Genomic DNA, 56,482 nt, shown 5'->3' on the forward strand with positions numbered 1-56,482 from the left:
CAAAAAGCGACTGAGTTCTACATGGAATGCGCGCTTGAGGCCGGCTGCGCGGTTGTAAACTGTATCCCGGTTTTCATCGCCAGTAATGATGCTTGGGAGGCGCGCTTTAAGGCCCGAGGATTGCCAGTTGTTGGGGACGATATCAAGGCGCAGGTCGGCGCAACGATTGTCCACCGTGCATTGTCGAGCCTGTTCGCGGCGCGCGGGGCTTCGATTGATCGGACTTATCAGCTCAATACAGGCGGTAACACCGACTTCATGAACATGCTCGACCGCGACCGACTGAGCGATAAAAAAGAATCGAAGACCATGGCTGTGCAAGCGGCCCTTGGTAAGCGTTTGGAAGATGAGAATATTCTGATCGGCCCTTCTGAATATGTCGCCTGGCAAAATGACAACAAAGTCTGTTTTCTTCGCGTTGAAGGCACGCAATGGGGCGAGGTTCCGATGAACCTTGAGCTGCGGCTTTCGGTTGAAGACAGTCCGAATGCAGCTGCTTGCGTTGTCGATGCTATTCGTTTTTGTAAACAAGCGCTTGATTGCGGGGAAAGTGGCGCATTGACGCTGCCGTCCGCGTACTACTGCAAGCACCCGCCCGAACAAATCCCAGAGGACGTGGCGAACAGCCTGCTCGATCAGTATCAAACCAGCCTTCCTGAAGCGGCTGAGTAACCTTCTTGCGCTGCGCGTGACACTAGCAATCTAAGAGGATCGACTATGGACGGTCTCATTCTTGCTGCGGGTTTTGGGAGCAGGTTACGTAGCCTCTTCCCTTCTAAGCCTCTTGCACTCATCAGGGGTGTACCGCTCTTGGAAATAGCGGTGCGCCAGCTCGTCAGTGGAGGTGTCGCCCGCGTGGTCGTGGTCACTGGCTATAACGCTGAGGTCATTGAAGAAGCCGCCGCAAATATTGCCGCCCGTGTACCGTGTGAGATCGTGACGACGAGGGTTCAGGATTGGGAAAAGCCCAATGGCTATTCGGTCATGGCAGGGGCTCGTTTGATTGAGGGCAATTACCTTTTAGTGATGTGCGACCACCTCCTTTCTACCCCCATCATTAAAGGGTTGGCCGGGGTGCACGCCAAGGATCGCGGCGTCACGCTTGCCATCGATAGGGGGACGAGCAGTTCTCTGATCGACCTGGATGATGCGACATGGGTTGAGACGTACGATAACGGGTTCATTGCGCGCATTGGTAAGGGCCTTGCGAAATATGATGCGGTGGATTGCGGGGCCTTTCTTGCAACGCCCGCGCTCGCGCAGGCCATCGAAGAGATGATAGATCAGGGTAAACCAGGCTCTTTGTCGGATGGCATGCAATTGCTTGCGGACCGCGGGCAGGCGGCGACATTGGATGTGAGCGGCGCGTGGTGGATGGATGTGGACGATCCAAAAGCGCACGGCCAAGCTGAGCAGCTGCTGGATGAGGGCTTCTCGCTCCTCTCAAGCGCGATCCCGCAGGCCGCTCAGCCCGTTTTAGAGGATGCGCTTGCATGACGGGCGCGCAGACACTTCTTGATGTTACACGCCTCGTCTCGCGCAGCTGGACCAAGCGGCGTTCTACCGGCATTGACCGTGTGTGTGAGGCCTATGCGCGCCATTTCCGCGAGCGGGCGCAGGCGGTGGTTCAGCACCGGGGTATCGTTAAAGTGCTCTCACGCCGCGATTCAGATGCATTGTTCGACCTTGTACTTCAGCCCGGTGAGGGTTTTCGAAGAAAACTCATTCGCTTTGCGCCGCTTGCGCTTGCCCGTTCGCCTTCGCGTATAGAGGGCGAGGGGCGGATTTACCTCAATCCCAGCCACACGGACTTTGATCTACCCACCCATCACGAGTGGACTGAGAAAAGTGATTTGCGCGGTGTCTATTTTTTGCATGATCTAATCCCGCTTACTCACCCGCGTTTGACGGGTGCCCATGCGGTGAAACGGCATCTTGGCAGGGTGCGCGGACTGTTGAGCCATGGGTTTGGCGCGATTGTGAACACGCGCGCTACACAAAACGAGCTCTCCGTCTTCGCAGGTAAGCGCGGACTTGGCCTTCCCCCTGTTGCGGTTGCCCCACTCGCAGGTGCGGATTTGTCGGCCTGCTGTGATGGCCACGCAGATCTCGCGCTCGAAAAGGGTGTGCAAGAGCCATATTTCCTTTGTATCGGCACAATTGAGCGGCGCAAGAACTACACCATGCTGCTGAACGTGTGGGACGTACTTGCAAAGGAATACGGCGCATCCTGCCCGAAACTTGTGATCGTTGGTCAGGAGGGGCCGCAAAGTGCCCCTATATTCGAGGCTTTGCGCGCGCGGCCTGACCTTGCTAAGCTTGTCCGGTTTGAAACATCGGCCAAGGATGAAGAAGTGGGCCGCCTGCTCGCGGGCGCGCGCGCGTTGCTTATGCCCACCCATGCCGAAGGATACGGCTTACCGGTGGTCGAAGCCTTGCAAATCGGCACGCCGGTGATCGCCAATGACATCCCAAGTTTCCGAGAAATTGGGCAGGGCATTCCGATGTTGTTAGACGTCGAAGATGAAATAGCGTGGAAGCGGGTTATTGGCCGTTTTGCGTTCAGTGATCACGACCGTGATCGACAACTTAACATGATGGGGCGGTTTGCCCCTCCCACCTGGCAAAATCACTTTGCGATCATTGATCCATGGCTGGAAAGCCTGTCTGATCTCAAGCAGGTGTCAACTGAGAGAATACAAGTCGAGTGTTAGATCGTCTGAAGTTCATCAACCCGTTGTTTATTCTAACGGTTATTGCTCCAACGCTTGTCGCCATTGTCTACTTTGGTTTGTTGGCGAATGACGTCTACATCTCGGAGAGCCGCTTTGTCGTGCGTTCCCCGTCTGGGGGAGGTGCGTCGCCGTTGACGGCTGTGTTAGGGCAAGCGGGTTTTGGTGGGGGCGGCGGCGGTTCAGCGGGCGCTGAAGGTAATGGCACGATCTCCGAATACATTATGTCCAGGCGCGCCCTCGAAGATGCGGATGAAGGGGGCTTTGTGCGCAAAGCTTACACCGATTCCAATATCTTCTTTGTTGATCGCTTCGGCACCTTTCTTGGGGAAAGCAAGGAACAGCTTTACCAATATTTCCTCGGCAAGGTGGTGGTCAACGAAAGCACGAGCGGTCAAGTTATGACGTTGAGTGTGAGCGCATACGATCCGGCGCAAGCGCAAGAGATAAACTTGCGCCTTCTCATCCAGTCCGAGACTCTCGTAAACAGCTTGTCAGAGCGCTCGCGTGATGACACGCTTTCTTTGGCGCAGGCGCAAGTCGATGAAGCAACCGATAAAGCGCGCCGTGCCAGGCTTGAGCTGGCGCAATATCGCGGAGCTGAGCGCATCGTTGATCCGGAGCAAGAGGCGTTGGTTGGCTTGCAAATGGTGGGCAAGCTTCAGGATCAATTGATCGCAGCAAAAACCCAACTTCGCCAATTGCAGACTTACACGCCTCAAGCGTCGCAGATCCCATTCTTGAAAACGGAAATCCGCCAAATTGAGGAAGAGATTGAGCAGACCCGTACGTCCCTTACGGGTGGCCGCGGCTCGCTTTCCTCTGCGATGGCAAGGTATCAAGAGCTTCGCGTCAATTCAGAGTTCGCAGAACAACAACTCGCAATCGCGCTTGCATCGCTACAAGACGCGCAGGCCGAGGCAAGGCGCAAGCTCACCTATGTTGAGCGGATTTCTGACCCCAGCCTGCCTGACTTTGCGCAAGAGCCCAGGCGCATCCGGAGTATCGTTGCAACACTTATCCTAGGGCTCTTGACCTGGGGGATATTATCGATGCTGATGATTGGCGTGCGGGAGCACCGTGATTGATGTCGTCTGGCGCGGTCAGAAAAGTTCCTTTGAGGGAGAGCCTTGCTGTGCAGGGCCGCGTGCTCGGCGCGCTTTTGATCCGTGAAGTGATCACGCGGTATGGCCGGCATAACATTGGATTCCTTTGGCTTTTTGTGGAGCCGATGATCTTCACATTGGGCATTACTGCCCTTTGGTCAGCGACAAAGAGCGTTCACGGAAGCGACCTCCCCATCGCGGCCTTCGCGCTGACCGGCTATTCCAGCGTTCTTATGTGGCGCAACATGCCGGGGAGAACGATTGGCGCGATTAAAGGTAATTCCGCGCTCCTCTATCACCGCAATATTAAGCCACTGGATATTTATCTGGCGCGTGTTTTACTTGAGGCGGGAGGGGCTTCGATCTCCTTTATGGCGCTTAGCATTTTGTTCATTGCAACCGAACTTATCGAACCACCTGAAGACATCTTAAGTGTGGCGGCGGGTTGGCTGTTGCTTGCGTGGTTTGGCGCCGCTCTTGCGATCGCACTTGGGACTTTGTCTTACCTAAGCGAGCTCGTAGACAAATTTTGGCATCCATTTTCCTATCTCCTCTTTCCGCTCTCAGGTGCCGCGTTTCTGGTGTCGGCTTTGCCTCCGCGTTTTCAAGAGATCGTCCTCTATCTTCCCATGGTGCATGGTGTTGAATTTGTGCGAGAGGGGTATTTTGGGTCGAAGACCGTCGCGATCTATGACCTTTCTTATTTGATTGTCTTTAACCTCGTGCTCTCGGTCGTGGCGCTGATGTTCCTCCGCTATATCTCGCGCAGGGTGGTGCCGGGATGATTAGAGCAGAGAACATCTACAAGAAATACCCCACACGCTTTGGGGAAAAGTTGGTGCTGGAAAACGTTAATTTCGAGCTCCAGAAAGGGGAAAAGCTCGGTATCCTTGGACGCAATGGCGCGGGCAAATCCACTCTGATCCGGCTTATCAGCGGCGCTGAGGCCCCAACATCGGGGCGCATCTACACCGATATGAGCGTGTCATGGCCGCTTGCATTCTCTGGCGCGTTTCAAGAGAATCTGACCGGCATCGACAATGTTCGGTTTATCAGCAGGATCTACAATCAGGATTTTGAGAAGAACCTGGCTTTTGTGGAGGATTTCTCCGAGCTGGGCGATTATTTGCGCGAAGAGGTGCGCACCTACTCATCGGGTATGCGCGCAAGGCTTGCCTTTGCCATTTCGATGATCACTGAGTTTGATTGCTTTTTGATCGATGAGGTGAGCGCGGTTGGCGATGCACGTTTTCATGCCCGCTGCAACTATGAGCTGTTTGAGCGGCGAGCCGACCGGGCGATGATCATCGTTTCGCACAACGTCGGTTATATCAGCAACAACTGCAATAAGTTTGCACTGCTGCATGACGCGCAGCTTAAAATGTATGACGATTTTGAAGAGGCATACAGCGTATTCAGGGCGAAGATCGGGATCGCTGATAAACAAATCATTTCGGCTACAAAACCCGAAATGGCGGCCACCTCGCGCAAACAGATTATCGAGGTCTCCAACTCAACCGCGCTGCATGATGAGAAGTTTCTCAACCTCGTGCTTGAGGCTGATATCGGGATGCAGGCGAAAAAGTGGGATGATGGCAGGCAGGTGTTTGAGAAGGCTTTTGAGCTTTATCCGTACAACGGTGTCTATTGGAACCAATGGGCCCATGCGGTTAAGGAGATGGAGCAGTATGACCTTGCCGAAATAGGCTATCGCACGGCTTGCGCGCTGGGCCAATCGGTCGGTGAGACGGAAGAATTTATGACTTTCGTCCTCAAGAAGCTCGGTACATTTCCAGGAGAAAGACCGCTCAAGGGTCCAGATAAGGGGCCGGCGCATTTTCAACCTCTCGCCATACCCGATGTGCAATTGTTCGTACGCTGTGCTTGGGGGCTCAAAGAGGTGGGCAACGGTGACCTTGTCCACTTGATGCGCGGGTGCAATGACCTTGATCATTGCCTTGCCACAATGATTGCAGATGATCGCTTTGCTCGAATGCACAAAGACTGGTTGGCGTCAGGCGCGGGCCTTAAAGGCTTTGGCAAACGACCTGCGGCGATTGGCGGGGCTAAGAAGAAAACGCCTGAGCTTTGGGCAAGCAATTTGACCACAATTGCTGAAGTTGAAGGTTCCGAGAAGGGTATCCGAAGGGTCGCACGCACGATTGAGACGATGGCAGATGCCTTGCCTGTTCTTGTGGCTTTGGATGGTTTTGCGAACTGGCCGCAGACACAGGCCGTTTTGCAATCGCGGTTCGCATAGGACGCGCTTTATTTGGCCATAGCGGCATTATTTGAAGGTTGTTGGCTTCACCACGATGATTGTTGATCGATTATACAATTTGTTTGAGACTATTGGGGACTTGGTCGGAAGCGCGTGCAACCCTGCAGGCCTTGGCTTTACGAAAGGCGCCCCTTCGCTTGATACACCGGTGTCTCAGGCGTGTACGCAGGCCCAGATGGAGTCTGAAATTTACGCCGATTGGTGCGCGCATTTTAATGAGAAGCCCTGGCTCCACCGCAAGCAATGGGAGTTTGTCTACATCCTCCAAAGCTTGCATTTGGGCGGCATGATGGAGCCAGGTAAACGCGGCCTTGGCTTTGGCGTAGGTGGTGAACCCTTGCCAGCCTTGTTTGCAGAAAAAGGAATGAGCATTCTTGGCACCGACCTTGATCCTGAACATGCCCAAGGGCTTGGCTGGATCGAAACCGATCAACACGCAGCCAGTAAGAATGCTATGAACAATCGCGGCATCTGTTCGCCTGAGAAGTTTGAGCGGCTTGTCGACTTTCGCTCGATGGACATGAACGCGCTCGATCCTGAGATTTCTGGTCAGTTCGATTTTTGCTGGTCAGCCTGCGCGCTTGAACATTTGGGGTCTATTGAAAAGGGCCTCAAATTTATCGAAAACTCGATAGATACTTTGCGGCCTGGCGGGCTTGCCGTGCACACCACGGAGTTCAATTGCTCCTCCAACGCGTCAACGCTAGACAACACCTCGACTGTGCTGTTCCGCCGTCGGGATTTTGAAAGATTGGGTAGGCGTTTGGCGCGTCAAGGCCATACGCTCACCTTCAATTTCGACACCGGCGATCAGCCGGCGGATCAACATATTGACGTGCCGCCCTATACGCAAAACCCCCATCTCAAATTGCAAATCGCCGAGTGGGTTACCACAAGTTATGGCATAACAGTTCGCAAGGCAGGTTGATTATGGGCCGCGTCCTCATCGATGGCTACAACCTCGCCATGGCCAAAGGTACAGGCATTGCGACCTATGCCCGAAACCTATGCGAAGAGGTGTCAGGTCTTGGCCATGACGTCAGCGTCCTTTATGGACAGCGCATTGCCGAGGATGATGATCCGCTCCTTCGCGAGATTGCGTTTTTTGATCCGGTCGAACCGCCAAAGGACAGGTTTCGCAAAGTCATGCGGGCCATCCGGTCGGGTGCACGCAGCCCCTTTGATCTGACCCCTCGCGAGCTTGATCTGTCTGGCAAAGTGGTGCCGCGTGCTTTCGCAGGACGGCTTCCCCGAGCAAAGCGTCTTTTTAATGGAGAAGACCTGTTCCACCGCGCCAATGCAGGGTTCGCCATTGGGCGCGGGTTTTCGCAGGTGCATATGCCGAGCGATGTGGATCTGGCGCATTGGACCTATCCGCTCCCCATAGAGGTGAAAGGCGCGGTCAATATCTATACCATGCATGACCTCGTCCCCTTGCGTCTGCCGTACACGACGCTCGATAATAAACGCGCTTACCTCAAACTGGTGAAGCAAATCACTGATCGCGCCGACCATATCGTCACGGTGTCCGAATGCTCCAAGCGCGACATTATCGATCTACTTGGCGTGCCCGAAGACAGGATCACCAACACTTATCAATCGGTTGCGCTTCCTGATGACGTTCTGAAATTCAGCGATGAAGAGGTCGCGCGCATTGTCGAAGGTGGCTTTGGTGTAGGTTACCGCGATTATTACCTGTTCTGGGGTTCGATTGAGCCTAAGAAAAACATCCACCGCATGATCGAAGGCTATCTTGGAAGCGGGGTTGAGGCGCCTTTAGTTATTGTGGGGGCGCAGGCTTGGAAATCGGAAGAAGAGCTCAGGCTTGTTCCTGACAACACCGCGCAAGGTAAGCAGCGCATCATTCAGCTATCGTATTGCCCGCAAGGCACGCTCCTCAATCTCATCAGAGGTGCAAAGGCAGCGCTGTTTCCCTCGCTTTATGAAGGGTTTGGTTTGCCAGCTTTAGAGGCGATGACACTAGGCACCCCGGTGATTGGATCGAACACGGGCTCTTTGCCCGAAGTCATCGGAGAAGCGGGGCTTCAGGTGGATCCTTACAATTCTAAGGACATCGCCAACGCCTTTGCACAAATGGACAGCGATGATGCTTTGCGCGGCGAGTTGACAAAAAAAGGACGCGTGCAAGCTGAGCTGTTCTGTCCTTCGGCCTACCGCAAGCGTCTTGATGCGCTTTATGGCAAGCTGTTGTAGAGCTCACTTGACGAATTTGGACCAAATCAATGAATGGCAGACGCACCATGGGTAACGACACTTCCGCAAGCGCGATTGCAGCCAAGGCTGTCTTCGCTGGGTTCCTCGCGCTTACCGTGGCGGGATGCTCTACGCTGGGCGCCGCTGGCCCCACCGGGGGGGCGATCCGCGATGCCGATAGCGAAGAAAACTACGTCGGGCAGGGGATCGAGATTGTTGAGCTTGATGGCTCTGCATTAAGCCGCCTTGAGCAATATGCGCGCGCGTCCGAGTTCGCCGAGGTTTTTACGCAGACCCCTCCATCGGTCGAGGACATTGGCTACGGCGATGTGCTGGATATCGCGATTTGGGAAGCGCCGCCTGCGGTGCTTTTCGGGGCAACGGCGGTCAATTCAGGGATCGGTGCCGCGCCTGAAGTGGCTGCCTTTTCCGGCATTCCGCAACAGGTCGTGGGCGAAGAGGGGACGGTGAATGTCCCGTTTGTTGGACCTGTGAAAGTCCTGGGCCGCAAGGTCAGTGATGTGGAACGGTCGATCGTGCGCAGCCTTCGGGGCCGGGCACACGACCCGCAGGCGATTGTTCGCCTGGTGCGGAATGAGACCACGGTTACTGTGTTGGGTGAGGTCGCGCAAAGCCGCCGTATGCCGCTAAGCGCGCGCGGCGAAAGAGTGCTCGACGCAGTGGCCAGCGCAGGCGGCACGCGTAATCCGGTTGATCGTTCAATCGTTCAGATAACGCGTGGACGCGAGGTGGTGGCTATGCCGCTTCAGCGCGTGGTCAGTGACCCTATGCAAAATGTGCAGCTTTTCCCGAACGATATTGTCACTGTGCTCCATCAACCCTTCAGCTTCGTCGCTTTGGGTGCGGTCCGCCAAAGCGCGGAAGTGCCATTTGATGGTTCAGGGCTGACATTGGCGGAGGCGCTTGGCCGGGTAGGCGGGCTCAATGATGCGCGTGCCAATGTAAAGGGTGTGTTCGTCTTTCGTTTGGAAGACCGCGATGCCTTGGGCGCAGGCGTTGATGCCAGCGTTCGGAAAACGGCCGATGGCCGTGTGCCGGTCATTTACCGCTTGGATTTGTCGGACCCTGCAAGCCTTTTTGCGATGCAGGATTTTGCCATTCAAGACGACGATGTGCTCTATGTCTCGACCGCGCCTGGTGCCGATTTGCAGCGCTTTGTTTCGACAATTTCGAGCGCAGCATTCTCTGTTATCGGTATCACCAACGCGCTGTCTTCCGGCGACAATTAGCCCCGGTTTGAAAGGTTAGAAACGGGAAGCTCGTTCGGAGCCAGAACGGTCACCTTTCGCGGTTCCAATTGTCCTGTTCTCGGGGTTGGCTGCAGCATGAATGGCGCTGACTTGAAACCTTGCTCACCGAAGCACTTGTGCCAAGAATGAGTCGATGGCCCGAGTTTGTTGAGAGCCTTCCTCTGTTCCGATCTCACTGTTGAGGCGACCATGGTTGGTGTTACTTATCGCTAGAACTTCAACGGATTTCCCTCCGCGTTCCAGAGCATTGCCGAGCTCTTTGGAGCGATCACCGGAGGGCGCGCGATCTGCATCAAACAGTATCAGCCAATTGGGCGCATCCCCGCCGCCGACGTGAGTGATCGGGGATAAGGCCCGTTGGCGCGAGACATCATCGCCAAAGGTGCGTTTGAAAAGGCGTGGTAACAACGCGTCTTCGCTGCGCAGCTGTGCTGGAATATTGTACGCTGCGCCGTCCAACAAGATCACACCTTCGATTGCGTCAAATGCAGTTCCGGCATATTTCGGATCAGTCCCAATCAATGCAGCAAGATGGGCGCCCGCGCTGTGCCCCATGATGACAATGCGATCAGAATTGATCCCGAGTTCGCTCGCCTGTTCACGAAGCAGGCGTAAGGATCTGCCAATATCTGCGGCTTGTTGCTCAACCTGAGCATCAGGCAAAAGCCGATAGCCGGTAGAGGCGAAGGCATAGCCAGATCCGGTAAAATGGAGTGGTTTTTCATCCACCGCCTTGCGTGAGCCAATGCTCCAACCGCCGCCATGAATATGCATGATCAAGAAGCTCTCATCACCGTTGTTCTGCGGAGCGAAGAAGTCGACCTTTTGCCTCTCATCACTGCCATAAGCCAAGGATGAGCTTGGCTGCATTGTAGCCAAGCGATCAAATGTTCGCCCGTTACGTGCACGGTTTTGTCGCAGCCGCTGTTCCAAGCGATCCCAAACTTCATCCTGACAGGTTGGCTTCAGCTCTGGAAATTGGGATTGGAGGCATTCTAAGACTTTTGATCGGTCCCGGCCACAAACTTTTACCACATCTCTGCGACATTCACGGGAAAGACGCTCGCGATCTTGCGCAAGAAGCGGTGTCGCAATGACGCAAAGCGAGAGGGCGGTTAAGATGATAGCACGCAGGGTCGTCATCTTGGTGGCCTCCATTCCAAAATCACGGTTTGATGATGCTCCATCCGCGAGATGAATGACAAGTCGCAGATTGTCGCTGCTTGTAACTCAGCTCCTCAGCAATGCAGGTGATCTTGGGCGGCCTGACCGGGCTTTGCAACTGCAGGCACACGAAGTGCGGCGATCTTATCGCCATCGAACTCGCATTCGCTCTAGGCTAACTGCCCGACTCTGCGTAAGTGATAGGCATGGTCGCCAAGGCTGGCATCAAAGGCAAGGATACGCTTGTGAAAGTGGCTGACGCTCAGTTCATCGGTCATGCCCACTCCGCCGTGTGTTTGGATGGCCGCCTCGCCAATTTCACGGCCAAGCTTACCCATCTGGCCTTTGAGCACCGCAATGTCGCGCGCGGTTTCTGAGCCGGAGTTGGCAAGGGCGGTGGTGTAGGTCAGGGTCGAAAGCGCTTTAGTGTAGGCGATCTTCATATCCGCCAGACGGTGCGCGACGACTTGGAACATGCCGATGGGTTGGCCGAACTGCTTGCGCGTCATGGCATATTCGCCGGTGATGGTAAGCAATGCCTTCATCGCGCCAAGGCATTCCGCAGACTGCACGATGATCGCTTTGGCAAGCATGGCTTCCAACGCGTCATCTGCATCTTCGAGCAGAACTGCGGTTGCCGATACCTGGTTGAACACTACGGTCGCTGCAGCCCGTCCATCGATGGTTTTATAGGGCCGAGTAGTGATCCCATTCGTCCCTGCTTCAACCAGATAAAAACCCAGCTTGCCGGTGTCTGACCGGCGCGCGACAACCACCATTGCGTCTGCCGCGTCACCTGCGATCACCAAGCGTTTTTCGCCGTTAAGAGTCACGCCGTCGCCAACAGACTCCGCCGTCATTGTAGTTTGTTCAGGCGTGGCGGTGCCACTTCCTTCTTCATAGGCAAAGGCGAGGGTGGCCTCGCCGCTAGCGAGCTTTTCAATCCATTCGAGCGCCACGGACGTACCGCTGGCGGCTAACGCACCGCCGGCAAGCAGGGTGGATGCTGCATAGGGTTCCACCACCAAGTGTTCACCAAAGAGCGGAGCAAAGGCGACGCAGTCCGCGATCGAGCCGCCTAGCCCGCCTTGTTCCTCGCCAAAGGGCAGCATGGTGAGACCAAGTTCTGCAAACTGTGTCCACACTTCGGAAGACCACGGAGCATCGGAGGCGACCAAGGCTTGGCGCGTGTCGAAATCGTAACTGCGCTCAAGGAGCTTTGCGACGCTTGTCCGAAGCATGTCTTGTTCTTGGCTGTAAGAGAAATCCATATGCCTATGCTCCTGCCGCAAGGCTGCGAGAGATAAGGTCGCGTTGGACCTCGTTTGAGCCTGCGTAAATCGAGGCCGCGCGGCTGTTCAAATAGAGAGGCATGGAAATGAGATCGAACTCTGATCCCTGCGGTTCAACGTTTGAGCCCACCCGCAAAGCCTCCAATTGCCGCGCAAGACCGCCGACGCCGGAAATCTTGCTCATGAGCGTAGAGGCCCGCTGGAGGAGCTCAGAATTGATTGTTTTGTTTAGCGAGGGGAAGGCCGGATCATTGGCAATCTCGTGCCCGCTAATTGCAAGCTTCTCCATATGACCAAGGCTGGCGACATCGGCATGAAGCTCGCCAAATTTGCTTTGGAATACGGGGTCATCGGAGAGCGTTCCGCCAAATGGCGAAGGGGTTTTGGACGCCGCTTCTTTTGCACGATCAAGATAGTGCACCAGTGTGGGTGAAGCCGCAGCGCCGCCGCGTTCGTGTTTCAGGAGGTGCTTGGCAACGCTCCATCCGTCATTCTCTTCGCCCACACGCCCGGATTGGGGAACGCGGCAGTTGTCGAAGAACACTTCGCATTGTTCTGGCACCCCATCGAGGCCAACAATGGGCCGAATTTCCATGCCTGGATAATCCACACGGTCGAGCAGGAGGAAAGTGATCCCCTGTTGTTTCTTGCCGGAATTATCCGTGCGCACCAGCATGAACATGCGGTTCGCGTGATGGGCATAAGTGGTCCAGATTTTTGAGCCGTTGATGATGTAGTCATCGCCGTCAGGTTCAGCCCGGCATTGCAATGAGGCAAGGTCGGACCCAGAACCGGGCTCCGAATACCCCTGCGCCCAGAAGTCGAGACCTTCGAGGATAGGCGGCAAATATTTCGCTTTTTGCTCCTCAGTTCCAATGTCGATCAAAAGCGGGCCCACCATGCCAAGGCTCTGCGGGAGAAGTGGGGGCAGATCGGCCTTGCGATATTCCTCTGCAAAGATGAAACGCTGCTCCACACTCCACCCCGTGCCGCCATATTCGACCGGCCAATGCGGGGCGGACCACCCCTTTTGTGCCAGTATCTGGTGCCATTCCATGCACTGATCGAAGGGCGCAAAGACCGATGTGGTCTTGCGCCCTGCCTCGCGGATGGCCGGGGTTGGGGCGTTGGCGAAGAATTCTGCGACTTCGGCGCGGAAGGCTTCGAGTTCGGGAGAAAACTCAACGTTCATTGACGGCACTCTCTGTTACTTTGGTGGCATTCGGATTGCGCCGTCGAGGCGGAACTGGTGACCGTTGATATAGGAATTGCCTGCAATTTCGCAGATAAGCGAGGCAAATTCCTCAGGCTCTCCCAAACGTTTGGGGAAGGGGACGCTGGCGTTCAATTGGTCCCACATTTGCGGACTGCGGTCCTTCATGCCTAGCATAAGCGGTGTCGCAAAAATTCCCGGCATGACGCTGTTCACTCTGATGCCGAGGTCCATCAAATCGCGCGCCATGGGAAGGACAAGCCCGTTCACGCCCGACTTGCACGAGCCGTAGATAACTTGACCGATTTGTCCGTCTTGAGCGGCAACACTGGCCGTCAGGGTTATCGAACCGCGTTCTCCGTCGTCATTGACTGGATCGCTATTCGCCATGCCAAGTGCTGAGATGCTGGCGATGCGGTAGCTGGCCACGAGCACGCCCTCTGCGCCAAAGGCATAATCTTCAGTGGAGAGCCGTTTGTATCCGCCTGTGGCCTTGTCAAAGCCGACTGTCTTGCCCCGTTTGCTTACCATCGCGCAATGAACCGCAACGCGTTCCTGGCCATTGGCCGCGCGAGCGGCGGCAAAACCTGCCTCTACGCTTTCTTCCGACATGATATCAACATGATGAAAGGTACCGCCAATCGCAGCGGCGTGCTCTTCGCCCGCCTCATCATTGATGTCGAAAATTGCGACTCTTAGGCCCTTTTCCGCCAGCGCAGCAGCGCTTGCACGGCCCAATCCCGACGCGCCGCCGGTCACAACGGCAGCCATTCCCTCAGTGAGTTTCATTGCCTCTCCTATTCTCTCAATGGACAGGCGTAACCCGGATTTTGCCCTCACGCTAGGTTTCAAATTGCTATTGTTTGGGTTCGAGCCTCTGGCCAGCGGCTCGACGCATGCTAAAGAGCACAAATGGACGTTTTTTTGCTTGCATTGATCCTCACGTTCTTGATTGCGCTTGGTGGGCGTGAGCAGTTGATTATCGCACAGTTTTCCACCGCCACGGGTCGCAATGTGCCCTTGCTCATCATCGGCATTGCCTGCGCTGCCGTGACCGCGGCGGTAATGGCCTATGCAGGCGCAAGCCTTGCGGGAATTCTGCCTCGGCGCGCAGCCGAAATGCTCGTGGCTTTCGCTCTGATTGCTGCCGCCGTGGAGCTTGCATGGCCGGTCAAGATCAAACCAATGCAAGAGCCGACGCGATCCTATGTCGCGATCGGCGCCGTTGTGGTCTTTCGGCAAATGCAGGACGCTGCGCGCTTTGCCATCTTTGCTTTGGGCGCATGGGCGGTGTTTCCGACCACGGCACTTTTAGGAGGTGCAATTGCAGGTGTCGCAGCGGTGATTTTGGGATGGTCGCTCGGCCTAGATGCGTTGAAGAAAATGCCCTTGAGAACTATCCGTTTGGTGTTTGCGTTGTGCGTGGGAATTTCAGGCATTGTGATCGGATTAAACGCTCGTTTCCAGTTTCTTTGATCGACCTCAGCGATCACAGCCAGAGGGTTTAATCGCGAGACTTTGATGCGGCCAATGCCTATCACTAACTCATAATTCAGGCGACCAAGCAAATGGACATGGCGCTTTCAGGAGTGAGAGAAGGAGGACGATCATGGTTGATCCAAAAGACAACGCGAAGGCCGAAATGGTGGCCGAATTGAACCAACTTTTGGCAGATCACTTTGCTCTATTTGTGAAGACGAAGAATTTTCACTGGCACGTCAAGGGCCCGCGTTTCCGCGACCTTCACCTGCTATTCGATGAACAGGCGACCGCGATCCATACTCAGATCGATGTGATTGCAGAGCGTGCCCGCAAGCTGCGTGGTGATACCATTACTTCAATTGGAATGATTGCTGAAAGAACGCGCATCACTGACCAGCCCAAGGCCAATTTGAGTGCAGAAGAAATGGTGAGAGAACTCGCCAATGATAACCAACGCCTCGTTTTGAGCCTTAAGGCAATGAAGGAAGTAGCTGAGGCCGCGGGCGATAACGCGACAGATGGATTGATTGATGATTGGACCGATGAGGCCGAAGGCCGTGTCTGGTTCTTGAACGCTCAGTTAGGTTAAGCGCGACCTTCACGAAAACCTATTCATCTCCATCGAGGGCTGTTTTCGTTTGGCGGGGACAGCCCTTTTGTTATGTGTCGGGTCATGGACAACGTGATTTTGATGGATGGGCAAAGCGTGGGCGATATTGCGCGGTGGATCGCGGATCGGCTGCACAGTGCTTTGACCGGCTCAACCGGAGATATCGCGATTAGCGTGCCGGGTGGTTCGACTCCATTTCCAATCTTTGATGAATTAGTCAAAGCTGATCTCGATTGGTCGCGCGTCTCCGTTTGGCCGGGTGATGACCGTATCGTGCCAGAGGATCACGACGCGTCTAACACTGGCAAAATCCGCGCTATCTTTGAACCCGTGGGTGCACAGGTCGTGGCGCTTAACGAGGAAGCTACGCCGCCCCATTTCGCCCTATGCTGGCTGGGTATGGGAGACGATGGCCATATCGCCTCGCTCTTCCCCAACACAGATCCGCAGGTTGACGATCCTCAAGTGATGCGCCGGCTTACGCCCGACCCGCTGCCGGCCCACGCGCCATTTGACCGCATCACCATGACGATCCCGGCATTGCTGAGGAGCGATGCATTGATGTTCGTCATCAGGGGGAATGACAAATTTAGAGTGTTCGATGAAGCGATTAAGGGTGAGCATGACTTGCCCATTGCAAGGGTTCTGGGTGCGGCGCACCAGAAAGTCACATGCTTCACCTGATCGAAAAGACGGCGAAAGCGGTGCTGCCTGCATCGCTTCACCGTAGGCTGTTGCAGGTCGCGCACCGTGTTCGGCACCGCTGGCGCAAATGGCGTAAAAGTCCCATCTCCGGGATCAGCGTGATCCTTACCAATGAAGCGGGCGAAGTGATGCTTTTGAAGCATTCCTACGGGCCCAAAGCATGGGGACTTCCCGGTGGCGGCAAGTCAGCAGGAGAAGACCCGCAAGATTGTGCGCGGCGCGAGCTTTATGAGGAAATCGGGCTTAAGGTGGACGCGTTGCAGCCGCTTGGAGTTCTGGAAGAAACGCTTTCAGGTTCCCCGCATCGTTCGCACCTTTTCACCGCAGTTGTGACGGACAAGCCAAAACCCGATGGCCGAGAAATCTTGGAGGCCCGCTTCTTTGCCGCAGATGCGCTTCCCGAATTGCTTATCCGCAATGTGCCCAAGCGAATGGCTATCTGGCAGGCTTACAAAAGCGACAATTGAGCGCTATCCTCCTTAGGGCTGTCATCCTCGCCGTGATCGAGGTTGGATAGCGTCAATCCCATCAAACGGATTGACATGGGGAGGGGGAGCGCTTCTTCCAAAAGCTCGCGGGCGAGCCCGGCCCATTCCTCCTTGGTTTCGATCCAGTGTGTGACTGATTTCGACCGGGTCATGTTTTTGAAGTCGTTGAACTTCACCTTCAGGGTGACCGTGCGTCCGCGTGCTTTCGTGCGCTCAATGCTGTCCCACACATAACCGATCGTATTTTCCAGCGTTTCGCGAAGCACGCTGCCGCTGGAGATGTCTTCGCTAAAGGTGCGCTCCCCGCCAACCGATTTCCTAACCCGGTGCGCGCGCACTGGGCGAAGGTCGATGCCACGCGCAGCGCGGTAGAGGTAATCGGCAAAGCTGCCAAAATTGGCGCGCAGGAAAGCGATATCCTTAGTCGCCAAGTCACCGCCTGTTTCAATGCCGAGCCGCTTCATCTTCTCCTCGGCCTTGGGACCGACCCCGTGAAACCTGCGGATGGGAAGTCCCGCCACAAAATCTGCGCCTTCGCCGGGGCGCACGACAAACATGCCGTTTGGCTTGTTCTGATCGCTCGCGATTTTGGCGAGGAACTTGTTGTAAGAGATGCCAGCGCTTGCCGTTAGCTGCGTCTTGGCGCGGATTTCTTGCCGGATCAGCTCTGCGATGCGGGTGGCTGAACCGATGCCAAGGCGGTCCTCGGTCACATCCAAATAGGCCTCATCCAAGCTCAGCGGTTCGACATGGGGCGTGTGATGTTCGAATATTGCGCGGATTTGGCGGCTGGCCTCCTTATACGCGTCAAAGCGGTGTTTTACGAAAATGAGGTCCGGGCAAAGCCGTTTCGCAGTCACCGATGGCATAGCGCTCTTCACACCAAACTTGCGCGCCTCATAACTCGCCGCTGCCACCACTCCGCGTCCGCCTGAACCGCCAACGGCCACAGGTTTGCCGCGAAGGTCGGGATCGTCGCGTTGTTCTACGCTCGCAAAGAAGGCGTCCATATCGACATGGATAATCTTGCGCAGTCCGACCGCCTCATCGGGCAATTCGTCATCTCTGCGCGCATCATCAACCATCGCCGCCTAAACTAGAGTGTTTCCCCTCGTGAAGAAAGTATGAGAGTTTGATCTACGAGAGCTAAGCAGTTCGTTATCGATCTTGTGCACATGCGAAACAAACAGTGGCCAATCTTCGCACGAACGTGCAGAGCCGCCTAATGTCAGCGTCCATTCCACTTAATCCTGAAAAAAAGCCATTGGGGCAGCGCGAGTTAATCGTGTTGATGGCAATGCTGATGAGCCTTCAGGCGTTCGGCATTGATGCGATGCTGCCCGCGCTTGGCGATATCGCACGCGATCTGTCTGCCGAAGGGAATGACCGCCAGCTGGTAATTGGGATCTACTTCCTTGGCGCAGGGATCGGGGCGCTTTTTCCGGGCGCATTGGCAGATCGATTTGGTCGCCGGCCCATCCTGTTTATCTCGCTTGGCACCTATATTGGTTTGTCGCTTGCCTGCATGTTTGTGCCTGACTTCCAAAGTCTTCTCGTCATGCGTTTCACCCAAGGGCTGTGCACCGCTGGCCTAAGTGTGCTTCCCGCAGCCATTGTCAGGGACCGCGTGGGCGGCGATCAGATGGCCAAATTGATGAGCCTTATTATGATGACCTTTTTGGTTGTGCCGCTCGTCGCGCCTGCCATCGGTCAATTGATACAGATCGTCGCTGGTTGGAAGGCGATTTTTGGCTTTATGGCGTTTATGGGCATCGGAGTGGGGACGTGGGCTTATTTCCGCATGCCCGAAACCCTGGCACCCGAGAATGCGCAAGCAATCAGGCCCAGAGTGATTGCGCGCAATATGGCGCAAGCGCTCTCTAACCGCGGCGCGATTGGCTATGTTATTGGTTCAAGTCTCGTGTTCGGGTCGCTTTTCGGATTTCTCAATTCTTCGCAGCAATTGATCTCCGAGAGCTTTGGCATGGGCGACTATTTCGCGATAATCTTTGGCGGATGCGTGGCAGGCATGGTGCTCGCGAACTTCCTCAATTCGCGCATTGTAACACGCTTTGGTGCGCGGCGTGTTAGCCAAACCGCACTCTTTGCATTCCTCATTTCTGCATCGTTACAGATGTGGTCAGCGAGCGATGGGCAGCAGGACTTGTGGGAATTTCTGCCGCTCCTAAGCGTTAATATGGCGATGCTGGGTTTTGTTGGCGCGAACTTTGGCTCCATTGCAATGCAGCCGTTCCAACATATCGCTGGGGCCGCTAGCTCGATCCACACCGCCTTGCGCATGACCGCAGGCGGAGCCTTGGGCGCAGTCATCGGCGCGTATTATGATGGGACCGCTTTCCCGCTCGCCACCGCGATGGTGGTGTGCTCACTCATTACGGTTTGCGTTGTTCTCTTCAGTGAGAAGGGCCGCTTGTTCACCCGGCCCAACGCTTAACCGTCGGCTTTAAGCTTGCGCCAAGCAAGGTCTGCAAATTCGCACAATAAAGGCCGCGTGTCGCGCGGGTCGATGATATCTTCAACGTTGAACAGTTCGGCGCTGCGGAAGGGGCTCGTGACCTTGTTCAGCCGCTCTTTGATTGCCTCAAGTTCAGCCTCTGGATCATCGGATGCCGCGATTTCGGACTTGTACGCCACTTCCAAACCACCAGCGATGGGCAGGCTGCCCCAATCGCCCGACGGCCAGCAATAGCGATATTGGTAAAGGTCCGCATTGCTCATCGCGCTGCCCGCAATGCCGTATGCACGGCGCATGACAATGCTGGCGAGCGGTACAGTCGCCTTGTAAATCGCATTCATCGCTTGAACGCCGTATCGGATCGTCCCTGCAACTTCCGCCTCGCGCCCGATCATAAAGCCGGGATTATCGACAAGGTGCACGATAGGCAGGCGGAATTGGTCGGCGAGTTTGACGAACCGCTCGACCTTTTCGGAAGTTTTGGCTTCCCATGATCCGCCAAGGTAGCTGGGATCGCTTGCCACCACGGCCACAGGGTAACCATCGAGGCGCGCAAGCGCAGTGATCGCCGCGCGGCCCCAGTTCTTGCCGATCTCAAACACGGTGCCTTTATCAAGGATCAAGTCCATCGCGCGGCGCATGGAATAGACCTGTTTGTCGTCGCGCGGGACCAGCGAAAGGAGCGCTTCCTCGCGGCGATCAACGGGGTCGTTGGGCTCAGCGCGGCGGGCGTGCTGGCCAACATGCTCTGGCATAAAGGAGAGGAAATAGCGGGCGCGGGCAAAGGCTTCTTCCTCGCTTGCAACCTCATCATCGACCACGCCGTTGCGCGTGTGGATGTCGACGCCGCCAAGCTCTTCTTTCGCCTGTTGGTGGTCTTCTGCGCTCTTGTACGCTTCACCCAGACCATCGACGACCGCAGGGCCTGCTGCGAAGAGCTGAGAGAGCCCGCGCACCATGATCGAATAGTGGCTGGCCGCAATGCGGGCTGCACCAAGGCCAGCGGTTGGGCCAAGCGCGAGCGCCACCACAGGCACCGTGTCCAAGTTCTTGACCGTATCGCCCCATCCCGGAACCGCTGGAATGTAAGTCGCGCCGATTTGCTCCAACGTCTTGACGCTGCCGCCGCCGCCTGTGCCGTCGATCATCTTGATTATGGGCAGCTTTAGCTCATGTGCCATCTGCTCGGCCTGCACCATTTTTCGCTTGATCCCAGCGTCCGCTGCGCCGCCGCGAATGGTGAAATCGTCAGCCGTTGCGACCACGGGACGCCCGTTTACCGTCGCCTTGCCGAACAGGAAGGGGGCAGGGGTGACCCCTTGCAGGTCGCCGCTTTCGTCATAGTGACCCTTGCCTGCGATCTTGCCGATTTCGCGGAAGGAACCGGGGTCGCAAATCGCGGTTAGCCTTGCGCGTGCATCCATTTTGCCGCGCGCATGTTGACGGGCGACCTTGTCCGCTCCGCCCATTTCATCGGCGAGTGCCTCGCGCTTGCGCAGTTCATCGAGTTCGTCTTGCCAGTTTTGAGCCAAAGTCATCCACCAATCTTGTCGCGATATAGCTTCGCTAAAAAATGCAGGACAGGCAAGCGCTTCGGTCCTAGGCTCTGCATCTGTCCCCCAACCTCTATCGGAAATGCGGAATCAAAATGGCGAAAATCGATGCATTGGAATTTGCCAAGATCAGCGTGCCAGCCGATCAACCCCGCAAAGCGGCCCGGCATAGCAAGGTCATGGCAGTCGGAGATGACATTTACATGGTGCGCGGGCGAATGAAGTCGACCAAGGCGCGGCCATGGTTTGAACGCATGTTCCTGTATTATTCGCGCACCATGACAGTGATCCGGCGCAGTGACGGCAAGGGCGGTCATGATCTGACTTTGATCAATACAATCAGGCTGAGCGAACGCGGGCTGGCGCAATTGCAAAAACTTGGACGGATTGCGCATGTGGTCCGGCTCGGTTCGTTCCACGGGGTGGATGACACATTCTATCTGGACCGTTTTGACGCGCAATATTGGGTGGTTGCAGACATGGAGCATGCACCGGGTTTTGCAGGTGATTTTCAGACCATGTCGGCTGAGCATTTGCCCTTTGCCGATGCGCAGTATTTTGCATTTGAGAACATCAAATACCCGGAGGCGGTCATCATCCTGCCAGCGACAGATAATCGCGCGGCCACCGCAATCACGACCGATTCCATTCAAAACCACACTGGCGCGTGGGATATTGATAATTCGCTGCTTGTCTCACTGGCCATTCGCAAGATCGGCCTTATTGGTGAGGCGCGATTGGGACCGATTTGGATGCGCGATCAAGTCGAATATACGGGCGAAGCCTTAACCGACGGCGCGGCCAAACGCGCGCAGATGATCGCTTGCCTGCGCCCGCAATATGAAGCGTTGATTGCCGAATTTGACTTCGACATGTTAATGCCGGGGCATGGCTGGCCGATCTATTCTGGCGCGCGCCAAGCTATAGCCAAAAGCATCGAAGATCAGCTCACCCCCGGTTGAGCTCAGTCTGCGTTCTCGGCGGGCTCCACCACGCTGGGTTCAACGATACAAAGCACCGCTTCCACCTGCACTTGGCCGCCTTGGCTCGCTTCGAGGCTGGTGACAGTCCCATCAAAGGGCGCGGTGAGCGCATGCTCCATCTTCATCGCCTCAAGCACCATCAGCCGCTGCCCAGCGGTAACTTGGTCGCCCTCTGCCACGTCCACAGCGATGACCTTGCCAGGCATGGGTGCGAGGATTGCGCCGTCGGCGGCGGAGGCGGAGCCCGAAGCATCGCCTCGGGGAGGAGCAGCAAAAACGAAAGCCTCTCCGCGTTCGGTGACAACGACCTCAGTATCGGAAAGTGCAGTATGGAATGGTCCAGACTCTGGGAATGCTCCGATGGCTTCATCGGCAGCGCCAGACATGCTTTCGCCTCGCGCTTCCATCATCACGGACCGAGCGCTGCCTGCATTCAACCTGAACGATTGCAGGCCGGTGGGAAGATTGACTGAAGGCAGCTCGTTGAAAGCAAATTTTGCTTCAAGAAAGGTTGCAGCAGCTCGATCTTTCGCTGCTTTGCTTGGCAGCGAAGATGGCAAAAGCGCTTCGCCTGCTTGCTCGATGAAACCAGTCGTCAAATCCGCTTCCGCGAATTCGTCGCTATCGAGGCAAGAAAACATGAAGCCGCTATTGGTCCTGACCGGAGCTACGAACGACTTGGATAGAGACCGCATAAGGTTGGTTCGGGCTTCGTCGCGACTTGCTGAGTGGACAATGATCTTCGCGATCATGGGATCATAGAAAGGCGAGATTTCGTCGTCTTCTTCGACACCCGAATCAACGCGGTCTTCATCGTGAAGATAAAAGTGTGTAAGCCGCCCCGTGCTCGGCAAAAACCCCTTCGCCGGGTCCTCCGCATAGAGCCTCGCTTCAATCGCCCATCCGTTGATCGAAAGCTCTTCCTGCTTCAGCGGAATAGGCTCACCCGATGCCACTCTCAGCTGCCACTCCACCAAGTCCACGCCGGTAATCTCTTCGGTGACAGGGTGTTCGACCTGGAGCCGCGTGTTCATTTCCATAAAGAAAATGCGGTCGGCGCGTAGGCCATCAGAGGCATCCGCGATGAATTCGATTGTGCCTGCGCCCTCGTAATCCACCGCTTTGGCAGCGCGCACGGCAGCGGCGCAGATTTTTTCGCGGGTGGCCTCGTCCATGCCCGGCGCGGGGGCTTCTTCGATCACCTTTTGGTGGCGGCGTTGGAGGGAACAGTCGCGCTCGAATAGGTGGACGACATTGCCGTGAGAGTCGCCGAACACTTGCACCTCGATATGGCGCGGGGAGGTGATCCATTTCTCCAGCAGCACTTCATCGTTGGAGAAGCTGGCCTTTGCCTCGCGCTTGCAACTTTCGAGGTCAGCGGCGAAGTTCTCAGGCGCATCAACCTTGCGCATCCCCTTACCGCCGCCACCTGCGACCGCCTTGATGAGTACGGGGTAACCGATTTTTTCGGCTTCAGCGGTCAGGCGCTCCAGTGATTGGTCTTCGCCAAGATAGCCCGGTGTGACCGGTACGCCTGCGGCAATCATGCGTTCTTTCGCTGCATCCTTAAGGCCCATCGCCTCGATGCTATCGGGCTTTGGTCCCACCCAGATAAGGCCAGCATCGACAACGGCGCGCGCGAAGTCTGCGTTTTCGGACAGAAAGCCATAGCCGGGATGGATTGCCTCTGCGCCCGTCTCTTTGGCCGCCGCGATGATTTTCTCGCCCACAAGATAGCTTTCGGCCGCTGGCGAGGCTCCAATATGCACCGCCTCATCGGCAGTGCGCGTGTGCAACGCCTTGGCATCGGCATCGGAATAGACTGCCACGGTAGCGACGCCCATCTCGCGTGCGGTGCGGATGATGCGGCAAGCGATTTCCCCACGATTGGCGATGAGGAGCTTTTTGATCATAGCGCAGGCGCTCCTTCGCAAGACTCAGTCAGGTGGCTGTAGGTGATGGTTGCGATTTTCCAGCCGTCGCTTCCCTTGGCAAGAGTAAAGATATCGACCCCGCAATGGCTTCGCACTCCGTCGACGAACAGCGAGAAATCGGCCCAGACCATCGCCACCGGCCCGTCGACCATGACGCTCTTAATAGCGATGGGCTCTTTTAGGTCGGCTGGCGCGCTAGAAATGCGCCCAACAAGGTCTATCAGGGGCATATCGCGCACTTGATTGCCATCATCGCGTTGGCGCACAAAAATGACTTGGGCTCCTTGCGTGATGACTGCCCTCATGCCTGCCCTGTCCCCTCTGTCAAACGCATCGGTAAAGCTGCGCACGGCGGAAATGGCATCTTGCGCGGGCTCAGCAGGGGTCTGTGCGAGAGCGGGGGTCGCGGCCACTAAGGCGGCTAGAAATGTCAGAAGTCCTCTCATGGGGAAGAGCTGTAGCGCAACATTATTACAAAGAAAACCGTTCGTCCTGAGCCTGTCGAAGGATGATTGGCGAACGCTGTGGCTGCCCTTCGACAAGCATGTCCTGAGCAGAGCCGAAGGGCTCAGGGCGAACGGGCTGGGCTAGTTGGGAATTAGGCAGGCCGAAAATCCGCAATGCCCCATGTGATCTCCCCGTCGGGGTGCTTTTCGCGGTTGATCGCGGCGGAGAGGAAGGCGCGAACGCCGTATGCGGCTTTTTCCCAGCGGGGGACAAAGGTGCGGCTGTTCCAAGCCCCGGTGCCCCGGTCGCGCACCTTTCGGCCTATCGCCCCGTAAATGCGCGCAGCAGCAAGCACAGCCCAGCGACTGCGGAAGGGCAAGCGTTCTGCGCCCACGCGCGCGGCGGCCTCGTGTTTCTCAACAAGAGCCACAAGGCGCGCGGCCATTTCGGCAAGTTCCTCGCGGTGATGGGGCTTTGTATGTTGGCCGGGCTCGATATCTTGCTCCACCAGCCAATTGATGGGGAGGTAACAGCGCCCTGCTGCATCATCCTCAACAATATCGCGCGCAATGTTGGAAAGTTGAAACGCAAGGCCGAGATCGTTCGCGCGGTCCAATGTGTCTTGGTCCCCCGGATCAACCCCCATAACGACCGCCATCATCACGCCGACGGCCCCGGCAACGTGGTAACAGTAGCGCATCATATCAGCCTCTGAACGCGGCCTCCAATCATCGGCATCAAGCGCAAAGCCTGCGATCACATCCTCGGCCATCTGCAGGGTGAGCCCGCATTCCTGCGCCACCACACCCAAAGCATCAAAAGCTGGGTTGCCTGTGGGTTTCCCCTCAAATGCCAAAGCGGTGAGGCGCCGGATATGGGCAAGGCGATCGTTCAAGTCGGATTGATCGCCCAATTCCCCGCCAAGCTCTTGGTTGTCGGCAATGTCATCGCATTGGCGGCACCAGGCATAGAGCAGCCATGCGCGCTCCCGCGTTTCGCTGTCGAAGAGTTGCGATGCGGCAGAGAAGCTTTGTGAACCGTGTTTGATCGCGGCCCGTGCATGGGCGACCAATTGGCTGCGGGTTTCTGCGTCGACACTCATTACAGCAGCCTTATAGGTCGTCCGCTTTCATCTGGAAGATGGGCTTGTGCGGCACGTAGCTGTCCATCTTGTCCACCAGATCACCAATGGTCTCTGCATGGATGAGGATGCCGGAATGAACCTCGCGTACGAAGCCGACCTCGGCCATTTTGGCGTTGAAGGCGATCAACTCATCGTAAAAGCCAAAGGCGTTGAGGAGCCCGACGGGATCGGAGTGATAGCCAAGTTGCGCCCAGCTCATCGCCTCCCACAATTCATCCATAGTGCCAACGCCGCCGGGCAGGGTCACAAACCCATCGGAAAGATCGGTGAAGCGCTGCTTACGTTCATGCATGCCTTTGACGGTGTAAAGCTGCGTGCAGTCGTGATTAGCCACTTCGCTGTTGGCGAGAGCTTCGGGGATGACCCCGATCACTTCGCCACCGGCATCGAGCGCACCCTTTGCCACCGCGCCCATAAGGCCAAGGCGCCCGCCGCCATAGACGGTGCCAATACCTCGTTCTGCGAGGGCGTTGCCCACTTGCGTGGCCAGTTCGATGTAGCGCGGGTCCTCAGGGGTGGCTGAGCCGCAATAGACTGCTAGTCGTTTCATTGTGGGCGTATGTAACTCCATTGCGGGCCGCAAATGTGTTTAAAAATGGCGGTCTGAACTTTCTTATCACGCTCATTTTGGCGCGGTGGCTCAAATTTGCCTAGCCTTGGGTTTTCATCATCAGCAGGGAATCCATTCAGATCAGGGGTAGCCACCGCAACCATTGCAAGCGCAGGTGTGTCGCAATCAACGGCTACGAGGATATCGACCACGAACGGAGAGCCGGTTGGCTCTTTCTCTGCACCGCGCATCAGGACAGTTTTGAATTCGCCGTCCCCGGCCACATAAGCTGGTGTCATAGTGCGGTCGAGCCAGATTGCTTCTTCCCGTTGCTTTACTTCATGTTCGATGAGTTCCCAGTCATGGGTGTGCTCCTCTCCAACCAGGTCTGATGGTTGGAGAGTGGCTGCAACAAGGCTAAGGAAAATCGGCGCAATCAGTCCGCTCACACTCATGCCTTCACCTCAGCCAAATCTTCAAGCATCAGCCCAGCTGTTGCCTTTGCGCTTCCCACAACGCCCGGAATACCAGCGCCGGGGTGCGTGCCTGCGCCGACGAGGTAAAAATTCTCGATCACATCGTCGCGGTTGTGGCCGCGCATATAGGCGCTTTGCCACAGCACGGGCTCTAGGCTGAACGCGCTGCCCATATGGGCGTTGAGGTCGCTAGCGAAATCCTTTGGCGCATAGGAGAATTTGGTGACGATCCGGTCGTGAATGTCCGGGATCAGGCGGCGACCGACCTCATCCAAAATCGCTTTTTCAAACTTGGGTCCTTCAACGTCCCAATCAATCGGCATTTTGCCCATGTGAGCGACCGGGACGAGCGCGTAGAATGTGCTCATGCCTTTAGGAGCCATTGACGGGTCTGTGACGGTTGGGTGATGGAGGTAGATCGAGAAATCCTGTGGCAGAACGCCGTGCTCATAGATGTCCTCAACAAGACCTTGATAGCGCGGACCGAACAAGATTTGGTGATGCGCAATGCCGGGCCATGTCCCCTCGAGGCCAAAGTGCACGACAAAGAGCGACGGGCTATAGCTTTTGCGAGCGAGCGACTTTGCGTACTTCTTACCCCGGTCGGACTGTCCCAGCAGGTCTTTGTAAGAGTGCATGATGTCAGCGTTGGAGCAGACCGCGTCAAAACGCTGTTTCCACCCTGATTTGGTCTCAACCTCGGTCGCCTTTGTGCCCGCTGTATGCACCTGAACCACTGGATCGCCCACGCGCATTGTGCCGCCGAGGCGTTCAAAATGGCGCACCATCCCTGCGATCAAGCGGTTGGTTCCGCCGCGTGCCCACCAAACGCCGCCGTCTTTCTCAAGCTTATGGATCAGAGCGTAGATCGACGAGGTTTTCATGGGGGAACCGCCCACCAAGAGCGTGTGAAAACTGAACGCTTGGCGTAGTCTCTCATCCTCTATGTAGCTTGATACACGGTCGTATACGCTGCGCCACGCTTGCTCTTTGATTAGAGCGGGGGCAGCCTTCAACATTGATTTGAAGTCGAGGAAGGGGACTGTGCCGAGTTTCACATATCCTTCTTCATACACGCGCGCCGAATATTCTAAGAAACGCTGATATCCGATTACATCATCGGGGTTGAGCTTGGCAATTTCTGCGTCCAGCTCTTCTTGATCGTTCGAATAATCGAAATTGGTCCCGTCGGGCCAATTGAGACGGTAGAAAGGGTGAACTTTCATCAGTTCGACATCTTCGGCGATGTCGTAGCCTGTGAGCTCCCACAGCTCTTTCAAACAGGGTGGGTCGGTTATGACTGTCGGGCCTGCATCGAAGGTAAAGCCGTCTTTTTCCCAGAAATAGGCCCGCCCGCCCGGCTTGTCGCGGGCTTCGACGACGGTTGTAGCAATGCCATGCGATTGTAAGCGTAGCGCCAGAGCCATTCCGCCAAACCCTGATCCGATCACACAGGCGGTGCAGCCTGCATATTTTTCAGCGATAATCGGATTGATGCCGCGTTCGCCGGTAATCGACGGTGAAAAGTCAAGAGCAGGAGCGATAGTTTGGTCGGCGTTCATGGCCGTTTCTCCGTTAGTAATTCGTCGTCGATCGCGGCTTGCGCTCTTGCTGTGTCAGATTTCTCCGACTTTAGCGCGGGGCCAGATTTGAACATGGCCATAAAAGCTGAGTGTATAGCTACGGGGGGCTCTCCGCACAGGACGCGGGCCTTGTCGAATACAGTAGAGCGCGCAGCGTAGAACCGTTCGATCAACCCTTCACGAAGGGAATAAAAGCGTTGGAACACTTTGACTCGCATCTCTGGCTTGGCTGCAAAGAACAGTAAACGTGCGAGTAGCCTGTAGTATCCCGTATTTTTCCAATGGCGCCTTGCACGGGCATCAAAGAAGGCGGCGAGCTGTCCTCCAGAAAGGTCGGCTTCCTGCGCGATAGCGAGCGCATTTTCGACCGCAACACACATGGTGTAGCTAGTGAGCGGATGGGTAAATCCACCACGCGCACCTGCAATGGCGACACCGGGAATGCGCACTTCGTCCTGATATGCGGAGAAATTGCCCCCCGTCAGGACCGGCAAAACACCAGCCTCGTGATGCACTGGCAAGCCATCTTGCCATCCTTGCGCGCGGGTATATTGATCGATCCGGCCAGACAGGGCACCCCGATCAAGCAAAGGGTCATCGGCGTAATATGTGTCCTCGATAAAGACTTCATGTGCACCCAAAGGCAAAACATAAACAAAGCGGTAAGAGCCATCATTTCCATGAGGCGCAAGCTGATCGACGGTTGCATCCATGATCACAGGGCGCACGACCTTGTGAGGCTTATCAAGCCGAATGTGACGGCCAAGGAACACCTGCCAACCACCATTCAAATGCGAGCTTGGCTTAAAGCTGCGGCAGTCGATGACGCTGCGCGCTGTGATCCGTTCGGCTGGCCCATATTGCGATGATCCAAGATCGACACCGCGCGCGTCCAAACCCACCGCTTTGCGTCCCAAGATAACTGAACCTTTAGGTAGCTCGCGCATGATCCCTTCGTGAAAGTCGGGGGACGCCATCGAACCATAAGTGGTCTTAAGATTGCGGCGATACTTCGGAAAGCGCACTTCATAACCGCTTTGCCAATCGGTCTGACGAAAGGCGGAAAGGAGCGCGCGGCCTTCATCGGACAAGTCACTGTCAAACCAGCTCCAACGGTGATTGCCGCCGACCCTGCGTCCCGCCTCGATCAGGCGAATGCGAAACTCGGGACGGGCACGTTGAAGGGCAAGCGCAATCAAGCCCCCAGCAAGGCCACCGCCTACAATCACGCAATCCACTTGTGAGTCGGTCATCTATGCTGAAGGCCCTAGGCTAGGGTGAGTGACGGGGCAACTTTACAGTGTCTTAGGCCGCACGAAACTTGCGTCTTTTGCTCCTTTGATTCAGAAGTTTGCATATGACCATTCTAAAACCCAATCGCACAACGATTGTCGCCTCTATCGCAATCACCGCTGTAACAGTGGGCATTTTACTCGCCATGGACCGGCCCCCAATTTGTGAGTGTGGTTATGTAAAACTGTGGCATGGCGACATCAATTCGATGGGCAATAGCCAGCATATCGCCGATTGGTACACGCCTAGCCACATCATTCACGGGCCGATATTCTACGCGCTGGGTTGGCTCCTTTTTGGCAAATGGAAGATTGGCGGTGAACGTGCAGTGCGCTGGGGACTTCCGCTCGCGGTTTTCCTTGAAGCGGCTTGGGAAGTGCTTGAAAACACGCAAATGGTGATCGACCGGTTCCGTTCGGTGACCGCCAATTGGGGCTATTCTGGCGACAGCGTCCTCAATTCCTTTGCCGATATCGGCTGGATGGCCTTTGGGTTTTACCTCGCCATGCGTCTGCCTGTGAAGGTGACGATTGTCGGGGCGATTGTCCTCGAAGCTCTGGCCGCATGGGTGGTTCGCGATGGGCTGACACTCACCGTGATAATGTTGCTGTTCCCGATCGATGCTATTGCTGAGTGGCAGGCCGCAGGTTAGGCATTCGTGCAATATTGGGCTCTTGCTGCAAGCTGAAAGACGGCCCATCAATGGGCAAAATCGAACTCTGGAAGGAACAAGAGGTCATGACACTTTTTCGCAAATTGGGAGGGGTTGTTGCGGCAATTGGCGTGATTGCGACATCGCCGGCTGCGGCCGATACTCTGATTTATGCAGGCAGCGTAATCACAGATGCGGACAGCAATCCCACAGGGCACCGCGTCATCATCGTGGCGGACGGGAAGGTTGAGGGTGTTTATGCCTCAACTGCTGCAGAAGTTTCCGCGCGCGAGGCAGATGGCGCAGCGCGGATCGACCTCTCCGACAAAACCGTCCTCCCCGGTCTGATCGACCTGCACACTCACCTGTCTGGCGACCCATCGGGTGAGTTTTGGCGCGAAGCGACAACGCCGCCTGAGTATTCGACCCTTATTGCTGCCAAAAATGCGCGCATTACGGCGCTTGCAGGCTTTACCACCATCCGCGATCTTGGAAGCCGCACCGACCAAGTCACGCAATCGCTGCGCCAGGCAACCGCTGAAGGCATCGTTCCAGGTCCGCGCGTCGTGACCGCAGCGCGCACGATTTCTATTGTTGGCGGGCACGGTGATGTGAGTGGCTTCACCAAGGATGTGAACGATGTACTCACTAGCGGTTTCACTTGCACCGGGCCCGTTCAATGCTCTGAGAAAGTGCGCCAAGCCTCGCAATATGGCGCTGATCTGATCAAGATCACAGCAACCGGCGGCGTTTTGTCTCAGCAAGGGCGCGGGTTAGAGGCACACTTCACCAATCCGGAAATGGTCGCGATCGTTGAAACTGCAGAAAGCCTCGGCCTGAATGTCGCTGCACATGCTCACGGTGCGCGCGGTGTCGAAGATGCGGCGCGTGCTGGGGTGCAGACTATCGAACATGGCACCTACATTGACGAGGATGCTGCCAAAGCGATGAATGCAAACGGTACGTATCTTGTGCCGACATTGATGGCGTTTGAAGGCGTAAAAAACGGCCTTGGCAAAGGCGTTTACACGCCCGTAGTGGAAGAGAAAATTCGTGTCGTTGCCGCCTATGCTGATACGCTTATCCCGCGTGCCCTTGAATATGGCGTACCGATTGCCTTTGGCACGGACGCAGGCGTTTATCCCCACGGAGAGAATGCGGGCGAATTTGCTTTGCTTGTCAAAGGCGGGCTTTCTAACCGGCAAGCCTTGGCCAGCGCGACTACGGTCGCAGCCGATGTGCTTGGGCTAAGCGATGAAATCGGCCAGATTAAAGCCGGTTTTTCGGCGGATATTATCGCGGTGGACGGCAACCCATTGGAGGATGTGACTGTCCTTGAAGATGTGGACTTTGTTATGGTGCGCGGAAAGGTGATCCAATGAACGCGCAAATGAGCCGGGTAAGAGGCATCTTGAAGAACAAAGGTTTCGCTAGCCGGACGGCAAAAACAGCGTGCGCGCTTGTGCTCGCAGCCGGACTTTGGGGATGCGGCGATGCCTATTCCCAAAGCATCACAGAACCGCTTCAACCTGCTGCGGAAAAGGCAACAGTTCAGCAGGCAGCAGGCCAGGTTTCGCCTGAATTGGCAGCAGCGGGGCAGGCGGCCGCTATCCTCAATGCGGGCGTTATGACCACGCATGATGCGCCAGATGGCGGGAGCGCAAAGTTCCTATTCGATCCGCTTTATGACGATCACTTCGGCTCGCTTGCAGAGCTTACGCCGGAACTGATCAGCGCGATTATCGCTGGCGATGCGCCTTATGATGAGGTGGATGCCGTCTTTGTAAGCCATGCCCATGGCGACCATTTTTCGGTTTCTCAGCTTACCAAGATGATGGATGCGCAGGACCAATTGGTGCTTGTTATCCCAGCCCAAGGGTTGGAACGGTTGCGCGGCGGGCCGGATTGGAGCGCAGATTTCGAAACACGCGTGCGCCCCATTACGCTGGAAAATGGCGAGGCGAGTAAACCCTTTGAGGTCGCGGGCGCCAAAGTCGATGCGTTTCGAAGCCCCCATGCCGGATGGCCTGAACGGCATGCGCAGGTTCACAATATCACTTACCGGGTAAGCGTAGCTGATGAAATCGAAGCGGGTAAAGTCGCACGGGTGAGCCGGGTTATGCATTTGGGCGATGCTGATCCTGCGGCGCAGCATTTCAGCGCGTTGGAAGACTTGCTTCAGGCGCAGCGCACGGGGCTGGCGATTGTGCCTTTCTGGTTTACGCGGGCAGATGATCCAAGCGCGCTATCCAACCAAACCTTAAACGCGCAAACCATGGTTGCCGTCCATGTGCCCGTTGATGTGCCCGAAGACCTTAAAACGGGGAAATGGGCCTATTTCAGCAAGGTCGGCGAAGTGTTGGAAATACCGGTTTCTGAAACGATCGTGCTGCCAACGCAAAAGACCAAATAGTGCCGTGGGGACGGCGGTACTCGGCCCTGTTGGGTTTGAACGAAAGCGCCCGTGCGCCTTGAAGAAAGCGAGTGGACCAATTTTAGTGAATTAGGGCAGACAATGGAATTCCGACAAGCCAGTAAGAGAGGTATCTATTCCACCGCGCTGGCAAGGTCTTCAAATCCTCGAGCAAAACCCGTTTTGAAGTCTTGCACTATGGTTCCGACGCCTCGGCTATTTTGAACAAGACCAAGCCCTTGCCCGACCCAATAACTTGAAAGCGCTTGGGCTTTGGCGTTGCCTCCTATCGCAGTTTGATCAATCGCGCGAAGGACAGGTTCTACAAGAAGGCTCATGAGAGGCATGGGCAGGGCAGGCAAGCCGGCCTGCGCCCAGCGCTCATGCCATTCGCTTTTAAGCTGGCGAGAGAATTTCCCCGTACGATGTTTCGAGCGAATGGTGTCGCGCGAGCCCGCTGCAATCATCTTTTCCCGGAAAATTTCGGTGGTCTCTGCCTCAGGCGAGGCAAGCCAAACGCTGCCGCACCACGCGCCCGCCGCGCCCATGGCCATCATTCCAGCCATCTGTTCTCCGGTCATAATCCCGCCAGCGGCCAAAACCGGAATATCAGAACCGGCTTCGCGGATAGCGCGCACGACTTCGGGGATCAGCACCACTGTCGAGACATCGCCGCAATGCCCGCCGCCTTCGCCGCCTTGTGCAACGATGATATCGACGCCTGCCTCGACTTGTTTGAGAGCGTGTTCTTTCGCGCCTACCAGTGCCGCCACGGGAATACCGTGCTTCTTGCCCGCCGCGATCATTTCAGGCGGCGCCGTGCCCAGCGCATTGGCGATCAGGCGCACGGGGTGGTTGAAGCTCACTTCAAGCAGTTCCTGCCCCAACGACGTATTGGGCGCTTGGCTGCCGCCGTGGGGGTTACCGGCCTCTTCCGAGACCCCCGCATCGCGCAGGATTTGCCGCACAAAATCGCGATATTCACTCGGGATTTGGGCGATGATAGCATCGGCAGTAACCGACTTATCGACTGCTTGAATTTCCGGGATCAGAACATCAACACCGTAAGGCTTACCCTCAACATGATCGTCGATCCAATTGAGTTCATGCTCCAACTGTTCCGGTGTGTAGCTTACTGCTCCCAGCACGCCAAAGCCGCCAGCGCGGCTCGCTGCCGCAACCACGTCGCGGCAGTGGCTAAACGCAAAAAGCGGGAATTCGCATCCCACCATTTCTGTCATTTTGAACGGCATATTATGCACTCTCCTTGGTGGGATGGCGTTTGGGTGGGTTTGCTTACTTGTGCAAAATGACCGACAAAACAAGGATCACCCAGCGTGCAGAACTGCGTTGGACACAACGGCAATCCTAACAAAGCGGCGCCGGTCCTTTTTGGTGATCAATGGGATGGGGCTTCCATCCTAGCCCTTATCACTTTTCGGTTCGGCGATGGGATTGATCCTGGATGGAGTACGACGCGCGCACGGCGGGGGCGGATTGCCGTGGTTTTGCAGGGGTTAGTGACGCGCTCATAAGGGTTGATTTGGACGCATGATTTACCGGCGTTATCTTTGTTCCCCCTTTTCCTTTTTGAGCCAATATGTAACCGTGATCTGACGCTATGCGAAAAGAGTGGCGAAGGCTTTCAAACAGGGGACTAAATATCATGGAAATGACATTCGACCGTACAGTCAAATTTACCGCTTGGCTATTGCTACTCGCGGCACTCTCACAGCCGATCTACACCGCGCTTTATATGCTCGCGCCAGAGGTCAACCGTTCGCCGATCTGGGCGTTTGAGGCGCTTGTGTTCGTTATCATGGCGGCATTGGCCGGATCAGCGCTCGTCCAAACAAAGAGGTATCATCTGGCGTGGGCCGCGATTGCCATGTCAGCGGTCTTGAACGTTATACAAGTGGGTATTGGCCTTACTCAGTTTGGCCCCTTTCGCGAAGTTGCAACCGCTTCCCCCGATGTCGCCCCGCTTGCGGGTTCGGTCGTGGCGTTCTCATTCTTCGGATATAATGCGGCAAAAGTGCTGCTTGGTCTTGCAGCGTTGGTCTTTGGTACAGCGAAAATGGCCCAAGGCGGCAAGGTTCTTGGCGGTTTGACAGCGCTTGTTGGTGTAATTGCAATGATCAGCAATGCAGTGGTGATGGGCTTTGGTCTATCAATGTCCATGACCGGCGGCGGTTTGATGCCTTCAGGTGCAAGCGGCGTGCTGGCTGCGTTGCTTCTCGCACTTTGCTTGTTCACACAGCCTTCGGACGATTGATCGGACTGGACACCGGGGGTGGAGAGGCCTAGTCGTCTTTTCATCCCCGGGGAGCCAGCTTGTGGCTGAGAGGGGCGGGATAAGCGCCGCCTGACCCGTTGAACCTGAACCTGTTAAAGCAGGCGGAGGGAGCGGGCTGGCTTCAGAACAAGGCCCGCGCTCCGTCTCTAGGAGACAACGCACATGGCCGACATCAACTCACCTGTAGAAATCGGGGTAACCACCGGACCCATTCGCGGCAGCCGCAAGGTTTATGTCGGCGCTCGGACGGGCTCTGGCATTCGTGTCGCCATGCGCGAGATTGACCTTGAGGGCGGTGAGCCTTCGGTACGCGTCTACGACACCTCGGGGCCCTACACCGATGTAGACGCCAATATCGACATCAACGCAGGCCTCCCCGGCCTTCGCAGCGATTGGATCAACGCGCGCGGCGATGTTGAGGCTTACGATGCACGCGAGGTAAAGCCAGAGGATAACGGCCAGCTTGGCCCAGATCGCAGCGGCGGCGTTCCGCAATTCCCCAATGTGGTGAAGCGTCCCTTGCGCGCAAAAGCAGGCCAGAACGTCAGCCAAATGCACTACGCCCGCAAAGGTATCATCACGCCTGAGATGGAATATGTCGCTGAGCGCGAGAACCTTGGCCGCGAGCTGGCAAAGGATTTCAAGCGCGATGGCGAAAGCTGGGGCGCGGACATTCCTGATGTGATCACGCCGGAGTTTGTGCGGGATGAAGTCGCCCGCGGCCGCGCGATCATCCCCAACAACGTCAACCACCCCGAAACAGAGCCCATGGCGATCGGGCGCAATTTCCTCGTTAAGATCAACGCCAATATCGGCAACTCTGCCGTGGCCTCCGATGTGGCGACCGAGGTGGACAAGATGGTCTGGGCCACCCGCTGGGGCGCGGACACTATTATGGACCTCAGCACGGGTCGCAACATCCATGACACCCGCGAATGGATCATCCGCAACTCTGCCGTGCCGGTGGGTACCGTGCCGATTTATCAGGCTTTGGAAAAAGTGGGCGGGGTTGCCGAAGACCTCACCTGGGAGATTTTCCGCGACACTCTCATCGAACAGGCTGAGCAGGGCGTCGACTATTTCACTATCCACGCAGGCGTTCGCCTCGCCTATGTGCCCATGGCGGCAAAGCGCGTCACCGGCATCGTATCGCGCGGCGGTTCCATCATGGCGAAATGGTGCCTTGCGCATCACAAGGAGAGCTTCCTCTACGAGCATTTCGACGACATCACCGAAATCTTGAAAGCCTATGACATCGCCTATTCGCTGGGCGATGGCCTGCGTCCGGGATCAATCGCGGACGCCAATGATGAGGCGCAATTCTCCGAGCTTTACACGCTTGGCGAGCTAACCCACCGCGCGTGGGAACAGGACGTTCAGGTCATGATCGAGGGGCCGGGCCACGTCCCCATGCACAAGATCAAAGAGAATATGGAAAAGCAGCTGCAAGTCTGCGGCGAGGCGCCTTTCTACACCCTCGGGCCATTGGTGACCGACATTGCGCCGGGATATGACCACATCACATCCGGCATCGGAGCGGCACAAATCGGTTGGTACGGCACCGCGATGCTTTGCTACGTCACGCCCAAAGAGCACTTGGGCCTTCCCGACCGCGACGACGTAAAAGTGGGCGTGATAACCTACAAACTCGCCGCCCACGCAGCGGACCTTGCCAAGGGCCACCCAGCGGCAAAAGTGCGCGATGATGCCTTGTCAAAAGCGCGTTTCGAATTCCGCTGGCGCGACCAGTTTAACCTCTCGCTCGACCCGGAAACGGCAGAGGAATATCACGACCAAACCCTGCCAGCAGAAGGCGCAAAAACCGCCCACTTCTGCTCCATGTGCGGCCCCAAGTTTTGCTCCATGCAGATCAGCCAAGAGGTCCGCGATTTCGCCGCCAAGCAAAACGAAAGCCCCGAAGGCTTCTTGGCGTCAGAGAAACTGGGCACAGACACCGCCGAGGCGAGCCGTCAAGCTGCGCTGAAAGGCATGGAAGAGATGAGCGAGAAATACCGCGACGGCGGTGATTTGTATGTGAAGATGGTGGAGTGATAATGAAGAAGAAAATGCCTCAATAAGGATTTGCAAGCCATGCACAATGAAACAGCGAGCGATCCAGAGAACGCTTGTGAATGTGCAATTTGCTCGTTGAGGATTGATTTCGAGATGGATGAGCACTTGCTTGAGGAGATTGAGCAAGGCCGATGCGTTATCTTTGCCGGTGCCGGGGTGAGTACTGAGACAGATGGGGCACATTCATTTTCGTTTTTCGAGCAACTGGCCGCAAAAGTCGATGGAGAAGAGCCAAACGACTTTTGCTCATTGATCGATGCATTCGAAGACCGGCCGAACGGTCGTCAGAAGCTCATTGAGGAAATTCGATCTAGGTTCCAGTATATCGACAGTTGGAGAGAGCTCCGGGAGGCAGCTACGCGATTTCATAAATCGGTGGCGACAGCGCCCTACTTTCGTGAGATCATAACTACAAACTGGGATCGCTATTTTGAGGATGTGATCTCAGCGACCCCGTTTGTTTATGATAGTGACCTCGCATTCTGGAATTCCGCTTCGCGGCCTGTCCTAAAGATACATGGTTCTATCGACAATTTGTCGAGCATCGTCGCTTCTTCTCGCGATTATCTTGAGTGTGAGGAACGGCTTCGTTCCGGCCGTCTCGGTGATTTAATGCGCCACCTTTTTGCAACCAAGACAGTTCTCTTTGTTGGGTATTCGGCTCAGGATAGCGACTTCCTCAACATCTATCGCGCCGTACAAGGAAGTATGCAGCAGTTCGCCCGAACTCACTACCTCATCTCGCCATTCATCGATGAAGCAAAGCAGGCGGAACTACTCTCTGATTTGAATATTGTAGGCATCAAGACCGATGCCACCCATTTCATCGAGACGGTGAAGTCCCACATGCGCGGCCGCTTCTGTTTCGCCCACGATGACGCATACGATGATGTTAGGGCCCAGCTATCGGTGGCGACCACCACTCACCTAGAATTCGTGGATGGCGTCTCGATTGCGGAGACGCCCCACTTGATTTTCTGCATCGCATATCAAGATGGCTTGATCCATGGACTGCAACGTATTGCGGATCGCCGATACACTAATGAGTACGCAAACCTTCATAATGTTCGCCGTCAAATCGAACTATATGACGATAAGATTTCGGCGTATACGAAAGCGAAGGATTACTGGAACGCCAGTTATTTTGTCGGCTATCAGTTGGCGCTCATATTCTATGATGTGTCCAATGCAGTGCGAGACGAAAGGTGCGAGGTTCCGGAAGGTTACGAAGAGCTACCTTTGTACTACCACCCGAAGCTTGGATGCATGAGCGCTCAAGAATACGATATCGAAGTACGCCCAAATCCCGAGGTACACAAAGCTGCCTACAAGCAAGCTTTGAGATTTGCTAGGTTGTTGGGGAATGCGGAAGGTATTGTGCCTCAGCACACGCCCTTCGGCTAGTTGATAGCTTGATGTTTTGATAGGACTCGGCTTGTGAGCTATGTCCCCAAAGCCCTAAACTTAGTCTGTTTTTCATTTAGATGAACCACCCAACCACCACCCTAACCGCACTCCTCACTTTATCGCTCGCCGCCGCGCCAGCCCTCTCGCAAACCGTGCCGGGGAGCGCCCCTGAATTCCTGCCCAACACCGGCTCTTCCGCGCCGTACTCGCGGGCGGTGCAGGTGGGGGATACGCTTTACCTTGCGGGGCAGCTGGGCCTTGCGCGGCGCTCTGACCGTGATCCGGCCAATGGTATCGAGGCCGAAACGCGGCGGGCTATGGAGCGGATTGGGGAGACTTTGGCGCTCTATGACCTCACCCATGATGCGCTGTTCAAATGCACCGTTTGGCTGGCGGATATTGACGATTTTGCGGCGTTTAACTCGGTGTACCGGACCTATTTTGACGAATGGCGGTACCCGGTTCGATCCACCATGGCGGTGAAGGAATTGGCGGCAGGCGCTGCGATTGAAATTGAGTGCATGGCATATGCTGGGTCTGCCACGCGCCCAAAGGGGAGCTTTAGTTGGAGCGATGCGGCCAAGCATTTTCGCGCAGGCGAGGCGCGCTCCACCAATGTCTTTACCCGCAAAGAAGCATCCAAATGCGTGGGCCGCTGGCGGCTTCATGCCGACGCGGTGGATGACGGCGCGTTTCCAACAGCGGCGTTGGAGGCCTTGCCTGAGCCACTTCGCTTAAACAGTGCGATTGCGGCGGCGGAGTTCTTTCGGCTTGATACGATGGCAGAGGGGGTGATGCGCGATGCCGCCGATGAAGCGGAAGGGCGGCTGCGCAGAGCACTGGACGGGGAAGTTCAGGCGTTTCAAACCTATTTTGAGGCGCTGGGCATGTGCTGGTCGGAACCTGAAACCGTGAGGGATCACGGCGTGGGCGAACCCGGCAATGCTATTGATGCTTCAACCGGATAAACCGCCAGCCTAGCGTAACCGGGGCAAGGATCATCAACACCGGGTTTAGGCTCTATCTTAGAAATGCCAGCGGCCCACCTTGCCAAAACCCCACCTTGTCAAAACAAGGAGGGCCGCCGTTTACTTGCACCGTCATAGAACCGTCATTGCGATAGCAATCAGGTCGTCGACAGCGCCGCTGCTGCGGTCGCTTCTTGTTGCTGGGCTTCGGCATGATCTTGGAGGATCTGCAATTCCTCTTCGGTCAACGCAAGGGGAATGTCCTTTGTCCAACCAAAGCGGAAGATCGCATCAAGCTTTGTTTCAAGTTGATAGAGGCGGAAGTAACGCGACCCGTCAAAATGCGGGGCGAGGTCCTTCATATAATCGCCTTTTGCAGAGACTTGATCCATCTCAAGCTCAACCGCGCTTTCGGCGATCATGTCCGCTGTGGCGGCATCCATCTCAACCGAGTTCGCAGCCAAGCGGCGGATCATGTTAAAACGGCGCAGTTGATGTGCCTTTGCGGCCAAACGGTATTGGTCGTAGATCGGCCAGAATTCGGTACCTTCCTCATCCGTAAACCGCATAGTCCGTGCGATGGTGGCACGGCGCTGTGTCTCCCGCGCTTGGAATGACACCTCAAAGCCGTCTTGGGCTGATTGGGCTTGCGCAGTTACAGGCAACGCGATGGGGGCAGAAAATGCCAAAGAGGCACTCAAAAGAATGGTTGGAATACGCATAGTTTCTCCAGAAAATCAGCCACGCCTTTGGACCCAATTTGAATAGTGGGCTCAGACAATGAGGCGGAGATCGCACATTAGGCGGTGGAGCACAACGTACTGTCTTGGCGGGCACCGCATTGCTGGCGGCTGCCCGAAGTGGTTTTAAGGGTGCTGGCGCGCCACTGCGCCCATCACCCGGTCAAGGCTTTGTAAGAACTTTGACCTATCCGCTTTGCTGAACGGCTTTGGACCTCCCCCGATCCCGTCCATTCCCGCGCGCAAGTCTTCCATGATTGCGCGGGTGGCAAGGGCGCTGCCTATGCTGGCGTGGGTGAATTCATCGCCATTGTGTTTAAGCACGCGCGCGCCTGCTTTCAGGCTGCGGTCGGCAAGCGGGATGTCGCCGGTGATGATGACGCATTTTGGCGATACGCGCACCGCTTCCTCAGCGATCCAATCATCGGCTGCATCAAAGCTGTCGTCCACAACCACGCGCTTGACCCGAGGGTGATCGGGTATGCGAAAGGGGGAATTGCTCACCACGCGCACCTCCGCCCTAAACCGCTCAGCCACGCGATACACCTCATCCTTGACCGGACAGGCGTCGGCATCGATCAGAATGGTGATTACGGCCATGGCCGGTTGGATGTCTGTCATAATCGAAGTTTTGCCAAGCGACGGTTTAATACTCCCACCGCTCGGTCAGCATTTTCGCCTCGCCGTCTTTGACAGAGATTTCGGCGGAAGGGGCGTCTGTCTTACCCGGAGCAAACAGTTCATAGATGACTGTGCCATCGTTTTGAACGCTTTCAATGACGCGTTCGGGTGCGAACATGCCATCGACGGCTTCTGCAGCAGAACGAGCGTTGGCAGGCACATCATCCCACGCGATATCGCGCTGCACCTCAACCACGCGGAAATTGCCTTCGTCTTCTTGGAGCATGTCGAGCTCAACTTCGCTTCCGTCCGGACGCGTGCCTTCGACATCGAAGAAGACCATTCCTTCGCGTTCTTTCTTTTCGACCTCAGCGATCACCATGCCGGGGACTTTTGCTTCTGCTGCGGCGACGATACCTTCGGGAATATTTGAGATATCGATATCAGTCGATGTCGATTCTGGTGCATCGGCCAGCAGTGCTGAATCGCCGGCTGCGTTGTCGGTTGCGTTGTCGGCAGCGGTCTCGTCACTCGGCGCACAGGCGCTCATCATCAAAGCGCCGAAGACGCCAAGCGAAGCCGTGCGGAGAACAAATGGGGTGGTTGGCATAGCAAATATCCTAACGGTCAAAGTGAAAAGGGGGACGTGTTTCGCTGCTCTCTTACAGAGTTGCGCGGAGAATTTTAGTGTTTTGTGAAGCGCACCATTTCCCAGTCATAGCCAAGCTCTCGCACGCGGCGTTCTAACAGTGTCTGTATCTCTTCGCTGGGTCGAGCTTCGCGTGCCAGCATCCAAAGGTATCGCCCGCTAGGCTCCCCCCACGATCGACCATTCGTAGAAGCCTTTTGCATCCGCTTCGCTGCGGTCTAACACCCAATAATCGCCAAAGAAGGGGCCGAAGAAGCTTACCTTAATGATCCCTCGACCACTTTTGCGCGGCCTTGAACTTCGCTCAATTTGCCTTCTAACGCGCCCTTGAAGCAGGAATTGACCACTTGAATTTTGGATTCACCTGAAGTCTCTCGAAGAGAATATTGTGCGGTGACCCCTTCGCAATTCTTTTGGAATGACGCTTCGTAACGGGCGTATTCATGCCACTTCCCAAGGTATGCGGTAAGCTCCACAGGCTTTGCAGGTTCAGGCACGGCTACATTGCCGACCGGACCGGCTGCGCCAACACAAACGTTAAGCGCGAAGGATGCCGCGAGTGCCAGTGCCGGAACAGGCCTGCGTAGCCTTGCGACTAAAATGGTGCTGCGTATACTCATGTTTCTCCAAGCCTTATGGGCCTTGTCGCCCATTTGCAATTTTGCGCCAGCCGGATAGCTCTTCGCACTAACTTGGATGAAACTAATTTCTAAGAAATCTGTCAAAGCCTTAGGTCCATTATCGCTTGACCGGCCTATACTGGGTCTCGATTTGGCAACTGCCAACCCTTTACGAACGCGGAGGGACAAAGTTTGAAGAAGCCAAAGCAGCTCAGATAGGCGAAGCAATATCTGGCGGAGGCTACAAACGAATTCGCCGAATTCCATTCACAGCCAACTCTTGCCTGTCATACCTGCGTGTTTCGAGAACTTATTGATCTAGGAAAACTCAAAAATGAAGAAGATGAATCGGCAGAAGAGTAATTTTGACTTTACATGTGGTTACGAGGCGTTGTGACCAACTGCACAGTATAAATGAGCACTGTTTACTAAAAATTCGGCATCACGCGCTGGAAAAGGTTCGATCCTTTATTTCTAGCGATCTTGGATTTTTGAGCAGCCCCCTTCAACGCTCAAACTTAGAAAAGTCCCTGAGCTTGAGGAGTTAACATGCCTTGGAGAGGACCGCTTGGCGGTTATCCACTAGAGACCTTGCCGGGCCCCGAGAACCCTTGGTTGGCGTGTGGGGGATGCGGCGATGCCCTTCCTCAGGAAACACGCACCGATAATCCAAAGCTTCCTGATTTCCGGCTTCCCGATGACGGCTCTCTCCGCATTGATTGGAAGAAGATCGGTGTCGGTGTCTCCATGATCGTCGCCGGCATTCTGGTGATTGTTGCCGCGGTTGTCGGCGCAGTGGCAGTGGTCGCATCCTTACCAGCAACCGCTTCGGGTTCGGCAGTTGGCGTTGCCGTTGCCATAGTTGGTATGATGTTGGCTGCGGGTGGTGCGATCTTGATGGGCGCAGGCGGTGCAACCTTGATCGGCGGAATAGATCCCAAAATCAGCGACTACAAAAAGCATGTCCCTGCTGTGCCTACGCGCAAACTTGCCCTTCCGGGAGATATTCCATCCCCTGTTGCGACATTCATGCAGTCCGTCTCAGAAATTGAACGGTTCTCGACAGCAGAAACCGATATCATCGACCATGCAAGGGCGGCAGCGAAAGCCAAGGACAAAAGTTGGACCGAACTACATCTTCGCGATCTGTACCATGTGCAAAACGCCAAACAGCATTTTGTTGGACAGCTGGCGAAAGCCTTGAATGAAATCAACGCCGCGTTTGGTCAGGACTTTGATCACCACCGGGTGAACCCGGATGAACCTGTGCGCGATCTTATCAATCCGCTTATTGAAATGCGTTCAACCTTGAGTGAGGTGGCAGGGATAAGCAGCGCTGAGATAAACAATATTCTCAACACGGTCCGTATGCCATCGCCCATGTCTGAGGCGATCGATGCTTCAATCCAACAGTTTGCAAGCCAAACTCAGGGCCAGCCATCACAGATGGTCAATATTGCAGCTGAGCAATTGGAGCGGCTGGATGTCATTGACCATGAGGCATTTGGCCTCAAGCCTTAGGCGCTATTGCCAATGGCGCCCTTGATAGGCTGATCCATGAAAGAGGCATTTGCCGCATTGCTCGATCACGAATGGCCGTTCTTACGAGCATGGCCAATGGATGCGTTTGACCCGCTGGTGAAATAGCATGATGTGCGCACAGCTGACTTGGATGACGCTTGTGAGCCATGCATTTCGCGGCGTCATAAGTAACAACCTCTAGGATACAAGACTCAAAATTTGGCCAATGAATCGCCACATTCGTGGTGCACACAAAGTGCAGCAACAAAGGAGAAGCGATCATGCAGTTTCAATTCAATTCCGATAGCTCGGTTATGGGCACCGTCAATGTGGCGACTCGAATTGAAGAGATGGTGCGAGAGAAACTTTCCCGTTTTGGTGAACGCCTTACCCGGGTTGAGGTGCATGTTAGCGATGTTAATGGCACCAAGCACGGCGCTGACGATAAACATTGCATGATCGAGGCACGCCCGCGTGGTGGTCGCCCGATTGGCGTGACGGGCCGGGCTGATAAGGTGGATGCCGCAGCAAGACGCGCAGCCAACATCCTGGCGCAGAGGTTGGAGCGTTTGTTCGGTAAAGAAGAACGCCACAAACACGATGCGCGCCCTGATAAGATGATGTGATCTCGGCGACATGATGCAGCCGGTGCGATTGCAACGGTGACCGCAATCGGTCCTGGACCATCCAACGGCCGGGTCCATGCTATAACCATGGCTTTGATGCCGAGATTGATCCCAATTCAAATCTGCGGGCGATTTCCCGCCGCCCGCAGATAATGCTAGTGGGGGCGCATGAATTTAACCCACTTGCTCCGCACACATGGTTTTGCAGCCTGCGCATTCGCTCTTGTCGCAGCGGGATGCACTGACACTCCCGGTGAAATTTCCCGCGACGCGGCCCCTTTTGACGGGATTGCCGAGAACGCCATCATTGATGTGGGCGGCACCGAGCCTTTTTGGGCCCTCAGGATATCACCTGAAGGCGATGCATACAAAGCCCAATATTCTGCGCCTGAACTGCCCGAAGGCGAAACATTTTCGGTCATACGTTTCGCTGGCAATAACGGCCTTGGGTTTTCAGGTGAGTGGGCAGGCGCTCCGGTTAATCTGACACTCACGCCGGGCGAGTGCAGTGATGGGATGAGCGACCGCACCTATCCCTACACCGCCACCTTACAGTTGGACGAGGTAACCCTGTTCGGCTGTGCGCACACTGATATGGAACCATTTTCCGAAGGTGAGAATAGACCCTGAACCAAAGGCGATTGGCTTCGTTACATCAGAATAATCCCGGCACCTGATATTGCGCAGCGGTGGGCTGATCTGGGGCCATCATTCCTGACGCAGGCGCTCGCTGTGCGATCTGGCCTTGGTCGCTGCTAATGGCAGTGCAGCTGCGGCCAGCCAAGAAGTCGAGCGCCGTTGCAATTGACGCTTCGTTTGGATCACCAAGAGGCATCGTGAAGTCATCATCGGCCTCACAAGTGTTGGGCATGACGCTGGCGAGGCCGGTGAAGTATTCCCCTTCATTGTTTGCGTTCAAGGTTTGGAAAGTCACAGCGCGAACTCGCAGGTCGCAATCTTCGAGGTCGAATGCGAATTGACCCACCGGCTTTCCTGATGTGTCCGAGCCCACCAATGCAATGCGGCTCGATGCTACATATGGAAGCATGGCATTGGTCACCAACTCACTTGCCGACGCGGTGCTGCTCGTGCCGATCAGGACCAGGCCATCGGGTTGAAGAGCGTTGAGTTCATTTTGGAACAAGCGCGTAGCGTTGTTGTCGGAGCGTTCTGGCCGAAGAACCGTTTGGCTGAAGATGGACCCGATTTCATCGCGGCCCATCAAATCTCCCAAGGTCTCAGCCACGCTGACAAGACCGCCGCCATTGTAGCGAAAGTCCATGATGAGCTCGTCAACATTATTGGAAGCAAACAATTGGAACGCATTACGCAATTCATCAGCGGCAGAACCCACGATAAAGGTGCGAAGGTTGAGATAACCGACATTGCGCCCCCCATCCTGAATGATGACAGCGCCATAACGGTCCGAAACCGGATCAAGCGAGAAGTCCGCTTTGGCAACGCTGCGTTCAAGGACTGTTCCATCGGCCTGTGCAAAGCGCAGGACACGTGTGATACCGGCGTCAGACGGACCAAGAGCATCGACAACCGCGCCCGGGCCGCCGTTTGTAAGAAGGCTGCTTACCGTCTGAAGGTTGGATGCGTCGGTTCCAATCGCAAGGATTTCTGTGCCGCGATCAATGCCTGCAGCAAAGCCGGGGGCATTTTCAAAGGCTTCGAGAATAAACAGACGGTTATTGATCTGATCAAAGCTCAATCGAACACCGAACCCAGCGCTGGACCCGGAAGCGATGAGTGCATTTTCGTCTGCAATCGAGGTCGCAAAGGTAAAGCCGACATCGCGCGACTGGGCCCGTGCCGGGGCCACCCGCGCATCAAGGAAGGATTGGACAGTGGTGAAATCGGCTTGGTTGACTGAGTTGTCGAGAAGATTCGGAAACAGGTACCAGTCATTGAGAACGTCATCGGCAAAGGCGATTTGGTTGGCAACCGAACATGGACCCGCTGTTGAAGGCGAAGCCGATGAGGTTGGAGCTGGTCCAGCGTTAGGCGGCGAAGAGCCTCCACCGCCGCATGCCGCAAGAGCCAATGCCAATGTCGCGGTGAGAGCTGAACGGCCAGCTACATTGATATCAAGTTTCATGGTGAAAGGGTGTACTCCGGCATCTTTTAGTGTCTTCAATACCCCTAGCGCTGAGCATTCATGCATACAGCCAAACTGGCGGGCAAGTTTTGTCTTTGCACCCTCCTATCACGACTGTTGATCGGGATTGGAGGTTTTTGAGTGTAAAATTTATTGAGTTTTCCTCAGAAAGCGGGGCAAATCCCAGCTCTCTCTCTCGTTTTGCCCCCGTGTTCGGACTAGCACCATAGGGATGGAAAGACAGAATCATGCCTAATTTGCCTGACTGGCTCACCAACACACTGCCCGAAGCGGCGCGTCACCCCGGCCTTGCTATTGCAAGCTTGGGTGATGCTAAGACGCTTGGCAAAGGTGGATTGAAGCTTTGGAGCCCTGCTTTCGAAGGCGGGGAAGAACTTGATCCGTGCTTCACGGCGGTCGAAGAAGACGCGGTCGCGCCGCCTCTGGAATGGAATGCCCCTCCACCAGGATCACAAGAGATCGTGATTATCGTCGAAGAGGCATCAAGCGCTGGCGATATTCCTGCATGCCAATGGGTGGTGTGGGGACTGCCGGGGCAAAAGGGCAAATTGCTTGAAGGTGAAGTGCCGCCGCGGACAGGTAAAAACGCGGTTGGCAATTCCGAATGGCTTTTGCCTGACCCACCAATTGGCGAGACACGCCACTATGTATTTCAGATTTTCTCCACAGACTTGCCGCTGACTATCATGCCGGGGGCTAGCGTTGAGGAAGTCAAGAAAGCAATACAGGGGTTCGTGACTGGTTGTGCAGCTCTCTATGCGCCTTTTACAGGTGTTGAAGCTGCGGATGCTGATTTTGACGACGATTTTGATTTTGACTGAATTCAAATTTGATTGAACTGCCATTTTACAAGGGAGACTACCATGGCTGGTAAGACAAACGCACTTCAAAAGCCCGTAACACTTTCAGGCGATCTTGAAGCAGTGATCGGCAAAGGCCCGATGACTCGCGCTCAAGTGACTTCGAAAGTTTGGGAATACATCAAGGCAAACAGCCTGCAGGACGCCAAAGATAAACGTCAAATCAATCCAGACGGTAAGCTTGGCGCGGTGATCGGCAAAGACCAGATCTCTATGTTCAAGATGACCGCTGCGGTTTCTAAGCACCTTAGCTAAGAACTAAACTGTTATTGGTTGGGCCGGCGGAGCGTTGCGATAAGCACCGCGTCGCCGGCCTTACTTTTTGATCAATTGCTTTTGGACTGTAAAACCTTGGGAAACGGAACATTGCCGACCCAAAACGCAAGCCAAATGATGAGCGGCTGTGCAAACATTCTTGGCACATGATAGGCAAGGCCCAAGCCACCATCTTCGCGCGCCATATCGACTATGAAATGATTGATATTGGCAGGCCAAACACAAATTGCATAAAGTGCAAGACCGATTCCTCCAGCTTGCCTCAAGCGTTTATGGAAAGGCTGAGCAAGGGCAATCGCGCCAAGAATTTCGGCAACTCCGGTCCAATAAACGATCTCTTGAGGGTAAGGGATGCCGACGGGCATGATCGAAAGGAACGGTTCGGGGCGCACCAGATGCAAATATCCAGCGAACGCATAGAATGCGGCGAGCAATATACGAAGGATAGCTTTGGTCATCGCTGTGCGCCCTGACGTTCATATAGCTTTTGACTGACATTGATGATCAATTGTTTGTGCCTCACACTACCGCTAGTTGCTGATTGTAGAATTGACTATTGAAACGCCTGCCTATCGGGAGAGGGCCGTCATATGCAACACGCTGTTTACTCAATTGCCGCAATCGCACTCCTTTATGCTGGCCCCGTGCTGGCTCAGGATACAGAGCCAGCACCTTTGGAGGATCAACTTGGACTCGCGGATGCAGAACCCGTTGAACCTGCGTCGCCTGATTCTGTACCGACTGACCCTGCTCTTGAAGAGGCGTTGATCGCACTTGATATCGCGCCCGTTTTTGATGGGCATAACGACGTGCCCTATCAATTGCGGATCCGCTACGAAAACCAGATCGATGGCTTCGACTTCACTGATACCACGGGAACGGGCGCGAACCATCCGCAAGGACAGGTCATGCACACTGATCTCAATCGACTGGTAGAGGGAAAGGTTGGAGCACAATTCTGGTCCGTATTTGTTTCTGTCAACCAAACCGAAGCTGAAGCCGTGCAGCAAACGATGGAACAGATCGACGTGATCAAGCGCTTGGTCCGTCAGTATCCAGGGCAATTAGCCTATGCCGATACCGCAGAACAGATCGAACGCGCGATGGCGAGCGGGAAGCTTGCATCGATCATCGGGATGGAAGGCGGACATTCCATCGGATCAAGCCTCGCGGTTCTCAGGCAGATGTATGATCTGGGCGCGCGTTATATGACGCTCACCCATTTCCAAAACACACCTTGGGCTGATAGTGCGACCGATGATCCCGAGCACAATGGGTTGACCGATTTCGGCAAAGATGTGGTGCGTGAGATGAACCGGCTTGGGATGCTGGTCGATCTTAGCCATGTCAGCGAAAAAACAATGATGGACGCGCTTGATGTTGCTCGGGCTCCGGTCATTTTCAGCCATTCGGGCGTGCGCGCAGTCAACGGTCATTCGCGCAATGTACCTGACAGTGTGCTTATGCGCCTACCCGACAATGGCGGCATTGTGATGGTGGATGCGGTGCCTGCCTACCTCAATGAAGAACGCCGCCTATGGTTTGCTGAGCGCGTAGCTGTCGAAGCACGTCAAGAGTCACTGTTTCCTGGTCAGCCCGATATTGTCGAATCCGCAATGGCAGAGTGGGACAGTGAAAACCCTGAACCCGAAACCACGATTGGTCATATGGCTGATCATATCGATCATATCCGCGCGCTAATCGGCGTAGAATACGTCGGAATCGGCGGAGATTTTGATGGCATTCCCAACGGACCAGTCGGCCTTGAAGATGTGAGCGGCTACCCTGATCTCTTCGCCGAATTGGTTAGGCGCGGATACAGCCAAGTTGAACTTGAACTCATTGCAAATCGCAACACACTGCGTGCCTTGCGCGAAGCAGAGCGTTATGCCGCAAGTGTTAGGGATCAGCGTCCGATTGAGACCCTGATCCCTGAAATCGAATAAGTCAGCCGTAAAGGGCAGGGATGATCCAAACCAAACTCATCGCGATAACCGCGAAGAGTAGGCTGAATGCCAAGACATAGCGAAGAACGCCCGGCGTACTTGCTGCACGGGCATCATCGTCTTCGATGTGGATTGCGTCATCTTCGTCGACCATAGATACCTCACCTGAGTTTCCGTTACGGATTCTAACGATGAGGCAGCCTATTGGTTCCTACTTAGTCGCGCAAGAGCTCATTGATTCCGGTTTTGGAACGGGTTTGAGCATCCACTGTCTTCACAATCACAGCGCAAGAAAGCGATGGGCCACCATTCGGATCCGGTAGTGTACCGGGCACAACCACAGAATATGGCGGGATGTGGCCTTTAATGATCTCACCAGAATCGCGATAGACAATCTTGGTCGATTGGGTGATGAAAACACCCATCGCAACGACGCAGCCTTCGCCGACAATTACGCCTTCGACGATCTCTGAACGTGCACCAATAAAGCAATTGTCGCCAATGATGGTGGGGTTAGCTTGCATGGGCTCGAGCACCCCGCCAATGCCTGTGCCAGCAGAGATGTGGCAGTTTTTGCCGATCTGTGCGCAGGACCCAATCGATCCCCAAGTATCAACCATCGTGCCTTCGCCGACATAGGCGCCGATATTCACAAAGCTTGGCATCAAAACACAACCGGGTGCGATGTAGGACGCATGACGCGCAACCGCGCCGGGCACAACCCGGATGCCAGCCTCGGCGAAACGGACCTCGTCCCAGCCTTCGAATTTGCTTGCGACCTTGTCATAGGCTGGCGCGCCGGCTGATCCGCCGTCCATAATGCGATTGTCATTGAGGCGGAATGAAAGCAGCACAGCTTTCTTGAGCCATTGATTGACCTGCCAACCACCATCGGATGTAGGCTCTGCGACGCGCGCCTCGCCGCTGTCGAGGAGGCCAAGCGCTTCTTCAACCGCGCCGCGCACTTCGCTTTGCGGTGTGATGGTGTCACGAGCTTCCCATGCTTGTTCGATGTCATTGATAAGGGTGTCAGTCATAAATACTCCAGAATACGCGTGCTCGTGGCCGAAGATGAGAATGGCCTGAGAGCATCAGGCGCCAGATACGCAGTTGCTGCTAGCTCGTCATGAGCACCCCGGCAAGGTTGGCATGTTAGCAAAATTCGCGGGAGCCCAGCAGGGCAATGGCAAAGGAATTCTCGCATGTCTTTCACTTCTTGGCTGCTGTCCGGCGCCTCGCGTCAGCCCTCTGTTTTTTGTTTCAGGTCGGCCAACCGAAACGCGTCTGCGGTCGCACCGCCCATTGTCAGAAAATTCGTAGCAAGCGTTGCTGTTTGCGCGGCGCTTTCCGCCTGTGGTGGTGGCACCGGGCAAGGGGTAAATACTCTTCCTCCGCCGCTTCAAACTGCACCGACATCTCCACCCCCTTCCCCGCCGCCACCTACGTCCTTCGATACGGCTGAACTGAGGCGTTCAGATGGGCCAAGTTTCCACGGTGCGCAGGCGGCATGGCTCGATGGGAGTACGGGTAGTGGTGAAATCATAGCAATTGTCGACACCGGGCTCGACACAGATAGCCCCGAATTCACGGGACGGTTGCACCCTGAATCGCAGGATGTCACTGGCTCTGGGCGCGGAGTTGATCCCGAAGATGATCATGGCACCAATGTCGCCCTCGTGGCCGCAGCAGCACGCAATGAAGTTGGTGTGCTTGGCATTGCCTTTGATGCGCAAGTCTTGGCGCTTAGGGCGGATATGCCGGGCTCATGTGGAGCTGATACACCGCAGGACGCAAGCCTAGGGTGCGTCTTTGTTGATGCAGATATTGCCCGCGGAATCGATATCGCTGTTGGGGCCGGCGCAGCGGTAGTCAACCTGAGCTTGGGAGGAAGCGCAGCTTCACTTGAACTGCAAAATGCGGTCAGGCGAGCAGCGGACGCGGGCGTCGTCATCGTGGCCGCATCAGGCAATGATGGGCTTTCTCCTGATGAGGTGGATGAGTTTTCGCGCACTCTGATCGCGGCTGGCGGTGACAATGTCATTATTGTTGGTTCGGTCAACGAAAACGGTGATATGTCCGACTTCAGCAATCGAGCAGGGCAGTTTGCCGAAAACTATATCGCTGCCCGCGGAGAACGGATTTGCTGCGCCTATGACGACGGAGAGCTGTTCGTAGAGAACATTGATGGTCAGCAATTTGTGACCTTGTTCGGCGGGACCAGTTTCGCTGCGCCTCAGGTTGCAGGTGCTGTAGCACTACTGGCGCAAGCATTCCCGAATCTAACGGGGCAAGAGATTGCGGAAATCCTATTGCAAACCGCGCGCGATGCAGGCGCTTTAGGTACGGACAATGTGTTCGGGACCGGAATTCTCGATATCGCAGCGGCCTTCGAACCGATCGGCACCACAAGCATTGCTGGAACGGACCGAGTTCTTGCTCTTGCGGACAACTTCGCAATTGGGTCAGTGGCTATGGGCGATGCGTTGAATGGCGCATCACTGACGACGATTGTGACGGATCGCTATAACCGCGCTTTTACAGCGGAATTGGGCGGCAACACCCGCAATGCACCTCAGTTACAACGCCTTCGTGGCGCGGTTGTGCAAGGTGTGCGTACGCGTGCCGGTGGCAATGATCAGTTTTCAGTCGCAGTGACCGTTGGTGAAGGACAACGTGCAGCAGGGCTTGGTTGGATGCAAAGCCTCCAATTGACGAGCGAAGAATCCTTTCGTGCACGGGTTCTTGCGGGCCGGGTTGCTGCGCGGATTTCGCCTGACATGCAAATAGGTCTTGCGATCTCTCAAAATGCCTCGGGCCTCGTGGCGCAACTTCAAGGTTCGAAACGCAACGCTTTCCAGATCGCACCAGAAGCAAGCGGCGATAGTGGCTTTCTAGGAGACAGCGAGATTGCGATCGCAACCCGGCGCGAAATTGGCAGCTGGGGATTAACGATATCAGCGGAACGCGGGCGTGCATGGCTCTCTGATTTCCGCAATGCAGGTGATGCCTTAAACGGCAGGACCGAACGAAGACCGACCACTCGCATCGCTTTTGCGGCAGACCGGCGATGGGCCGGTTTTGACCTGAACGCTGGAGCGACGATCCTGATGGAGGAAGACACACTGCTTGGCGCACACTTTAACCCGCTCTTGGGGGTTAAAGGTGCTCATAGCCTTTTCCTTGATGGAAGGGTCTCGCGTGATGTTGGAAGGCGCTGGCAATTGGGCGCAAGTTACCGCGCTGGTATCACGCGGCCAGGAAACGGATCACAGGCTGGTTCTTTCGTTGCGCCTGGGTCGCAAATCAATTCGAGCGGATGGTCCATTGATCTCACACGTTTTGGGGTTTTCTCGAGAAGTGATAGCTTGGGGATGCGTCTTAGCCAGCCTTTGCGAGTGGATGGCGGCGCGCTGTTAATAGAGCTTCCGGTGGATTACGATTACGCGACCCAAAACGCGATCACAGGGCGTCAGAGTTTGGCGCTTACCCCTACAGGACGGGAACTTATTGGCGAGCTTGGTTGGCACGCGGCGCTTCCCATCGGGATGGTCTCCACCAGCGTTTATTACCGCAATCAACCCGGGCATTTCCGCGATGCGCCAAGGGATGTGGGAGCGCTGATCTCGCTGAGCTCAATTTTCTGAGGATTAAGCGGAGACCGCGCGCTATAGGGGGATGCCTTATTCGGGCATCCCAGCCTGCAACGCAAAGTTGTAGGCTGCGTCAACCAAAGGCGAAACTCTGTCGCTCATAGACTTTGCATGTGCTGAAGACGCAGTGCCATCAAGGACGCGTTTCTTGATCCCCTGCATAATGCCAGCAAGCCGGAACAAGTTGTAAGCAAAATACCACTCCATCGGAGGTACAGGGTAACCTGTGCGTTCAACATAGCGGTCAACAGCTTCTTGGACTGAAGGAATGCCAAGTTCTTCGAGGTTCAAGCCAAGCAACCCTGCGCGTCCTTCGGCGGGCTGGAACCAGTTGAGCATAAGATAGGAGAAGTCAGCAATTGGATCGCCGAGCGTCGACAACTCCCAATCCAGAACAGCAATGATACGCGGCTCGGTTTTGTGAAAGATTACATTGTCGAGACGGTAGTCGCCGTGAACTACACTGCTTTCGTGTTGCGGTGGGATTGTCTCAGGCAGCCATTCAATCAGCCGCTCCATTTTGGGCATATGCTCGGTTTCTGAAAGCTTATACTGCTTTGACCACCGTGCAATTTGCCGCGCGCAATAGTCGGTTGGTTTGCCATAATCACCAAGCCCGATTTCGTCCGGTTTGTTGAGGTGCATATCGGCAATTGTGTCGATCAGAGCATTGTAGAGTTGGCGGCGTTGCCCCGGCTCCATTCCGGGAAGTGCACCGTTCCACAAAGAGCGACCATCAGCCATGCTCATGACGAAAAATTTGGAGCCGATAACATCTGGGTCTTCGCAAAGGCCATAGGTTTTGGGCACTGGGAAGCCGGTCGGATGCAGGCCCGTCATCGCAGCATATTCACGGTCGACAGCATGGGCGGATGGGAGCAGCTTGCCGAAGGGCTGACGGCGAAGGACGTAATTGGTTGAAGGGGTTTCGATTTTATAAGTGGGGTTCGACTGGCCACCCTTAAATTTGGTGTAGCTAATCGGACCTGCAAAACCTTCAACATTGGCTTCGAACCATGTGTTGAGGGCTTCCATGTCGAGCTTGTCCTTATCAGACACCTCAACAGTGCCGACCATTTCCTTGTCGAAATCGATAGTCATCAAATGTCCCTGCTTTTTGATTGGATCACCTGAAAGGAAGGCGCCGCCATATTTGGCGACGCCTTCACCAATCAGCGCGTTGCGCCCATATCGCCTGAGCTGAAGTTGCCAGCGTTATTGGCTGGTTTCGCGCCGGCGCGAAGAGCGTTGGCCGTTGGGCCTTCTTCTGGAACGTGCTTGCCAAATTCCATGCGCGCGATGGAACGTGCGTGCACTTCATCGGGACCATCGGCGAGACGCAGAGTGCGTTGATGCGCGTATGCGCTGGCAAGGCCGTAATCGTTCGACACGCCGCCGCCGCCGTGGGCTTGGATCGCGTCGTCGATGATTTTGAGAGCCATGTTCGGTGCCTGCACCTTGATCATCGCAATCTCTTGCTTGGCCGCTTTATTGCCGACTTTGTCCATCATATCAGCCGCCTTAAGGCACAGAAGACGGGTCATATCGATATCGATACGGGCACGCGCGACGCGCTCTTCCCAAACGGAATGTTTGTAGATCGGCTTACCGAAAGCTTCGCGCTCTTGCAGACGCTTACACATCTTCTCCAGCGCCTCTTCCGCAACGCCGATGGTGCGCATGCAGTGATGGATACGGCCTGGACCAAGGCGCCCTTGAGCGATCTCAAACCCGCGACCTTCACCAAGAAGCATGTTGGTGACAGGAACACGGACGTCCTTCATTTCCACTTCCATATGGCCATGCGGTGCATCGTCATAACCGAACACTGGAAGGTGGCGAATGATGTTCACGCCCGGTGCGTCGTTTGGCATGAGCAGCATGGATTGCTGTGCGTGACGGCCAGCAGATGTGTCGGTCTTACCCATCACGATGGAGACCTTGCAGCGCGGATCACCGAGACCCGAAGACCACCATTTGCGGCCATTGATCACGTACTCATCGCCGTCCCGCTCGATGCGGGTTTCGATGTTTGTTGCATCTGATGAAGCGGTGAAGGGCTCCGTCATAAGGAAAGCAGAACGGATTTCGCCGTTCATGATCGGGCGCAGCCATTGTTCCTTTTGCTCAATCGTGCCGTAACGGTGGAACACTTCCATATTGCCTGTGTCAGGCGCAGAGCAGTTGAACACTTCCGAAGCCCAGCCAAGGCGGCCCATTTCTTCAGCGCAAAGAGCGTATTCGAGGTTGGTGAGGCCGGGACCTTCAAATTCAAACGTCTCTTCGACGTGGTGGTGGCCATCATTGCGCGGCGGCATGAAGAGGTTCCAAATGCCCTCTTCTTTGGCGAGGGCTTTCTTGTCTTCGATGATTTGGATGACTTTCCAGCGGTCGCCCTCAGCGTCTTGCGCTTTATAAACGTCCATATTCGGGCGTACGTGCTTCTCGATGAAACCTTTTACGCGGTCGCGCCAATAGGCTTGACGTTCGGTGGGTTGAAAATCCATTGCAGGGTTACCTCTCTTGCATCAATCGGTTTGTATGAAGTTGAATTTAGCGTGGCATGGCTGAGCGTCCGCGCCAAGTTGGTTTTTGGGTCAATTATTCTTTTTGAGCGTTCTGCTGAACGGCTCTGGCCGCGATCCTTGCTTCGTGCTGCTCGCGGGTGATCGGAAAACGACCAAGCCAGAAGGCGGCGATGAGACCGAGCGCAATCGTGGCAATCGCGAATGTGATGATGATGGTGTAAAGAACACCAAATTCGACCGCCGCAGGGTCTGCCCCTTGCTCCAATTGAGAAAAGGCTATGATCTGCCCCGTTATTGCGGCGCCAAATCCGGTCGCGCATTTCTGGACTAGCCAATTGCCCGAATAGAATGATCCCTCCGCTCTCCGGCCGGTTCGTTCTTCGAACGCTTCCACGATTTCTGCGAGCATGGACGTGGCTGAGATCATTAACACGACGCCAAACATGTTCGCGAAAATTGTAAAGCCAAAGAACAGCGCGGTTGAGGCAAGAGATGGGATCGCCGGCCAGAGCCCGCCGAGATAAAGAAAGTAAGGAAACAGGCCAAAAGTGATTGCGATAACCGCGCTCAACGCGGCGCTCTTCGGCTTGCCAAACCGGTTGTGCATGGGACCGACAAGGATAAACATGCCGACAACCGAAACACCAAGGACGAAGGGGTAAGCGGTCAGTCCGTTGAGCCAATTTGGGCCCCAATCAAAACTTACCCTGTCGATCTGCCAAACATAAATGTTGAGGAAGTTCGTGATTGAGAAGGTCATACCTTGGCTGATGTAAGCGGCAAGGCCGCCCGCTGCGAAAATTAGAAAGGCTTTTTCAGAAAATGCTTCGAAAATTTCTGAGAACGCATCGCGAAGGCTAAACGGTGCAGGCTTTGTCTCCGGCAAGTTTGCGACGATATGGTGTTGGCCGATGGCTGACCCCAAAACAGCAATTGCCATCAGAACCGCGCCAAAATAACCATATGCCGGATAGCCATCTTGTTGGAGCAATCCGTTCTCACCTGGCATAAACACTGTGTAGGCTAGGACCATCATCAAGATCCCGCCCATCCAACCAGATAGATAACGATAGCGGAAAAGAGTGGTTCGTTCTTGATAATCCGATGTGAGTTCCGGGACTAGACTTACCGACGGGACTTCGCAGGCAGAAAGGAGCACTCTGACCCCGACCATAATGCCCAACAGGCCAAGCGGGCTTGGTGCAACACCGCCGGGAGGAGACCACAATAGGATCCAAATAACGGCCAATGGAATGGGTGCAGCGTAAAGCCACGGCAATCGCCTGCCCCAGCGTGTGTATGTCCTATCGGACATATAACCGATGATTGGATCGACAACAGCGTCGATCAAAAGTGCGGCGAGCAAGATGAGCCCGACAAGCCCTGCGTCCATCCCCAAGACTTGGCTGTAATAGAACAATAGAAAGAACAGGAAGCCGCCGTCTTTGACGCCGAATGCTACCGCGCCAAAGCCGTGAATAAGCTTCACGCGCATCGGGATTTTGCCTTGGATA

General features: G+C 55.5%; 53 protein-coding genes, 1 pseudogene and 1 riboswitch (2 of these 55 only partly in view). Of the genes and pseudogenes, 29 read left to right on the plus strand and 25 right to left on the minus strand.

Features of this window, described 5'->3' with window-relative positions; translation table 11 throughout:
• The 9 genes in view from ABJ205_RS10865 to ABJ205_RS10905 are tightly spaced (at most 45 nt apart) and all read left to right on the plus strand, a layout consistent with a single transcriptional unit that may run on beyond the window.
• Window positions 1–672: the 3' portion of an inositol-3-phosphate synthase gene (locus ABJ205_RS10865; RefSeq protein ID WP_348158032.1), read on the plus strand. The gene continues 432 nt to the left of window position 1, outside the view; the window shows 672 of its 1,104 coding nt (coding positions 433–1,104); its start codon lies off the left edge, out of view; it ends in the stop codon at window positions 670–672.
• A 45-nt stretch (window positions 673–717) separates the two neighbouring features.
• On the plus strand, window positions 718–1,497 hold the full coding sequence (locus ABJ205_RS10870; RefSeq protein ID WP_348158035.1) for an NTP transferase domain-containing protein: 780 nt from the start codon (window positions 718–720) through the stop codon (window positions 1,495–1,497).
• A complete protein-coding gene (locus ABJ205_RS10875; protein ID WP_348158038.1) occupies window positions 1,494–2,714 on the plus strand; it encodes a glycosyltransferase family 1 protein in 1,221 nt (406 codons plus the stop codon). Before ABJ205_RS10870 ends, ABJ205_RS10875 begins: the two co-directional genes overlap by 4 nt.
• Window positions 2,708–3,820 carry a hypothetical protein gene (locus tag ABJ205_RS10880; RefSeq protein ID WP_348158041.1) on the plus strand — a complete coding sequence of 371 codons (1,113 nt, stop codon included), beginning with the start codon at window positions 2,708–2,710 and terminating at the stop codon, window positions 3,818–3,820. The genes ABJ205_RS10875 and ABJ205_RS10880 overlap by 7 nt, the downstream gene beginning before the upstream one ends.
• Window positions 3,820–4,623: an ABC transporter permease gene (locus ABJ205_RS10885; protein WP_348158043.1), complete on the plus strand. Its 804-nt coding sequence runs from the start codon at window positions 3,820–3,822 to the stop codon at window positions 4,621–4,623. The genes ABJ205_RS10880 and ABJ205_RS10885 overlap by 1 nt, the downstream gene beginning before the upstream one ends.
• Window positions 4,620–6,098 carry an ABC transporter ATP-binding protein gene (locus ABJ205_RS10890; RefSeq protein WP_348158045.1) on the plus strand — a complete coding sequence of 493 codons (1,479 nt, stop codon included), beginning with the start codon at window positions 4,620–4,622 and terminating at the stop codon, window positions 6,096–6,098. The genes ABJ205_RS10885 and ABJ205_RS10890 overlap by 4 nt, the downstream gene beginning before the upstream one ends.
• A 31-nt stretch (window positions 6,099–6,129) precedes the next feature.
• Complete coding sequence (locus ABJ205_RS10895) at window positions 6,130–7,047, plus strand: class I SAM-dependent methyltransferase (protein WP_348158048.1); 918 nt, start codon at window positions 6,130–6,132, stop codon at window positions 7,045–7,047.
• Between the two features lie 2 nt (window positions 7,048–7,049).
• Window positions 7,050–8,333: a glycosyltransferase family 1 protein gene (locus ABJ205_RS10900; protein WP_348158051.1), complete on the plus strand. Its 1,284-nt coding sequence runs from the start codon at window positions 7,050–7,052 to the stop codon at window positions 8,331–8,333.
• 29 nt (window positions 8,334–8,362) lie between these two features.
• Window positions 8,363–9,583 (plus strand): polysaccharide biosynthesis/export family protein, encoded by a 1,221-nt coding sequence (locus ABJ205_RS10905; RefSeq protein ID WP_348510054.1) that lies wholly within the window; start codon window positions 8,363–8,365, stop codon window positions 9,581–9,583.
• A 123-nt stretch (window positions 9,584–9,706) separates the two neighbouring features.
• Here the strand turns inward: ABJ205_RS10905 and ABJ205_RS10910 are convergent, their stop codons facing one another.
• The 4 genes from ABJ205_RS10910 to ABJ205_RS10925 all read right to left on the minus strand — a co-directional run bounded on the left by ABJ205_RS10910 (window position 9,707) and on the right by ABJ205_RS10925 (window position 14,062).
• Complete coding sequence (locus ABJ205_RS10910; RefSeq protein ID WP_348160189.1) at window positions 9,707–10,747, minus strand: alpha/beta hydrolase; 1,041 nt, start codon at window positions 10,745–10,747, stop codon at window positions 9,707–9,709.
• Window positions 10,748–10,938: 191 nt separating this feature from the next.
• Window positions 10,939–12,039: an acyl-CoA dehydrogenase family protein gene (locus ABJ205_RS10915; RefSeq protein WP_348160191.1), complete on the minus strand. Its 1,101-nt coding sequence runs from the start codon at window positions 12,037–12,039 to the stop codon at window positions 10,939–10,941.
• A gap of 4 nt (window positions 12,040–12,043) precedes the next feature.
• Window positions 12,044–13,252 carry an acyl-CoA dehydrogenase family protein gene (locus ABJ205_RS10920; protein ID WP_348160193.1) on the minus strand — a complete coding sequence of 403 codons (1,209 nt, stop codon included), beginning with the start codon at window positions 13,250–13,252 and terminating at the stop codon, window positions 12,044–12,046.
• Window positions 13,253–13,267: 15 nt separating this feature from the next.
• The gene (locus ABJ205_RS10925; RefSeq protein ID WP_348160195.1) at window positions 13,268–14,062 is read right to left on the minus strand and encodes an SDR family oxidoreductase; all 795 of its coding nucleotides are present in this window, start codon (window positions 14,060–14,062) and stop codon (window positions 13,268–13,270) included.
• Window positions 14,063–14,185: 123 nt separating this feature from the next.
• Between ABJ205_RS10925 and ABJ205_RS10930 the strand changes: the two genes are divergently transcribed.
• The 4 genes from ABJ205_RS10930 (at window position 14,186) to ABJ205_RS10945 (ending at window position 16,537) form a co-directional block, all read left to right on the plus strand.
• Entirely contained in the window at window positions 14,186–14,749 is a 564-nt protein-coding gene (locus ABJ205_RS10930; RefSeq protein WP_348160197.1) for a hypothetical protein, read from the plus strand.
• A gap of 133 nt (window positions 14,750–14,882) precedes the next feature.
• A complete protein-coding gene (locus ABJ205_RS10935; RefSeq protein WP_348160198.1) occupies window positions 14,883–15,344 on the plus strand; it encodes a DNA starvation/stationary phase protection protein in 462 nt (153 codons plus the stop codon).
• A gap of 84 nt (window positions 15,345–15,428) precedes the next feature.
• On the plus strand, window positions 15,429–16,049 hold the full coding sequence (locus tag ABJ205_RS10940) for a 6-phosphogluconolactonase (RefSeq protein ID WP_348160200.1): 621 nt from the start codon (window positions 15,429–15,431) through the stop codon (window positions 16,047–16,049).
• Complete coding sequence (locus ABJ205_RS10945) at window positions 16,037–16,537, plus strand: NUDIX domain-containing protein (RefSeq protein WP_348160202.1); 501 nt, start codon at window positions 16,037–16,039, stop codon at window positions 16,535–16,537. The genes ABJ205_RS10940 and ABJ205_RS10945 overlap by 13 nt, the downstream gene beginning before the upstream one ends.
• Here ABJ205_RS10945 and dinB read toward each other — a convergent pair.
• Window positions 16,519–17,643, minus strand: a complete 1,125-nt coding sequence (gene dinB / locus ABJ205_RS10950; RefSeq protein ID WP_348160204.1) for a DNA polymerase IV — start codon at window positions 17,641–17,643, stop codon at window positions 16,519–16,521. The genes ABJ205_RS10945 and dinB overlap by 19 nt on opposite strands.
• A 140-nt stretch (window positions 17,644–17,783) precedes the next feature.
• Between dinB and ABJ205_RS10955 the strand changes: the two genes are divergently transcribed.
• Window positions 17,784–19,013, plus strand: coding sequence for a multidrug effflux MFS transporter (locus ABJ205_RS10955; RefSeq protein ID WP_348160206.1), 1,230 nt, complete (start codon window positions 17,784–17,786; stop codon window positions 19,011–19,013).
• On the opposite strand, the gene ABJ205_RS10960 is transcribed toward ABJ205_RS10955, so the two are convergent.
• Complete coding sequence (locus ABJ205_RS10960; protein ID WP_348160208.1) at window positions 19,010–20,572, minus strand: carboxyl transferase domain-containing protein; 1,563 nt, start codon at window positions 20,570–20,572, stop codon at window positions 19,010–19,012. The genes ABJ205_RS10955 and ABJ205_RS10960 overlap by 4 nt on opposite strands.
• A 110-nt stretch (window positions 20,573–20,682) precedes the next feature.
• Here ABJ205_RS10960 and ABJ205_RS10965 point away from each other — a divergent pair, with 110 nt between their 5' ends.
• On the plus strand, window positions 20,683–21,549 hold the full coding sequence (locus ABJ205_RS10965; RefSeq protein WP_348160210.1) for a hypothetical protein: 867 nt from the start codon (window positions 20,683–20,685) through the stop codon (window positions 21,547–21,549).
• A 2-nt stretch (window positions 21,550–21,551) separates the two neighbouring features.
• Here the strand turns inward: ABJ205_RS10965 and ABJ205_RS10970 are convergent, their stop codons facing one another.
• From ABJ205_RS10970 to crtY, 7 genes are all read right to left on the minus strand, one after another.
• Window positions 21,552–23,483: an acetyl/propionyl/methylcrotonyl-CoA carboxylase subunit alpha gene (locus ABJ205_RS10970; protein WP_348160212.1), complete on the minus strand. Its 1,932-nt coding sequence runs from the start codon at window positions 23,481–23,483 to the stop codon at window positions 21,552–21,554.
• Complete coding sequence (locus ABJ205_RS10975; protein WP_348160213.1) at window positions 23,480–23,917, minus strand: nuclear transport factor 2 family protein; 438 nt, start codon at window positions 23,915–23,917, stop codon at window positions 23,480–23,482. The genes ABJ205_RS10970 and ABJ205_RS10975 overlap by 4 nt, the downstream gene beginning before the upstream one ends.
• Window positions 23,918–24,102: 185 nt before the next feature.
• Complete coding sequence (locus ABJ205_RS10980) at window positions 24,103–25,053, minus strand: phytoene/squalene synthase family protein (protein WP_348160215.1); 951 nt, start codon at window positions 25,051–25,053, stop codon at window positions 24,103–24,105.
• Between the two features lie 10 nt (window positions 25,054–25,063).
• Window positions 25,064–25,645 carry a TIGR00730 family Rossman fold protein gene (locus tag ABJ205_RS10985; RefSeq protein ID WP_348160217.1) on the minus strand — a complete coding sequence of 194 codons (582 nt, stop codon included), beginning with the start codon at window positions 25,643–25,645 and terminating at the stop codon, window positions 25,064–25,066.
• Window positions 25,642–26,094, minus strand: a complete 453-nt coding sequence (locus ABJ205_RS10990) for a hypothetical protein (RefSeq protein WP_348160219.1) — start codon at window positions 26,092–26,094, stop codon at window positions 25,642–25,644. The genes ABJ205_RS10985 and ABJ205_RS10990 overlap by 4 nt, the downstream gene beginning before the upstream one ends.
• Before the next feature lie 2 nt (window positions 26,095–26,096).
• Window positions 26,097–27,683: a phytoene desaturase gene (locus tag ABJ205_RS10995; protein ID WP_348160221.1), complete on the minus strand. Its 1,587-nt coding sequence runs from the start codon at window positions 27,681–27,683 to the stop codon at window positions 26,097–26,099.
• A complete protein-coding gene (crtY, locus tag ABJ205_RS11000) occupies window positions 27,680–28,957 on the minus strand; it encodes a lycopene beta-cyclase CrtY (RefSeq protein WP_348312706.1) in 1,278 nt (425 codons plus the stop codon). The genes ABJ205_RS10995 and crtY overlap by 4 nt, the downstream gene beginning before the upstream one ends.
• Window positions 28,958–29,061: 104 nt before the next feature.
• Here crtY and ABJ205_RS11005 point away from each other — a divergent pair, with 104 nt between their 5' ends.
• From ABJ205_RS11005 to ABJ205_RS11015, 3 genes are all read left to right on the plus strand, one after another.
• Window positions 29,062–29,649, plus strand: a complete 588-nt coding sequence (locus tag ABJ205_RS11005; RefSeq protein ID WP_348159671.1) for a DUF2585 family protein — start codon at window positions 29,062–29,064, stop codon at window positions 29,647–29,649.
• Window positions 29,650–29,735: 86 nt separating this feature from the next.
• Window positions 29,736–31,031 (plus strand): amidohydrolase family protein, encoded by a 1,296-nt coding sequence (locus tag ABJ205_RS11010; RefSeq protein ID WP_348159673.1) that lies wholly within the window; start codon window positions 29,736–29,738, stop codon window positions 31,029–31,031.
• On the plus strand, window positions 31,028–32,062 hold the full coding sequence (locus ABJ205_RS11015) for an MBL fold metallo-hydrolase (RefSeq protein WP_348159675.1): 1,035 nt from the start codon (window positions 31,028–31,030) through the stop codon (window positions 32,060–32,062). Before ABJ205_RS11010 ends, ABJ205_RS11015 begins: the two co-directional genes overlap by 4 nt.
• 134 nt (window positions 32,063–32,196) lie before the next feature.
• Here ABJ205_RS11015 and ABJ205_RS11020 read toward each other — a convergent pair whose 3' ends face one another.
• Window positions 32,197–33,315 carry a nitronate monooxygenase gene (locus ABJ205_RS11020; protein ID WP_348159677.1) on the minus strand — a complete coding sequence of 373 codons (1,119 nt, stop codon included), beginning with the start codon at window positions 33,313–33,315 and terminating at the stop codon, window positions 32,197–32,199.
• 413 nt (window positions 33,316–33,728) lie between these two features.
• Here ABJ205_RS11020 and ABJ205_RS11025 point away from each other — a divergent pair, with 413 nt between their 5' ends.
• The 4 genes from ABJ205_RS11025 to ABJ205_RS11040 all read left to right on the plus strand — a co-directional run bounded on the left by ABJ205_RS11025 (window position 33,729) and on the right by ABJ205_RS11040 (window position 38,806).
• Complete coding sequence (locus ABJ205_RS11025) at window positions 33,729–34,337, plus strand: thiamine biosynthesis protein ThiC (protein ID WP_348159678.1); 609 nt, start codon at window positions 33,729–33,731, stop codon at window positions 34,335–34,337.
• Between the two features lie 37 nt (window positions 34,338–34,374).
• Window positions 34,375–34,487, plus strand: a riboswitch (TPP riboswitch).
• A gap of 33 nt (window positions 34,488–34,520) precedes the next feature.
• Window positions 34,521–36,410 carry a phosphomethylpyrimidine synthase ThiC gene (thiC, locus tag ABJ205_RS11030; protein WP_348159679.1) on the plus strand — a complete coding sequence of 630 codons (1,890 nt, stop codon included), beginning with the start codon at window positions 34,521–34,523 and terminating at the stop codon, window positions 36,408–36,410.
• A gap of 39 nt (window positions 36,411–36,449) precedes the next feature.
• Complete coding sequence (locus ABJ205_RS11035; protein ID WP_348159681.1) at window positions 36,450–37,835, plus strand: SIR2 family protein; 1,386 nt, start codon at window positions 36,450–36,452, stop codon at window positions 37,833–37,835.
• Window positions 37,836–37,915: 80 nt separating this feature from the next.
• Entirely contained in the window at window positions 37,916–38,806 is an 891-nt protein-coding gene (locus ABJ205_RS11040) for a RidA family protein (protein WP_348159683.1), read from the plus strand.
• A gap of 158 nt (window positions 38,807–38,964) precedes the next feature.
• On the opposite strand, the gene ABJ205_RS11045 is transcribed toward ABJ205_RS11040, so the two are convergent.
• From ABJ205_RS11045 to ABJ205_RS11060, 4 genes and pseudogenes are all read right to left on the minus strand, one after another.
• Window positions 38,965–39,528: a hypothetical protein gene (locus tag ABJ205_RS11045; RefSeq protein ID WP_348159685.1), complete on the minus strand. Its 564-nt coding sequence runs from the start codon at window positions 39,526–39,528 to the stop codon at window positions 38,965–38,967.
• A 144-nt stretch (window positions 39,529–39,672) separates the two neighbouring features.
• Window positions 39,673–40,167, minus strand: coding sequence for a YaiI/YqxD family protein (locus ABJ205_RS11050; RefSeq protein WP_348159687.1), 495 nt, complete (start codon window positions 40,165–40,167; stop codon window positions 39,673–39,675).
• 25 nt (window positions 40,168–40,192) lie between these two features.
• On the minus strand, window positions 40,193–40,777 hold the full coding sequence (locus tag ABJ205_RS11055) for a hypothetical protein (RefSeq protein WP_348159688.1): 585 nt from the start codon (window positions 40,775–40,777) through the stop codon (window positions 40,193–40,195).
• Between the two features lie 74 nt (window positions 40,778–40,851).
• A pseudogene (locus tag ABJ205_RS11060) lies at window positions 40,852–41,703 on the minus strand (lipocalin family protein).
• A gap of 282 nt (window positions 41,704–41,985) precedes the next feature.
• Here ABJ205_RS11060 and ABJ205_RS11065 point away from each other — a divergent pair.
• The 3 genes from ABJ205_RS11065 (at window position 41,986) to ABJ205_RS11075 (ending at window position 44,213) form a co-directional block, all read left to right on the plus strand.
• Window positions 41,986–42,957: a hypothetical protein gene (locus ABJ205_RS11065; RefSeq protein ID WP_348159690.1), complete on the plus strand. Its 972-nt coding sequence runs from the start codon at window positions 41,986–41,988 to the stop codon at window positions 42,955–42,957.
• Between the two features lie 281 nt (window positions 42,958–43,238).
• On the plus strand, window positions 43,239–43,583 hold the full coding sequence (locus tag ABJ205_RS11070; RefSeq protein ID WP_348159692.1) for an HPF/RaiA family ribosome-associated protein: 345 nt from the start codon (window positions 43,239–43,241) through the stop codon (window positions 43,581–43,583).
• A gap of 168 nt (window positions 43,584–43,751) precedes the next feature.
• Window positions 43,752–44,213, plus strand: coding sequence for a hypothetical protein (locus ABJ205_RS11075; RefSeq protein WP_348159693.1), 462 nt, complete (start codon window positions 43,752–43,754; stop codon window positions 44,211–44,213).
• Between the two features lie 25 nt (window positions 44,214–44,238).
• Here the strand turns inward: ABJ205_RS11075 and ABJ205_RS11080 are convergent, their stop codons facing one another.
• On the minus strand, window positions 44,239–45,687 hold the full coding sequence (locus ABJ205_RS11080; RefSeq protein WP_348159695.1) for a S41 family peptidase: 1,449 nt from the start codon (window positions 45,685–45,687) through the stop codon (window positions 44,239–44,241).
• A gap of 248 nt (window positions 45,688–45,935) precedes the next feature.
• Here ABJ205_RS11080 and ABJ205_RS11085 point away from each other — a divergent pair, with 248 nt between their 5' ends.
• Entirely contained in the window at window positions 45,936–46,529 is a 594-nt protein-coding gene (locus tag ABJ205_RS11085) for a YbhB/YbcL family Raf kinase inhibitor-like protein (RefSeq protein WP_348159696.1), read from the plus strand.
• A 42-nt stretch (window positions 46,530–46,571) separates the two neighbouring features.
• On the plus strand, window positions 46,572–46,823 hold the full coding sequence (locus ABJ205_RS11090) for an SWIB/MDM2 domain-containing protein (protein ID WP_348159698.1): 252 nt from the start codon (window positions 46,572–46,574) through the stop codon (window positions 46,821–46,823).
• A 71-nt stretch (window positions 46,824–46,894) separates the two neighbouring features.
• Here the strand turns inward: ABJ205_RS11090 and ABJ205_RS11095 are convergent, their stop codons facing one another.
• Entirely contained in the window at window positions 46,895–47,302 is a 408-nt protein-coding gene (locus tag ABJ205_RS11095) for a DoxX family protein (protein ID WP_348159700.1), read from the minus strand.
• A gap of 132 nt (window positions 47,303–47,434) precedes the next feature.
• Between ABJ205_RS11095 and ABJ205_RS11100 the strand changes: the two genes are divergently transcribed.
• Window positions 47,435–48,790, plus strand: a complete 1,356-nt coding sequence (locus tag ABJ205_RS11100; RefSeq protein ID WP_348159702.1) for a dipeptidase — start codon at window positions 47,435–47,437, stop codon at window positions 48,788–48,790.
• Window position 48,791: 1 nt separating this feature from the next.
• Here the strand turns inward: ABJ205_RS11100 and ABJ205_RS11105 are convergent, their stop codons facing one another.
• Entirely contained in the window at window positions 48,792–48,944 is a 153-nt protein-coding gene (locus ABJ205_RS11105) for a hypothetical protein (protein WP_348159704.1), read from the minus strand.
• A gap of 61 nt (window positions 48,945–49,005) precedes the next feature.
• The gene (gene dapD, locus ABJ205_RS11110) at window positions 49,006–49,827 is read right to left on the minus strand and encodes a 2,3,4,5-tetrahydropyridine-2,6-dicarboxylate N-succinyltransferase (protein ID WP_348159706.1); all 822 of its coding nucleotides are present in this window, start codon (window positions 49,825–49,827) and stop codon (window positions 49,006–49,008) included.
• Between the two features lie 165 nt (window positions 49,828–49,992).
• Here dapD and ABJ205_RS11115 point away from each other — a divergent pair, with 165 nt between their 5' ends.
• Window positions 49,993–52,434, plus strand: a complete 2,442-nt coding sequence (locus ABJ205_RS11115) for a S8 family peptidase (protein ID WP_348159708.1) — start codon at window positions 49,993–49,995, stop codon at window positions 52,432–52,434.
• Between the two features lie 36 nt (window positions 52,435–52,470).
• Here ABJ205_RS11115 and ABJ205_RS11120 read toward each other — a convergent pair whose 3' ends face one another.
• The 3 genes from ABJ205_RS11120 to ABJ205_RS11130 form a co-directional block, all read right to left on the minus strand.
• Window positions 52,471–53,541 carry a phosphotransferase family protein gene (locus ABJ205_RS11120; RefSeq protein WP_348159709.1) on the minus strand — a complete coding sequence of 357 codons (1,071 nt, stop codon included), beginning with the start codon at window positions 53,539–53,541 and terminating at the stop codon, window positions 52,471–52,473.
• Window positions 53,542–53,612: 71 nt separating this feature from the next.
• On the minus strand, window positions 53,613–54,947 hold the full coding sequence (locus ABJ205_RS11125) for an acyl-CoA dehydrogenase family protein (RefSeq protein ID WP_348159711.1): 1,335 nt from the start codon (window positions 54,945–54,947) through the stop codon (window positions 53,613–53,615).
• A 94-nt stretch (window positions 54,948–55,041) separates the two neighbouring features.
• A protein-coding gene (locus ABJ205_RS11130) for an MFS transporter (protein ID WP_348159713.1) crosses the window boundary here: on the minus strand, window positions 55,042–56,482 show its 3' portion. Its footprint extends 8 nt past the window's final position; 1,441 of the gene's 1,449 nt are visible here — the last part of the coding sequence; the start codon falls outside the window, past its right edge; it ends in the stop codon at window positions 55,042–55,044.

Source organism: Erythrobacter sp. (assembly GCF_039988855.1).
Lineage (GTDB): Bacteria > Pseudomonadota > Alphaproteobacteria > Sphingomonadales > Sphingomonadaceae > Erythrobacter.

Coding starts and splice junctions, on each gene's coding strand:
- ABJ205_RS10870 (WP_348158035.1), top strand. CDS start 718: ATGGACGGTCTCATTCTTGCTGCGGGTTTTGGGAGCAGGTTACGTAGC.
- ABJ205_RS10875 (WP_348158038.1), top strand. CDS start 1,494: ATGACGGGCGCGCAGACACTTCTTGATGTTACACGCCTCGTCTCGCGC.
- ABJ205_RS10885 (WP_348158043.1), top strand. CDS start 3,820: ATGTCGTCTGGCGCGGTCAGAAAAGTTCCTTTGAGGGAGAGCCTTGCT.
- ABJ205_RS10890 (WP_348158045.1), top strand. CDS start 4,620: ATGATTAGAGCAGAGAACATCTACAAGAAATACCCCACACGCTTTGGG.
- ABJ205_RS10900 (WP_348158051.1), top strand. CDS start 7,050: ATGGGCCGCGTCCTCATCGATGGCTACAACCTCGCCATGGCCAAAGGT.
- ABJ205_RS10905 (WP_348510054.1), top strand. CDS start 8,363: ATGAATGGCAGACGCACCATGGGTAACGACACTTCCGCAAGCGCGATT.
- ABJ205_RS10910 (WP_348160189.1), bottom strand. CDS start 10,747: ATGACGACCCTGCGTGCTATCATCTTAACCGCCCTCTCGCTTTGCGTC.
- ABJ205_RS10915 (WP_348160191.1), bottom strand. CDS start 12,039: ATGGATTTCTCTTACAGCCAAGAACAAGACATGCTTCGGACAAGCGTC.
- ABJ205_RS10920 (WP_348160193.1), bottom strand. CDS start 13,252: ATGAACGTTGAGTTTTCTCCCGAACTCGAAGCCTTCCGCGCCGAAGTC.
- ABJ205_RS10925 (WP_348160195.1), bottom strand. CDS start 14,062: ATGAAACTCACTGAGGGAATGGCTGCCGTTGTGACCGGCGGCGCGTCG.
- ABJ205_RS10930 (WP_348160197.1), top strand. CDS start 14,186: ATGGACGTTTTTTTGCTTGCATTGATCCTCACGTTCTTGATTGCGCTT.
- ABJ205_RS10935 (WP_348160198.1), top strand. CDS start 14,883: ATGGTTGATCCAAAAGACAACGCGAAGGCCGAAATGGTGGCCGAATTG.
- ABJ205_RS10940 (WP_348160200.1), top strand. CDS start 15,429: ATGGACAACGTGATTTTGATGGATGGGCAAAGCGTGGGCGATATTGCG.
- ABJ205_RS10945 (WP_348160202.1), top strand. CDS start 16,037: ATGCTTCACCTGATCGAAAAGACGGCGAAAGCGGTGCTGCCTGCATCG.
- dinB (WP_348160204.1), bottom strand. CDS start 17,643: ATGGTTGATGATGCGCGCAGAGATGACGAATTGCCCGATGAGGCGGTC.
- ABJ205_RS10955 (WP_348160206.1), top strand. CDS start 17,784: ATGTCAGCGTCCATTCCACTTAATCCTGAAAAAAAGCCATTGGGGCAG.
- ABJ205_RS10960 (WP_348160208.1), bottom strand. CDS start 20,572: ATGACTTTGGCTCAAAACTGGCAAGACGAACTCGATGAACTGCGCAAG.
- ABJ205_RS10965 (WP_348160210.1), top strand. CDS start 20,683: ATGGCGAAAATCGATGCATTGGAATTTGCCAAGATCAGCGTGCCAGCC.
- ABJ205_RS10970 (WP_348160212.1), bottom strand. CDS start 23,483: ATGATCAAAAAGCTCCTCATCGCCAATCGTGGGGAAATCGCTTGCCGC.
- ABJ205_RS10980 (WP_348160215.1), bottom strand. CDS start 25,053: ATGAGTGTCGACGCAGAAACCCGCAGCCAATTGGTCGCCCATGCACGG.
- ABJ205_RS10985 (WP_348160217.1), bottom strand. CDS start 25,645: ATGAAACGACTAGCAGTCTATTGCGGCTCAGCCACCCCTGAGGACCCG.
- ABJ205_RS10995 (WP_348160221.1), bottom strand. CDS start 27,683: ATGAACGCCGACCAAACTATCGCTCCTGCTCTTGACTTTTCACCGTCG.
- crtY (WP_348312706.1), bottom strand. CDS start 28,957: ATGACCGACTCACAAGTGGATTGCGTGATTGTAGGCGGTGGCCTTGCT.
- ABJ205_RS11005 (WP_348159671.1), top strand. CDS start 29,062: ATGACCATTCTAAAACCCAATCGCACAACGATTGTCGCCTCTATCGCA.
- ABJ205_RS11010 (WP_348159673.1), top strand. CDS start 29,736: ATGACACTTTTTCGCAAATTGGGAGGGGTTGTTGCGGCAATTGGCGTG.
- ABJ205_RS11015 (WP_348159675.1), top strand. CDS start 31,028: ATGAACGCGCAAATGAGCCGGGTAAGAGGCATCTTGAAGAACAAAGGT.
- ABJ205_RS11020 (WP_348159677.1), bottom strand. CDS start 33,315: ATGCCGTTCAAAATGACAGAAATGGTGGGATGCGAATTCCCGCTTTTT.
- ABJ205_RS11025 (WP_348159678.1), top strand. CDS start 33,729: ATGGAAATGACATTCGACCGTACAGTCAAATTTACCGCTTGGCTATTG.
- thiC (WP_348159679.1), top strand. CDS start 34,521: ATGGCCGACATCAACTCACCTGTAGAAATCGGGGTAACCACCGGACCC.
- ABJ205_RS11035 (WP_348159681.1), top strand. CDS start 36,450: ATGCACAATGAAACAGCGAGCGATCCAGAGAACGCTTGTGAATGTGCA.
- ABJ205_RS11040 (WP_348159683.1), top strand. CDS start 37,916: ATGAACCACCCAACCACCACCCTAACCGCACTCCTCACTTTATCGCTC.
- ABJ205_RS11045 (WP_348159685.1), bottom strand. CDS start 39,528: ATGCGTATTCCAACCATTCTTTTGAGTGCCTCTTTGGCATTTTCTGCC.
- ABJ205_RS11050 (WP_348159687.1), bottom strand. CDS start 40,167: ATGACAGACATCCAACCGGCCATGGCCGTAATCACCATTCTGATCGAT.
- ABJ205_RS11055 (WP_348159688.1), bottom strand. CDS start 40,777: ATGCCAACCACCCCATTTGTTCTCCGCACGGCTTCGCTTGGCGTCTTC.
- ABJ205_RS11065 (WP_348159690.1), top strand. CDS start 41,986: ATGCCTTGGAGAGGACCGCTTGGCGGTTATCCACTAGAGACCTTGCCG.
- ABJ205_RS11070 (WP_348159692.1), top strand. CDS start 43,239: ATGCAGTTTCAATTCAATTCCGATAGCTCGGTTATGGGCACCGTCAAT.
- ABJ205_RS11075 (WP_348159693.1), top strand. CDS start 43,752: ATGAATTTAACCCACTTGCTCCGCACACATGGTTTTGCAGCCTGCGCA.
- ABJ205_RS11080 (WP_348159695.1), bottom strand. CDS start 45,687: ATGAAACTTGATATCAATGTAGCTGGCCGTTCAGCTCTCACCGCGACA.
- ABJ205_RS11085 (WP_348159696.1), top strand. CDS start 45,936: ATGCCTAATTTGCCTGACTGGCTCACCAACACACTGCCCGAAGCGGCG.
- ABJ205_RS11090 (WP_348159698.1), top strand. CDS start 46,572: ATGGCTGGTAAGACAAACGCACTTCAAAAGCCCGTAACACTTTCAGGC.
- ABJ205_RS11095 (WP_348159700.1), bottom strand. CDS start 47,302: ATGACCAAAGCTATCCTTCGTATATTGCTCGCCGCATTCTATGCGTTC.
- ABJ205_RS11100 (WP_348159702.1), top strand. CDS start 47,435: ATGCAACACGCTGTTTACTCAATTGCCGCAATCGCACTCCTTTATGCT.
- ABJ205_RS11105 (WP_348159704.1), bottom strand. CDS start 48,944: ATGGTCGACGAAGATGACGCAATCCACATCGAAGACGATGATGCCCGT.
- dapD (WP_348159706.1), bottom strand. CDS start 49,827: ATGACTGACACCCTTATCAATGACATCGAACAAGCATGGGAAGCTCGT.
- ABJ205_RS11115 (WP_348159708.1), top strand. CDS start 49,993: ATGTCTTTCACTTCTTGGCTGCTGTCCGGCGCCTCGCGTCAGCCCTCT.
- ABJ205_RS11120 (WP_348159709.1), bottom strand. CDS start 53,541: ATGACTATCGATTTCGACAAGGAAATGGTCGGCACTGTTGAGGTGTCT.
- ABJ205_RS11125 (WP_348159711.1), bottom strand. CDS start 54,947: ATGGATTTTCAACCCACCGAACGTCAAGCCTATTGGCGCGACCGCGTA.